Raw genomic sequence first — 57,671 nt, forward strand, 5'->3', positions numbered from 1 at the left:
TGCATAGCGGCCACCGCATCGCGGGCTTGCTCAGCGGTATCCACCATCGGCACCATGAGATTCTGCGCACCGAGATCCAGATACTGTTTAATCAAAGCGGTATCGCCCACCGGCACGCGCACCACGCGGGTCGCACCGTACGCATCAGTGGCACGCAGCAGATCAGTGACGGTTTCCAAGCTATACGGCGAGTGCTCGCCGTCGACAAGCAGCCAATCGAAGCCTGCGGAAGCAACGATTTCTGCCGCGACCGGCGAGCCCGAAGAAATCCACGCACCGACCTGCGGGCCGGATTCTTGTTGCAGCTGATGGGCAAACGTGCGGGGCAGTTTTACTGGAATCGGCATGTGATGGTTCCTAGCTTTCCATAATCGGCGTGGACGGTATCTCCTGGATGCACCCACATTGGTTTGGTGAATGATCCTGCCAAAATAATATCCCCGGCGCGCAGGTGCTCATCGTGCGCATGCAGCTTATTAGCCAGCCACGCCACACCCATGGCCGGATGATTCAGCACTGCCGCCGCAACCCCAGTATCTTCAATCGCTTCGTTGCGGTACAACAACGCGGACACCCACCGCAGGTCCACAGCATCCGGTGCCACGGGGTTTCCCCCATAAATCATCGCACCCAGGGCAGCATTATCCGAGATCGTGTCGACGATAGTGCGGCCCTGCATTTCGATCCGGGAATCCAAGATTTCCAGAGCAGGAACGACGTATTCGGTAGCGCGCAAAACATCAAAAATGCTTGCCGACGGGCCATGTAGATCGTCTTTCAGAACAAATGCCAGCTCGACCTCGATTCGCACGCTGGAGAAACGGTCATGGTCGATCACGGAACCGTTTTCAAAAATCTGGTCTGCGAAAATCGCCCCGTAGTCTGGCTCGGTGATGCCGGTTGCCTCTTGCATCACCTTCGAGGTCAGCCCGATTTTCCTGCCGACGAGCTTACGGCCGTCGGCGATTCCGCGACGAACCCATTCTGCCTGCACCGCGTAGGAATCCTCCACGGTCATCTCTGGAAAGCGCTTGGTCAAAAGCTCCACTGGTTTGTGGTCTTTTTCCGCCTGCGCAAGTTCGTCGGCAATGGCTATCTGCTGCTGTTTGCTCAACATGACGTTCCTCCTTTTAGCCTGGTTCCTACCCTGGATCCCAGCCTAGGTTTACAACTGATTTCCCAGCTTGTATTCGCCCTTCTTCCAATCTGGAAGCTTGTCTTTATCGTCGTCCGGGCGGGTGTACGAGAAACCGTCGGCACCTATGGTTTGTTCCATCTCAGAGGCATCCGTACGCGAGGTCAGCGGAACCGGGTTGCCATCCAAATCCAGGACGAGTGATCCCTCGCTATACCAGGACGGAACGACTGGCGTACCCCACCAATCGCGGCGTTGATTATCGTGGACGTCCCAGGTCACGGCTGGGTTGTCTGGGTCTCCGGTGTAGTAATCCTGGGTGTAGATCTCGACGCGGTGTCCATCTGGGTCGCGCAGGTACAGGTAGTACGCGTTGGAAACGCCGTGTCGGCCTGGGCCTCGTTCAATGCGGTCCGATTCACGCAATGCACCCAGTTTGTCGCAGATAGCGATGATGTTGTGCTTTTCGTGTGTCGCAAATGCGATGTGATGCATACGCGGGCCATCGCCACCGGTCATAGCGGTATCGTGCACGGTGGGTTTCCGGCGCATCCAGGCTGCGTAGACCGTGCCTTCGGAATCCCGGATGTCTTCGGTGATGCGGAACCCGAGGTCTTCCATGTAGCCCACTGCGCTCGGTACATCCGGAGTGATCTGGTTGAAGTGATCCAGGCGCACGATTGCACCTGGGATGTGTGCATCGTAGCTCCAGGCAAGACGCTCGCGGTGTTCTACTTCGTAGAAGAATTCATAGGGAAAGCCCAGCGGATCCTGCACGCGCACGGAATCACCAATGCCTTTGACGAATCCATCTTTGTTTCGTCGCACCTCACAGCCACGTGCTTTATAGAATTCCTCCGCCAGGTCAAGATCTTCCGGGCTGCGCACACGGTAGGCAAACGCCGCCACCGCAGCCTGCTCACCTTTCCGCAGCACCAAGTTGTGGTGAATGAATTCCTCATAAGTGCGCAGGTAGATCGCATCATCATCCTCGTCGGTCACGACGAGGCCGAGCGTGTCGACGTAGAACTTACGGGATGCTTCCAAATCCGTGACGACGATTTCCATGTAGGCACAACGCAGGATATCTGGTGCTTGAACTTCTGGAGATTGGGTATCAGTCATGATGACTCCTTAAAGCAGAGGGCTAGCGCCAGATCAGAGCTGACCTGGCACCAAAGCGACATGAGGGGTGGGTAGCGCAACTAAATGTGATTAGTCTTGCTTTCCGAAAACAGGGTTGTGGACTTTGTCCAGGTTGATGTGGACTGCTTGCTGGTCGGTGTAGAAGTCAATCGAGCGATAACCACCTTCGTGGCCCAAGCCAGAAGCCTTCACACCACCGAATGGGGTGCGCAGGTCACGGACGTTGTTCGAATTCAGCCAGACCATGCCAGCTTCCACGTTTTGTGCGAAGTTGTGGGCGCGCTTCAGGTCGGAAGTCCAGACGTAAGCTGCCAAACCGTACTTGGTGTTATTCGCCAATTCCAGAGCTTCTTCTTCCGAATCAAACGGAGTAATTGCTACCACTGGGCCGAAAATTTCTTCTTGGAAAATCTTCGCCTCTGGCTTCACATCAATGAATACGGTTGGCTGCACGAAATTGCCTTCCGGGAATTCTTCCGGACGTTCACCGCCAGCGGCCAGGGTGGCTTCTTTCTTGCCGATTTCGATGTACGAGGTGACCTTTTCGTAGTGCTCTGGATGTACCAGCGCACCGACTTCTGTCTTGGGATCAGAGGGCAGGCCAACCTTGACGCGCTTGGCCTGCGCGGCATAGCGTTCAACGAACTCATCGTAAATATCACGCTGCACAAGGATGCGGGAGCCAGCGGTGCAGCGCTCACCGTTCAACGAGAAGACACCAAAGATGCAGGCATCAATCGCGGTTTCCATATCCGCATCGTTGAAAACGATGGCTGGAGACTTACCGCCCAGTTCCATCGACAAGCCTTTCAGGCGCGGTGCGGCATTGGCGAAAATTGCCTGGCCGGTGCGGGATTCACCGGTAAAAGAAATCAGTGGCACATCTGGGTGCTTAACCAGTGGATCACCGGCATAACCTTCTTCACCGTAACCGTTGACCAGGTTGAATACGCCCTTCGGCAAGCCTGCTTCCTCAAAGATTCCAGCCCACAACTGTGCTGAAAGTGGGGTGAATTCTGCAGGTTTCAACACCACGGAGTTGCCCGTCGCAATAGCTGGAGCTAGTTTCCAGGATTCCAGCATGAACGGAGTGTTCCACGGGGTAATCAAACCAGCAACACCGATGGGTTTGCGGTTAACGTAGTTAATCTGACGTCCCGGAACCTTATACGCATCATCTGCCTGCGCGACGATGAGATCCGCGAAAAAGCGAAAGTTTTCCGCGGCACGCTTAGCTTGGCCGGTAGCTTGGGTGATAGGCAAGCCGGAGTCGAAGGATTCCCACGCTGCTAATTTTTCCGCACGCGTTTCGACGACATCGGCGATTTGGTTCAGCACACGAGCCCGCTCTCGCGGAAGTGCATTGGCCCAAGTTCCATTGTCGAAAGCTTCCTTAGCGGCAGCAACTGCTTTTTCTACATCCTGCGGCTTTCCTGATGCCGCGGCGATATAGGTCTTGTTCGTCACAGGGTCCAGCACATCGAATTCTTCACCATCAATGGACTCTACGAATTCACCATTGATGTAATGCAGGATCTTTTCTGGAAGATCGCTAGGTTTAGCTGCATCATTATTAATTGCGTTCATTGTTGGCTCCTTTTACTGGTAGCTATTAGCAACTGTGTGGTTCTGTAGTTTCGCGGTAACTGCGTGCTGTCGCCATGCGATGTTCCAGGGCTTTACGACTGAGATAATCCGCATCTGCACCAGCTTCGATCAGATCGACCAGTTGTGCATGTTCAGCGACGGATTCCCGTGCGCGCTGCGGAACATAGCGAAACGTGGACACTCGGTGATAATTCAATTGTTCCCACTGTTCACGCAGTAGCTTCATGAGGCGACTATTCGGGCATTTCTCGAATAAAACCTCATGAAATTGTTGGTTAAGCCGCGTAAATTCTTCCGGTTCTGTGGCAATGTCGAGCTGCTGCATCTGGCGATTCAGTTCGCGGGCTGCAGCTAAGTCTTCAGCACCAAGATGAGGCGCCGACAGTGCGGTGGCCGCGGCTTCCAACGTGGCGACGATTTCCATGGTTTCGAAATAGGCGTTGCGGTTATGCAGCGTCACTTTTGCGCCCACATTGCGCTCATAGGTGACCATACCTTCTGCTTCCAGCTGACGAATTGCCTCTCGGACAGGTACGACGCTGACCTGGAGCTCGTCGGCAAGAGCAGACAAGACTAAACGGTGGCCTGGTTCAAATTCTCGCGTGCGGATCTTTTCACTGATCCATGCATAAGCGTGCTGCGATTTGGACTGGATCGCCGAGTCCCTGAGAGAAGTTGTCATACCCCCTCACTATCACGGAATCGCTGGTAAGCCTTCTTGTTTTCCCCAGTCGGCGGGAACAAACCATCGAGACTGGCGCCTTTAGCGACCTGGCCAGCAACCCATTCATCTTCGTGCTCTTTGGCCAGCGCACCGTCGGCGATTTCTTCGGCTAATTCCCGAGGAATAACGATGACACCATCATCATCACCAACGATCACGTCGCCAGGAACAACAGTGGCGTTACCGCAAGAAATGGCGATATCACTGTCCCAAGGCACGTGTTTGCGCCCCAGGACACACGGGTGTGCACCTTGCGTAAAGACGGGCAGCCCGATTTCACGTACTGCTTCATAGTCGCGCACTCCGCCGTCAGTGACCACGCCTGCAGCACCGCGGGATTGTGCTCGCAGCGCCAGAATATCGCCGAGCGTGCCCGAACCTGGTTCTTGACGGCCTTCAATGACGATGACTTCGCCTTCGCGTACCGTATCGAAAACCTTCTTTTGTTCGTTCAGGCCTCCGCCGTGTTTTTTAAACAAGTCTTCGCGACCTGCCACGAAGCGCAGTGTGCGCGCACGGCCAACCAGCTTGGTGCCTTTTGTCTGTGGGTATACCCCCTCAATCACGGACTGGTTGATGCCATGTTTGCGTAATTGTGCAGACAATCCTGCGGTAGGGGCTTTCTTGAGCTTGTCGACGAGATCTGCGGGCAGCGCCTGCTCGGATTCTGCTGCGTTGTCGCTTTCTTCTTGGCCGGCAGGTGGTAACCCTGCTGATTCACGGTCGCCGAATGCATCTTCCCGGAGTTTGTCATCTATCTGTGGCAAACTTCCGAGCTCTGGATCAAATGAGCCAGGACCAGCAACAACTGTCGTGCGCAAACGGCCGCTGCTCATAGGACTGTCGGCACCCGGAACGTCAACTTCTACTTCCACAACGTCGCCAGGCACAATCACACTCGACCCACGCGGGGTACCCGTCAGGATGATATCGCCTGGTTCAAGCGTCATGTGCTGCGAAAGATCAGCGACAAACTGGGCGAGTGGGAAAATCAGATCTTTGTCTGTCGTGCCGTCTTCCTGCACTACTTCACCATTCACCCAGGTGCGCAAGCGCAACGCGGCTGGATCAATAGCGGAAGCATCCAGAAGCTCCGGACCAATCGGAGTGTATCCATCCCGCGATTTGGAACGAGTATTAGACCCTTTATCCTGCGATTTGTAGTCATACAACCCAAGGTCATTCGATGCGGTGACAAAGCCGACGTAATCCCAAGCGTCGGCAAGAGAAACATTGCGGGCGGGCTTTCCGATAATCAGCGCAATTTCGCCTTCAAAAGCCAACAGTTCAGTCCCCGCAGGACGTTCCACCTCCGAACCCGAAGCCGCAAGAGTACTCGTGGCTTTCAGGAAATAGCTGGGCTGCTTTGGGCGGCGACCGCGCTGATCCGCGCGGGATTCAAAGGCAACGTGAACAGCAATGACTTTGCCCGGTTTCTCCGGAAGGATGTCTGGAATAGCCATGAAGAATCCTTTTCTGTGAAGAGCATTTTCGAAGAGCTTTCGGACAAGCACTTGCCCGAATCGTATATCATCTCTAACATCACTGCAAGTGGTTCAATTCACAGATTCTCATCGCTTATAATTCATCACACATCAACGCATTGGTGCCACTGCAGGCAACGAGGCAGGATCTACAAAGATTCTGCATCTCGCCTGTCCCACAAACCTCGAAAGGACGTTTATGTCGGTAACGCCCACCCCCGCAACGATCACGGTGAAAGAACGCCGCCGTGTCGTTGCGGCGACCACCATCGGTACCGCAATTGAATGGTACGACTATTTCCTCTACGCTGCCGTCGCTGGCCTGGTATTTAACCAGCTCATGTTCGGCCCTTTGGAAGGCGGCTTGGCGACGATCATCTCTTTCGCGTCGGTCGGTCTCTCATTTCTATTTCGCCCACTCGGGGCATTTCTAGCCGGACACTTCGGCGATAAAATCGGCCGGCGAACCGTTTTGATGGTGACGCTATTCGCCATGGGTGGTGCCACCACACTGATCGGCCTGCTACCGACCTACGATACTTGGGGAATTTGGGCACCAATTCTGCTAATCACCCTGCGCATTATTCAAGGAATTTCTGCTGGTGGCGAATGGGGCTCGGCAGTGTTACTAGCCGTGGAACACGCCCCAAACAACAAACGCGGCCTGTATGGCGCTGGCCCACAAGTCGGCGTGCCTATTGGCCTACTAATGTCCTCCGGCGTGCTGTCTATCATGAACACCATTGCACCAGGCGACGCTTTCCTTGAATGGGGCTGGCGCATTCCATTCCTATTTAGCATCGTCCTCGTAATCGTCGGTTATGTCATCCGTATGGGTGTTGACGAATCCCCCGTTTTTCAAGAAATTTCAGAGCGCAAGGACACAGAAGCTTCCAACCCTATCGGCATCTTGTTCAAACGCTATCTCCCTCTCGTCTTAACTGCTGCACTAGTCTTTGCCGGCAACGGAACCGTCGGCTATATGACAACTGGTGGGTACATCCAGAACTACACCACCAACCCTGACGGACCAATTGGTCTTGAGCGCGGCGACGTTCTGAACGCCGTAACCTTGTCTGCTGTGACCTGGATGCTGTCGACGCTATTCGCCGGCTGGGTCTCGGATCATATCGGTCGACGAATGACCTACCTGATCGGATTTATTCTCCAGGGCATCGGCGCCGCTGCATTGTTCCCACTAGTCAACACAGGGTCGTTGGGCATGCTATACCTGGCACTCATCGGTTTAACTGTAGGCCTAGGCCTAACTTATGGCCCACAGTCCGCACTGTACGCAGAACTTTTCCCAGCATCGATTCGAGCTTCCGGCGTATCCATCACCTATGCGATTGGTTCCGTGCTTGGTGGAGCATTTGCACCAATGATCGCGGCAGCGTTGCTAGAAGCAACTGGCACAACGTTTGCTATCTCCGGCTACCTGGTCAGTGCCTGCATCGTCGGCTTCATCTGCATATTCCTGCTGCGTGAACGCAAAGGCATCCCCTTAGGTCCTGAACATGAGCAAAAACAAATGACCGGGCATTTCGCGTTCGGAAAAGAGTAAACAAGCAGTCAACAAACTAGTTACTGCCACAAGGGCATGCGCTTGGCGATTTTCACGCCGGGGCATGCCCTTATTCTTCGCCAGCTATACAAAACCAACTACACGACATAGATACAACATTTTTAGAAAATTGTTGTATGGATCGCACTAATCATATATGATCTTCAAGTAAGACCCATTTCACAGATCAAAGCATTATTTGATCTAGCTCATGGATTCTCCCGTCACTTTCCCACGCAACCACCGCCCTCAACCCGGTTGCATGAAAGAACGGTGTCGAATAAGCAGCGAGGAGCAAAACAATGCAGTTTCATCACAATGGCTATGTTTCACAGGACCCCCGCGTACTTCCTGCCGCAGGATATGGCATTAACCGTGCAGAAGAACTCCCAGAAACCATGGACGTGCTGGTCGTCGGCTCCGGCCCAGCCGGCATGATTGCTGCTGCCCAGCTGTCGATGTTCCCAAATATCAATACGCGTATTATTGAGCGTCGACCACACCGTCTGGAGCTCGGCCAGGCAGATGGTATTCAGGCCCGCTCAGTAGAAACCTTCCAAGCTTTCGGTTTTGCTGCTGAGATCACCGAAGAAGCCTATACGATCACCGAGATGTCGTTCTGGAACCAGGACCCGGAAAATCCAGATGCCATCAAACGCGGTGCACGCCCCATTGACGACGAACATGGCATTTCCGAATTCCCACACCTGATTGTCAACCAAGCCCGCGTCTTGGATTATTTCGCGAGGGAAGCACAGCGCGGGCCAGCACGCATTAAGCCAGATTATGGTTGGGATTTTGTTTCCTTGGAAGTTGGTGACCTGTCCGAAGAGTACCCAGTAACCGCCGTGGTTGAAAATACTGAAGGCGAGCAACGTACCGTCCGCGCCAAGTACGTCCTGGGTTGTGATGGTGCCCGTTCCAAGGTGCGCAAATCTATCGGTCGCAGCTTCCAAGGCAACCAGGCAAACCATGCTTGGGGCGTCATGGACGTCGTCGCCGATACGAACTTCCCGGACTGGCGGACAAAATGTGCAATTCATTCCAAAGCCGGTTCTATCCTGCATATTCCGCGCGAGGGTGGGTACCTCTGCCGGATCTACGTGGACCTCGGTGAAGTCCCGGAAAATGATAATCATAAGATTCGGGAAACACCGATTGAGAAGATCATTGAGAAAGCAAACAAGATCTACTCGCCATATTTCATCGATGTCAAAATGATTGCCTGGCATTCCGTCTACGAAGTAGCACATCGGCTTGTCGACGGATTCGACAATGAAAACACCACCCCGCGGGTATTTTTGACCGGCGATGCCTGCCACACACACTCCGCAAAAGCAGGTCAGGGCATGAACGTTTCCATGCAGGATGGTTTCAATATTGCCTGGAAGCTCGGGCATGTTCTCGACGGACGCGCACCAGAGGAACTGCTGTGCACCTACCACGGTGAACGCCAACCAGCCGCAGAAAATTTGATTAACTTTGACCGCGAATGGTCTACCTTGATGGCCACTCCACCGGAACAGCTGGAATGCCCTGACGCGGTGGAAAAATACTACGTTGAAGCCGAGGAGTTTGCAGCCGGTTTCCGGACCCAGTACGAACCCAACATGATCGTCGGTGACGCCACCCATCAAGATTTGGCGACGGGCTTCGACGTCGGCAAGCGTTTTAAATCCTATGAAGTACTGCGCCGTTCCGATGCCCTGCGTACGCATTTGGGCCACCAACACACAGCTGATGGTCGCTACCGCATTTACGCTTTCGCGGATCGCCCACAGGCCGGCACAGAATCAAAGATGACTGCCTGGGCGGACGCAGTGGAGGAGATCGTCGCCAAGTTCACCCCGGCTGACCAGGATGAAAACGCCTACTTTGATATTAAGGCGATCTACCAGCAAACGAACCACTGGGATTGGGAAATCCTGGATGCGCCGCGGCTGTTCCGTCCGCGCAACGGCAAATTCCAGGTCCCAAACTGGGACAACGTCTTCGGGGTGCTTTCCGACGAACACGATATATTCGAAGCCCGGGGAATTTCGCGTGATGGCGCGGTTGTGATCGTACGCCCAGACCAATACGTCGGTGCGGTGCTGCCACTGGATAAGCCCGAGGCTGTGGAGGAATATTTCGCCCGGGCTTTGCGCCCGCAGCGGTAGCAGCCTGAACTATTCCCCAAGCACCGTCAGCGGGACGACGAAAACGCCGTCGTCTCGTTGGTACGCCAGACCGCTCGGGACCACCACGATGAGTGCTTCCGGCGGCCGGATGATTTTTGCGCTCACCCGCAACAAGTTCTCCGCCGCCGCGTCGATGGCATGCTGGCCAAGTTTCACCTCCAGCCCGATCCACGCACCATCGGCAGCTTCCACAACTGCGTCGATTTCATCCCGGCCTTTCGAATCACGGTAATGAAAAACCCCTCGCGCTTTATTTTTCTGCGCGTAGACGCGCAAATCATGAACCACCTGGCCTTCAAATAAAAACCCGAGCGACTCGGGCTCGGCCAATAACCGATCAGCATTCGCCCCGAGTAGTGCCGCTGCCAGCGAAGGATCACACAGGTGACGCTTCGGTGTCTGTAACGCAGCGGTCCGTGAACGCAGCTTCGGTGCCCAGGCTGGTTGATCCTCGGTTAGAAACATACGCTCGGCGAAATCATGAAGCACAGATGGTGCAGTTTCACCGATGGGCAGTGCCGCAGCATCCTTCATCCTGCGGCCAATCGCGCTAAAAGTAGCAGGTTGTGCCGATAAACCAGCGATCGCCTCCAGAAACGCGCGGATCCGACGTGGATCCCGGCGCGGACCAGCAATAGAAGGAAAGTCGTGCTCACACGTGTCGTCAAGATACGAGTGGTTCATCTCTACTGCGGCTTCGTGCGACATATTCAAAGCGCCCGGCCATCCACCTCGGACAACACGCGCGATGAGTTCGGAAAAATCACGTTCCGGTTCCGCGATCGCAGGTGATTCCCCACGCAATAACGCGGCCAAGGAAACCTCCCCGGTGGAATCGCCGGTTTCCTGCAACGTCATCGTCCGCATGCGTAAGCGACGAAACCGCCCCGCACCAGAGTGACGCATTGGATGCTCATCAGGGGTAGCAGAACCGGTCAACAGAAATTGGCCTGCTTGCCGACGACGGTCCACCTCGTGGCGCACTTCATTCCACACTTCCGGCACTACTTGCCACTCGTCCAGCAAGCGCGGAGTTTCGCCGTGCAGCGCGGTGGCGGGTTGTTCGCGCGCAAGCACCGCCCGCTTATCTGCAGAATCGAGATAAATTTGGGAAGCCGAAAACTGCGAGGCGCTTTCGGTTTTCCCGCAAGCACGTGGACCTGCGATCACTACAGCCGGGGCAGACTCCAGCGCCGCAGAAATTGACTGGTCAAGATGGCGTTTTTGATAATCATGCACACCCTCAGCCTAGCAGCCTGCGGCATTTCTCCACTTCTGACTACTGGATATCTCCGGCAGAACCTACCGGATTTCTCCACCAGAAGGTGCGGCATTTCTCCACCGGGGATACAGTAGACGCCTAACCCTCTACGGCAGGTCAAACTAAGGCAGATCGATGCCGTCCAGGGGATCTTCTTCGCGGCCTTCCTCCGGTGCTTCTTCTACCTCGCACAAAGTGACGGTGGCGCCGGTCGGATCCGCGATCAAGCACAGACGCCCGAACGGCGAATCCCACGGCTCGCGGATCACTTCCCCACCCAGCTCGGCACAACGACGCGCGGCTTCGTCAGCATCGGCAACGCCCAAATACGTCTGCCAAAAGCCCTTGACCTGCGGCGGGAACTGACCTTCGGCTTTCCACAGGCCCGCGAAAGGTGCACCGTCGGCCATCGCCGCGGCATACGTACCATTCGGATACACACCGTCGGCATCAGCTTCGTCGTCGGTCAGCGTGCGGATACCCCAGTCAAACAGCTCGTGATAAAACTCCACCGCATCCTCGAAACCGGCATTGCAGGTCAACTCATGCCACACCGGGGTCGACGGCTCACCAGCAGCGATGAACTTATCCTCACCCTTCGGCTGCAACAGGCCAAACAGGCCACCGGCGGCGTCGGCAAGCACGGTCATGGTGCCCAACTCCACCTCGCGCGGGTCCGCCAACACGCTGCCGCCGAGCTTCTGCACCTTCGCGATATCACCGTCGATATCAGCGCTCAAGAAATACGTCACCCAGGTATCCGGCGCATTCGTGCCCTCCGGCTGTGGAATCAGCCCGGCAACCGGCAAACCCTGCAGGCGCGCGATGTGGTAATCATCACCGCTGATCTCCCAACCCAACAGCTCGGAATAAAACCCAGCCGCGACCTGCGGATTCGAGGTCGTCAGATCCGTCCAATAAGGCATGCCAACTTCGGCAATAAATGCGGGCATTATAGGTTCCTCCACTTCTCGGGATCAAAATCGTCATCGGCGGTGGCTTCGTCAAAGTAATCGTCGTCGGCAAGATCGTCGCCGAGATCGCCGGCCGCCGCCACGACCACGCACTCGTCGTCAATGCAGACCACATCGCCAGGGTGCAGCGCGGCGCCGCGCTTGTCGACGGGCGCGCCGTTGACAGTCACCGCACCGGCAACGATCAGCTCTTTCGCCTCCCCGCCGGTGGCCACCAGGCTGGCCAGTTTGATGAATTGGCCCAGCTTGATCGATGCACCATTGATGGGGATCGAGGGGTAATTATCCGCAGTCGTCATAGCGGCCAGGTTACCGAACCGCCGTGGCTGCCATTAAACGCAGCCGCCATTACACCTGGTCGCGCGGAGTGATCTGCATGGTGTCGATGTTCATGTGCGCAGGCAACGCCGCGACCCAACGCACGGCCTCGGCGATGTCCTCGGCGCTCAAGTTCAGCTTGTCGGCATACACCTCGGCGGCCTTCTCGGCATCGCCACGGAAACGATTCAGCGAGAACTCCTCGGTAGCCACCCGGCCCGGGTCAATCTCAGTCACGCGCAACGTACCCGGATTTTCCAGGCGTAGCACCCGGTTGAACGCACGCACCCCATGCTTGGCGGCGTTATAGCCCGCACCACCGGCATACGGGGTCCACCCAGCCACCGAACCAATGTTCACCACCAGGCCGGCATTACCTTCCACCACCAACAACGACGGCAAAAACGCCTTGGTCACGCGCACCGTACCGGCAACGTTGATCTCGTACATGCGGTCCCAATCTTCCAGCGAAGATTCCGCGATGGATTCCAGGCCAATCGCACCACCGGCGTTGTTGACCAGCAGGTCGATGCGCCCGACGGCTGCCGCCAGCTTGTCGACGCTTTCCTGGCTGGTCACATCCAGCTGGTGCGCGGTGGCACCGATCTGTTCTGCGAGTTTCTCTAACCGGTCCATGCGCCGGGCGGCGATGACCACGCGCCAGCCGTCGTCGGCAAGCGCTTTCGCGGTGGCGGCACCAATGCCGGAGGATGCGCCGGTGACCAGGGCGATTTTCTGCTGTGCGGGGGTAGAATCAGTCATGCGTCACATTTTAGTGGACGCGGCTGGGCTCGCAGGGCCGCTCGGCGGCTACAGTGGATAGCGATGAAACCGCAATCCTGGGCACTGCCATCCTGGACGCCGCGATCCTGGCGGTGGTTCCTGCTCGCGCCCGCTTCGGTGGCGCTCGGGTGGACGTTGGATGCGGTGGGGCTGCCGGCGGCGTGGATTATCGCCGCGATTTTGATCTCTGGCACCTGGAGCTTATCGACGAGCGAGCAGCTGAATGTGCACCCGGTGTTTTATCGTTTCGGCCGCGGCATCATCATGACGCTGGCGGCAGTGCCGTTGACGCAGATTCCGGCGGCTGACCTGCTGCATTTCTTGCTTCCCGGGTTGTTTGTGACCGTGTTTACGGTGACCGTGGGCGTGATCGGTGGAGTGCTGTTATCGCGCGCGCAACCGCGACACATCAGCCCGGAGACGGGTGTGCTGTCGATGTTGCCGGGCGGGGCGTCGGTGGTGTCCACGCTGGCGATCGATTTCGGGGCGAATTTCCGCTACGTCATGCTCACGCAGTTTTTGCGTGTGCTGGTGCTCTCGCTGACGCTGCCGGTGATCGTGCACTTGTTCATGAGTGAGCAGCTACACGAAGAAGGCTTGAGCAACGATAGCCCGTGGTGGATGCTGGTGATATTCGCCGTGATTGCCCTGGGTGCCGAGCCCGCCGCGCGGCGGTTGCATGTGCCCGCCCCGACGGCGTTGGGGCCACTCTTGGCGACGGTGTTGGCGGCCGCGTTGCTTCCCGACAGCGTGGAGGTGGCACCGCCGGCATATTTGGCGATTGTCGCGTTTTTGTCCATCGGTTGGGTGTGCGGTGGTTCGCTGCAGCGCGATACGCTGGCGTTTTTCTCGAAGCAGTTGCCTGCAACGTTCGCGTTTTTGGGTGCGTTGATGGCGGTGTGCGCGCTAAGCGCGTGGCCGCTGACGGTGTGGCTGGATATCTCGTATTTCGAGGCCTACTTGGCCACTAGCCCCGGCGCGCTGGAGACGGTGTTGGCGTTGTCTGCGGAAGGCAGTGCTGGTGCCGAGGTGGTGGCGATCCAGATCATCCGCTTGTTGGCGGTGTTATTGCTGGCTAGCTGGTTGCCGCAGGTGTTGCATGGGGTGCGGAAACTGCGGCGGTAGGTGCGGTTCGGCCGGTGGTCGCGGTTCGAAGTGAGACCAGACTTAACAAAAAATAATAAGCGCTGAAGTCTCGTGGAAGCTGCTATCGTTCACTCAAGACACATAAAGTAAGGAGCAGCTAATTATCTATAAGGCGTTACTCAATGGACTACTTGGAATAGCCATTGGCGGAATTGCGATCCTTATAGTGTGGGTCACGCTTCCCTCCCCTGAGTCTCCTTGGTTCTTCTTTGCCGCTTTTCTAGCAATAACCGCTGTCAGTGCTGTAGCTGAAATCATCCAAGGTTTAACAAAAAGAAAGAGAAAGAAGCCGGATTCAGGCCCAACCTGAACATAACACTCAACATAACACCGGTGTTATGTTATGTGGGAAGTTAAGGTGTTATGTTCGCTCACTACACTCATTTTTTGCGACATGCTAGCCCTTTGAACAGTAGCTTTAGCTCACCCGGCGCAACATAATACTACTTAACACCGGTGTTATGTTATGTAGGAAGTTGAAAATTTACTCATCACCTCCACTACCCATTTGTCGCTCCCGATACGCACGTGCCGCGTCTTCATTGGCCACTTTCGCAACGATTTCCATAATGACAAATATCGCGTAAGCTACCCCGCCCGCGAGTATTGCACTGACAATCACAGTGGCGGAAATGAGAAGCCCAGCAATAGCGCTTCCAGTGTCGTCTAAAGCAATAAAGAATGCGAGCACCCCGGCAATCACGCCGGCGCCAGTAGCGTAGCTGGCTAGTTTTTGCAGCTTCTCAGCAGTTTTGGTGTGGTGGACGAATGGTGCATTGAATGCCATATTGCGGCTCCTTATCGTTGGTTTCATTTCCCACCATTAAGCCTACGAGAACAGTGCACATACACCACACCCACATCGAACAATTAAGCGAATAAGCGCCATTAAGCAAGACAATTCCGCCATTCCGTACCGCTCTGTCTATACTTTTTGAACCATTTGGTCCACTGTGTGTAGACGTACGATTTCCTGCCAAGAAATCAGGACGAAACCAAACCCATTCGAAAAACAACCACGGACAAGGACCTACAAATGAAACCAACATTCTCCAAGATCACCGCAACAGTGGCAGCGGCTGCCGCCGCCCTTAGTGTCAGCGCGTGCGCCGGTGGTGACGCCGACGACGAGAACACAATTAAGGTCGGCACCTCCCCTGGGCCATATTCAGAACTGTTCAAAGACGGCATCGCGCCGATTTTGAGCGATGAGGGCTACACCGTCGATTACACGGACTTCTCAGAATTGCGCCAGGCCAATGTGGCTTTAACGGAAGACCGGGTTGACCTTAACGTCGACCAGCACATTGCTTATATGGACGTCTACAACAATGAAACTGGCTCAAACCTGATCAACCTTACCGACGTGCCTACGGTGAAAACCAAGATTTACTCGAAGTCTATTGACTCTCTCGACGGCGTCGACAAGGGCCAAACCGTGGCCATCCCACAAGATGCTTCTAACCAAACCCGCGCATTCCGCATCTTGGTCAAGCTCGGCTGGCTGACCATGAATGATGCCGACGAGAAGCTCCTCACCGTTAATGACATCAAGGAAAACCCACACGACCTGAAAATCCAACCGATGGATTCGGCCACGATCCCACGCGCCCTGGACGATGTTGACTGGGGCATCATTCCGGGCTCCATTTCCTATTCTTCCGGTGTGGATCCTGCGCTTGCCCTGGAAAGTGAGGATCTTAGCGACGACCTGATCTTGCAGGCAGTAACCACTGAAGATAAAAAGGATGCCAAATGGGCACAGGCTGTCATCGATGCGTACAGGTCAGAAGAGTTCCTTGACTTCCTGGAGGGACAGAATGAGGACGATTACTGGTTCATCCCAGAGTCTCTCACCAAGTAACGCTGCCACATTCTCACCCTAATTCCCGTCATGGCTGAAGTATTATTTCGCGATTTACATAAAACATTCACCAGTAAATCTGGTGAAATCAACGCGCTGCAGGAAATTAACCTGGAAATACCGTCTGGTTCGATCTTCGGGGTCGTCGGCACCAGTGGCGCTGGCAAGTCCACGCTGCTGCGCGCCATCAACGGCCTGGAAAAACCAACCAGCGGTACGGTGCGCGTACTCGACCAGGACCTCGGCGCACTATCAAAAAGCAGTTGCGTGGTCTACGCAGCGAGGTCTCCATGGTCTTCCAGCATTTCAACCTGCTAGAGACCCAAACGGTGGCGCAAAACGTCGCCATGCCACTGGTGCTCGCGAAAGCGAAGAAGCGTGAAATTGAGCAACGCGTCACCGAAGTTCTGGAGATGGTGGGGCTAGCGGAACGCGCCGATCACCTGCCCAAACAGTTATCTGGCGGGCAAAGGCAACGCGTCGGCATTGCCCGTGCGCTAGTGACCAATCCGAAGATCTTGCTGTGCGACGAACCCACGTCTGCACTGGACCCGTTGACCACCGGCCAGATCCTCGATCTGATCATGCGGGTCAACGAAAAGCTTGGGATCACCGTCATTATCATCACCCACGAGATCGGCGTGATTGCCCGGATCGCCGACACCGTGGCGGTTATGGAAAACGGCCGGATCATCGAAAAAGGCTCGGTGACGGAGGTTTTTGCACACCCACAGCAGTCACTCACGCGCCGGTTCGTGGAAAATGTTCTGCCGCATTCGCTTCCCGACGCTGTACAAGAAGTGACCGACAATGCCGGTTACGGGGCAGTCGTTCGCTTGGTTCACAGGCACGGTGCTGCGAAAGACCTGGTTAATCACCTGGTTAACAAAGGCATTTCTACCGATATCATTCACGCCTCCGATACCCTGCTGCGCTCGGGAACTGTCGGGACTCTGGTGCTGGGTCTCACGGTCCACAATGCTGCGCACAAGACCACGGGCAACGATGCACAGGCCTCCAGCCTGCTCGACGAGGCGGTGCGGTGGATGAATGAGCAAGCCGATATTGATGTGGAGGTAGTCGGCTAATGGATATTACGCAGATCCTGGATACCAAGGTCACCCTGGAACAATATGCCGAGGCGGGCTGGCAAACCTTATACATGGTGGGGTTTTCCCTGTTGTTGGGCACGCTGGGTGGTATCCCATTGGGCATCATTTTGGTGCTGACCCGCCCACACGGTTTGTACCCGCAGCGCGTTCTTTTCCAGACCACTAACTTCCTAGTGAATACAGTACGTTCGCTGCCTTTCGTGATTTTGATGGTGGCGATCATCCCGTTCACCCGCGCATTGGTGGGCACTTCGATTGGCATGACTGCCGCGCTCGTGCCGCTGACGATCTTTATCGCGCCGTTCATGGCACGTCTCATCGAACAATCTGTGCTTGAGGTCAACGAAGGTATTTTGGAAGCGGCCGAGTCCATGGGGGCGTCGCTGTGGCAGACGATCCGGTACTTTTTGCTTCCTGAAGCCAAAAGCTCGATCATTTTGGCGCTGACCACGTCGACAATCACCCTGATTTCGGCCACGGCTATGGCCGGCACCATCGGTGGTGGTGGCGTTGGTGACCTGGCAGTATCCTATGGTTACCAGCAGTTCGATTCTGTGGCGATCATCCTGACCGTCATCATCTTGATCATCGTGGTGCAGGTGATCCAGGCGTTGGGCAATAAGCTCGCGCAGCGCGCTCGTAACGACGCCTAACCGATCGTGGGGACAGCCGCGCACAGATTCTGCCCTACCCCGCAATATGTTCCGCAGCCCGCGAATCATCCGGCAGCAGCGCACTCGCCTCACCGTGGGTGGTGATCACCAGCGCATCACGTGCACGCGAGGAAGCCGCATACAGTGAAGTGCCCTAAGAATTATTACTGGGCATACCAAAGTATTTCAGTCCGAAGTTCCATAGTTTTGACGCGTATACCCTGAGGAAAATATCAAAAGCCCCAAAAAAGAGGAAAACACCGTACGGTATATACGATTTCACCATTACATATATCCTCAATGCGTAAAGAATAGATGACAATATATACAGTGTGGGACTTAACCTATCTATACCATTTGAAAACAGCTGAAATATTTTTTCACAAAGGTTGCAAATGTTAGAGATAGGGAAAATATCGCCGTACAGAAAAGTAGTACAACGGGGAATATCAAGTATTCAAAGTTCCTTATTTTAATCCCAAAATCTAAAACTGCTCCTGCGAACCACTCATCTCCGCATGCGCGGGGAAAACCGTTGGCGTTTGGCATTCAGTCAACCTCCCGGGTTGAGTTGGAGTGAAGTGTGCTCGCTTGGACCAAGCTGCGTGGAGCGCCCGGCTCTGCCTGCCCTGGTCTCATGCGTGACTATGCCAGCGATTAACGTGCGGTCAGCCGTCTAGTGAATCCACCCAATCTGCATACCAATCCGGCCACATGATAGGCGAGGAAGATAATTGCTCTGAACGACCATCTGCATAAACAATTACAGAACCTACCCCCCTTGACTGCATTTTCACCTTTTGGAACTCTCTGCCTAAAAATGAACACATCATCAACATCGTCAGAAAACACTGCACCGTATTTATAATATTCATCCGCAATTTTCTGCGCATGCTGTTTATCCATCATTTTGTGTTCACCTTTTCATTACATCAATTGCACCGTCGGTGAGTTCTTGATCGTCAGTGCGGACTAACCATAATTGGTGAGTTTTTGCCCCACTGGCATATGTTGCTGTGGGGACTATTTTACCTGGTTGCGCGTCGTAAAAAACGATTTTTCCGTTGACTTTCTCCCAGTTCCACATATGCCCACCACCGTCTTTCCAGTCAGCCGACGCTACACCGCGTGCACCTTCAGGGACCGCCCTATTCATCTGGTGAATAGTCGATTGGTTCCAGCTTTTCCCCCTAGTCTTTTTGACTGCTCTCCAAAGTGGTCTGTATCTACCATCTGTCGTCTGGAAACTGATAGCGGTCGCTAGACCCGCATTGGTCCTGTCTGCATTGGCCGGTAGCGGGCTGCGCATAGGTTCCATCTCGGCTCATCCCCGCATGCGCGGGGAAAACATTTGCGATGTCGTAGATTACGGCCTATAATGGGGATCATCCCCGTATGCGCGGGGAAACAGATGATTGCTATAGCGATTAGCCACTCCATCTGGCTCATCCCCCTATGCCCAGCTGGGTTACGCGGTGACCTAACAAAATGGCTGACAGAGGTCAGCCCAGGGGTATTTGTCGGCACCCCATCAGCACGAATCCGTGAACTGTTGTGGGCAAGAACAGTGGAACTTTGCAAAGACGGGCGTGCTCTACTAGTACAAGCAGCCAAGAATGAACAAGGAATGGAATTCCGTACTCACCGACATGATTGGGAGCCCACGGATTTCGATGGCCTCACCCTGTTTATGCGGCCTAAAACCCGAAAGCCCGGACCCCGCCGAACCGGTTGGAGCAATGCCCGACGACAGCGACGTTCCTATAAGCAGCCTTAACAAAAACGGACGCGCCGTCAGCAATCGACATTAAGTTCCCGCCTGCAGCATTTTGATGCAGATTTCTCGAACCTAGTCCAGGATCTGCTCCCGCAGAATCGACATCGGGATCGAGCCATAGCTCAACGCCTCCGCGTGGAACTGCGGCACGCTCATGCCCTGCGCCACGGCAGCATCGCGCAAATCCGACCACATGCGCTGACCCAACGCATACGACGGCGCCTGCCCCGGCCAACCCAGGTAGCGATCCAGCTCAAACGACAACGTGGCCTCATCCAACGCGCAATTATCACGCAAGAAGTTCTTGGCGTAGCACACATCCCAGTGGCCCGGACCATCCGGCACTTTCTTGCCCAGGTGCACGCCGATATCCAGCACCACACGGGCCGCACGCAGACGCTGCGCATCCAACATGCCCAGGCGGAAGCCCGGATCATCCATATAGCCCAACTTCGCCATCAGCTGTTCGGCATACAACGCCCAGCCCTCACCATGACCGGAGTTCCAGCAGGCCACACGACGCCACAGGTTCAAGTTGTCCCGCTCCATCAGCGTCTGCCCCAACTGCAGGTGGTGGCCCGGCACGCCCTCGTGGTAGACCGTCGTCAATTCCTGCCAGGTGTGGAAGGTGGTGGTCTCCTTCGGCACCGACCACCACATGCGGCCCGGACGCGCGAAATCATCAGACGGTGGGGTGTAGAAAATACCACCAGTACCAGCCGGATCAATCTTGCACTCGATGGTGCGCACCGGCTCCGGAATATCAAACTCCGTGCCGTGCAACGCGGTAATTGCGGCGTCGGCCTTCTCCTGCATCCACTCAACCAACGCGTCGGTGCCACGCAAAAGGTACTTCGGATCCTGATTCAGCCGACGGAAAACCTCACGACAATCCGTCTCGTCGTCATAAATCTGCGCCGCAGTCTTGCGCTGCGCCTCGCTGATTTCTCGCAACTGCTCCAGGCCCCACTGGTAGGCCTCATCCAAATCCACGCTGTCGCCAACGAAAAGCCGCGAAAAACGCTCGTAGCGGTCACGGCCTACCCCATCACGGGAACTGGACTGCGGCACCACTTCCAGCGTCAACCAATCCGCAAACTCACCAAAAGCAGCCTTAGCGTCAACCACTTCCTGGCTATGCGGGTCCAGGCCCAGCCCCTCCAACAGCGAGCCTGGCTGCGCCAGATCCTCACACTGGTTCACCACGGCATCCACCTGGCGATACTTCGGCGAGTGCCCATGCGCGCAGGCGTCCTTCAGCGATTCGCGGTAACCATCCAAGCTGTTGCGCACCAAGCTCAACCGCGAGCGCAGATTATCCAGATCCTCGGTGGACTCATTGGGCATGAACACCAAGGTGTCGCGGATGGTCTGTACTGGCGAAGCGATATTATTCAGCGCTGCCTCGGCCTCACCGGCATGGTGCAGGTCCAACTCCAACAGCAGCCGATCGCGCAACACATTCGCGGTGACGTAATCGACTTCGTCGAAATCGTCGTCGTCATCCGACTCATCGGTGGCTTCGTCGAGTGCGTTGACGTCCTCGATCATCTCACGGGTGCGATCAGCTACGGCCTCGTAATACTCCGGGGAGAAATCCTCCAGCTTGTCGTCGTAGCCCGCAATGCCCCACGCGGTGGCTTCGGTGGGTGAAAGCTCTGCCAAGTCATAGACAAAATTCTCGCAGGAAGCATCCAGCAAGGACGGCGGACGCGGCTCGGTGCGGTCCTGGGTCCACTGCTGCCCGGCGCGGTTTTCGCGCACGTCTGCGGTCGATTCGCTACTCATAGCAGGTGAGTCTAAACCCATTTGCCTGTAAGTTTCCACCCAGCCCGGTGTTAGTCGTCCCACCGTATACCGTCGGTTTCTACAACTGCCCCAGCAGTCACAGTAGTCACAGTAGTACCTGCTTGCCGACGTTTGCCCGGCTGCCACACACGCGGGTTTTTATGCAGGTCGTCGCCGGTACCGCCAGGGGTTCATAGTATTCTTAATAGCCATGGAGGAACCAGGAACAGCGACTGGAAAAGCAGCTGCCCACAGCAACGGCACACCGCCAGAGTCTTTCCAGCACCCCCAGGCATTCGGCCAGCCCACCACCCCTGCTGCAAAATGCCTGTATGTAATCCGCCAGAAGTCTGTGATTAGCCGGGCAGACCTGATTACCGCCACCGGTTTGTCTCAGCCGACGATCACACGCGCGATCACCACGTTGCTCAATGAAGGCTATGTGGTTGCTCGTGATGATCTCGCCCGTTCGCATGGCCGCGGTCGCCCAACGACACCGGTGGAGCTCGCGAAGCCGTTGTGGATGCTCGCCGGTATTGCGGTGGGCACGAAAGAAACTTTCCTGTCAGTGTTCGACATTCGCGGCCGTACCATCCGTGAGTCCACCATTGACACTCCCGTCGCCGAGCTGACCGAGAGCGACTTCATCCAGCACATCATGGCCGGGTTGCACCGTTTGGTCACCGGTTTGGAGCACACGTTGTTATCGGTGGGTGTGACCACCTCTGGCCAGGTCAGCCGCGACGGCGTGGTTAGCGCGCCAAACTTGGGCTGGGAGCAGGTCGACGTTGCTGCTTCCTTGCGTTATCAGTTCTCTGTGCCGGTTTCGGTGTCCTCGGCAGTGCCGGCGATCCTTGGTTCCGAGATGCAGGCTGGTGATTTGCTGGTTTCCGATGATTCCGAACGCACGTTGGTGCTGTTCGCCGACGACTCCATCGGCGCAGCCTATACCAACCCTTCCGGCGTACACCCCATCGACGTGTTACCGCCGATCAGCAACACAGAGTTGGATATTTCTGCCGAAGCCCCGGAAAAAACCCTGATCACCCACTATATTCTGCAACAGATTGCAGGCCTTTCCCCGGCCACGGAAAGTGCTTCTTCTGCGCCAGCCGAGTACTCCCCGCAGACTCTTGCCGACGCCGTCGCCATCGCGGACTCGGACACCGCAGTGCGTAAAATCCTGGATGCCCGCGCCAGCACACTCGCGAAACTCACGGTGGATCTGGTGAAAGAGCACAAGATTTCCACGGTGGTAGTGGCGGGCTCGGCCTTCGTGGATGATCCACTCGCTCCGAAGATCTTTGCCGCTACCGTCCGCGAGATCATGACTAAGGAGAAAGCCCCGAAGATGCGCATGGTGCCTACTCACGAAGAAGTCGTGCGCTCCATTACGCGTGCGGCGGCACTGGATCAGATGTTGCGTGAACCGCTGAAGCTGGTGCGCAGCGACGATTAGTCGTACGTGGGTTCAACAGGCTGCGTGGGCTACACGAGCTCGCCGGGCTGCATGGGATCAGTGGGCTTAGTTGACTCAGTGGGCTAGCCGTTGAGTTCTTTGTGCGCGGCGGCGGTTTCCACATATTTTGCTGCGTGCGGGATGAATGCCTGAGATTCTTCGTCGGAAAGCTCACGACGCACCTTCGCTGGCACCCCAGCGGCCAAGACTTTATCCCCGATTTCCGCGCCTTCCAGCACCACCGCCCCAGCAGCAATCAGCGCGCCGGCACCAATCACTGAGCGCGAAAGCAACGCAGATTTCATGCCGATCAGCGTTCCATTGCCCACGTGCGCTCCATGCACGAGCGCCATGTGGCCGATGGTGACGTCGTCGCCAAGCACGCAATCGGCATCGGCGTCGACGTGCAACACCGAATTGTCTTGGATATTAGTGCGAGCGCCGACTTTGATGCGGTTGGAATCTGCGCGCAACACACAGCCATAAAACACAGAAGCCTGCGGACCAATTTCTACATCGCCGATCAAGGTGGCATTCGGGGCGATGAAAGCCGATTCGTGCACGCGCGGAGTTTTGCCATTAAAAGGAAGGATCAAAGCCATGCCACCATGCTAATGCGATAGTGCTTGCCGACGGCATGTTTAACGTGAAACTTGGTCCACCAATTCACACAGTTGCCCGACGCCCAAATACAGCCGGGCGCACATCCCAAGCTCCGCCGCAGCAGCCAGATGGCCCTCGTTTGTGCTGATAAACATGGTCTCGCGCACGCTGCCCCCGATCGCGTCGGCAGCAACTTCCAACATGCGTTCGTCGGGAAGCGCCACCCCGATATCGCAGGAAAGCACCAGGGCATCGAGCTCTGCGAACTGCGGGTGCTGGCTGCGCAAGTTCTGCGCCTGGCTCAATGGACAATTAGCGGTGCCACCAACGGACATGCCGGCGTCCAGCAGGCTATCGATGCAGCCCCACACCTCGGTATCCAGATGATTAGACGGGTTGATATCGGCGGCAATGGCCTCGGCAATATCGCAATCGTCCAGGCCTACGCGGGCGATCATCTGCTGCCAAAACCGCTGATCGCCCAGGTCACCGCTGAAATAGGCTGGGCGGAGACCGGCGAATACCTGCCAGAATTTCTGCGCTTGCTCCGAGGCCGCGTCATAGATACCTGCAGCCTGCAGCAATGCTCGGTCGCGCGCGTCACGCGGGGTACGCACCAGCGTGCCTGGCAAGTCCACCAGCAGTTTCATCTGTGCCATACCCGCCCAGTATAGAGCGGGAAGAATCCACGCGCCGTGGGGTTGGCTAGTGCATGGTGTCTGGTCCTAGGTTCTGCGAGTGCTGATTCACCGGCGCCCACTGCACGCCTTGTTCGCTGCGCAGGCGGCGGTTCCACACCGGGTTGGCACCAGGCATAAACCAGATCAGCACCCCGGAGATCGCGGCAATCAGCGCCCCGCCGAGCACAGAATAATCGTGTGGGATCCACCAGAATCCGGCCATCGTCATCACGATGATCACCAGCCAAATCAATGGAATATAGAGGTTTAGATTCAGGCGACTGGCCGTGCGGTATTCACTCCAATCTTCAGCCGGGAAGCGATTTCTGGCTTCGGAGCGAATACGACGGGCCGTCTTTTGCGATAGCGCCACGACAGCAAACAGCAGCAGAGCCAAGCCAACGCCAGCGATGAGCAATTCCCCGTTCACGCAGCCATAGATCAACACCATGCAAGCAACAACTAAGGTTAATCTTTCCACACCAGTGAGGGGTAAACCATTAGTAGGATTCACATCCGGGTAAAGACTGCGAAAAGAGCTGGCAGTGGGGGCATTCACGGGTTTTCTCCTGAATAAAATACAAAGACATGGCCAATTGGCTTTAGCCTAGCCTATTATTTCTTAGGTTTTCCAGGTATTCTACAGATGCACAAAATTCGGGAAGCTCTGCTAGAAGAATATCTGCAGGACAACCCCACATTTCACACAGTTTTACCGCCGCGTCTATTCACCACTGCCTGCGCGGAAATCCTGCCCGGAACCGCGCGGTACCTGAAAGACACCTGCATGAGTTTAGGAGTCCACAGTGTCTCAGCAGTCGACGTCTCGACTACGCACGCTTTCCCGCCGCGCTATAGCCAGTAGCTTTGCCTTATCTTTAGGCTCGCTCAGCGCGCTGGCTGTAGCATTCACCCCCACCGCTCATGCGGCAGAACAATGCAGTTTCAACTGGGGCATCAAGCAGTCCTACCGCAACTACATCCAGGGCCCAGTAGCGAAAGGCGGCTGGGGAGCAGACGGCATCGGTTTTAGCGGCAGCGAGACCGGCCCGGACGGTGCCTTCGTATTCTCCCCGAAAAAGACCGAGGCCAACGGCAACAGTGTCACCTTCAACTTCAACGGCACACTAAAGTTCAATGGCCACGGACACCACGGCAAAACTAATATCGACCTGCTGGATATGACGCTTTCAGACTGGAAGGTTCGCGCCGAAGGCAACCGGGCAGACATCATCGTCGACTACGTTTCCTATGAATCCGACATGGTCGACACCAGCAAACGCGGCCCGCAAATCACCGGCGACGACGTCGCCATCGCCACCATCAACCTGAACACCCCGGTCGAATCCGGCGCCAGTGAGGTCAACCTGGCCGGCACCACCAACCTGACCGCCGAAGGTCAAAAGCTGTTCTTGGCCTATGACGCAGGCCAAGAAATGGATCCGACCTCCGGGGCCATTAAAACCGATGGTAGCTGCGATTCCGGTGGTAATTCTGGTGGCTCAGGTTCCGGTGGCAACAAGCGCACGCTAAACACCATCAAGGGTAATTTCACTGGTTTCAACAAAGAAATCATGTCCATGCTGCAAGAATCCAACGACACCCTGAACGCCTTCACCACGTTCATGGGCAACAGCCAGGCGTTCTTAGATGAATACGAGTCTTATCAGAAACGGTTCGGCGGTGGCTCTGGCACCGGCGGCACGGGGAACAACAGTGGCGGTACGACTTCCGGTGGCAGCAGGTCGGGCGGCGGTAACTCGAATTCCGCTCAGTCTCAATCCGGTGGCGCTAGCGGCAACAGTGGCACCGGTAGTACCGGTGGCGGAACTACCTCTGGTGGTGGTGCCAACAATGCAGCTGGCGCTGGTGGAGGAACCGGCAACGTGGCTGGTGGCAACACGGGCGAAGCAGGCACAGGCGGTGCGGGCGAACAATGCCATGCCACCGGGGTCACCTCTTCCACCCTGGGTTGGGGTTTGAAGAAGTCTTTCCGCTCGTACATCACCGGTTCTATCGCCAAGGGATCCTGGACGCTGCAGGGTAGCGACTACGTCGACGGCCAGTACCGCTTCAGCGGTAACACCGGCAACGTAGATACTGGCGCGAAAACTGGCAGCATCCGGCACAACGGCGCGGTGCAATTCGATGGCCACCACGGCGTGCTGGATTTGAATGTCTCGAACCCAGAGGTCACGTTCAACGGCAACTCCGGCAAACTGCTTGCCGACGTCCGCTCGTCCACCATGGAAGGCGAAAAACTCAACTTCGGCCGCGTAGCGGTCGCAGATCTGCAGTTCGACTCGCTCAATGTGGATGCCAACAAGGCCAGTGGTAAAGCTCGAGTGTTCCTGACCGATACCGGCGCAAAGGCCTTCGCCGGTTTCTACGAGCCCGGCCTGGAATTGGATCCGCTGAACTTTGATGCCCAGCTCGGCGGTGCGGGCGACTGCTCTGCAGCCGGAGGCGCTTCTGGTTCTGGCACCGCGGGCGGTGCCGCTGGTTCCGGCGGTGCTGGGGGCACCGGCAAGGTCGCTGGTGGCGGTGGCACCGGTGACGTCGCAGGCGGTGCTGATAATCCGCTGTCTGGGGAAGGCCAGACCACCGGCTACGAAAACGGTTCCGGAAACTTCAAAATTAAATCCGCTGGCGCCAACAACTCTGGCCTGGGCGAAAACCCAAGCACCTACATTCTGTTGTTCTTAGCCGGCTTGATCGTCGCTGGTGGTTCCATGAGCCACCTGGTCATGCGCAACCCGGCCTAAGCCCCTCCCCGCGTCTATCCCACGCCTGTCCTGTGACTATCGCACGACTGCGCAACAACTCCCAATGACTCCCCAAGCTCCCATACCGCACCCCGAAAGGATAAGCCCGTGCTGACCACCACTCCTGTGCTGCCGAAAACCAGCGCCCGAAGCATGCTCACGGCGATCATACTGGCTGCCTCGCTCGTACTCACCGCCTGCGGCATCCAGGGAGAATACGCCCACACCGGCGATTCCCAGCTCCGCGAGCAACTACCCGCAGCAGGAGATCTCAACGATCCACGCTCATTCACCGGTGTCACCCACGTCGACGATTTCGAGGACGTCGTTCCGGTCGTGGACAACCCCGAACCACAACTACCGGTGGAGCTGACCGACGCTGACGGCTACGACGTCGTCGTCGAGGATGTCTCCCGCATCCTAGCGCTGGACTTGTACGGCACGTACACCAAAACCCTGACTGGCCTGGGCCTAGCGGACAATATCGTCGGCCGCACGGTCTCTTCCACGGAAGACATCATGGCGGATAAGCCCGTCGTCACCGAAGGTGGCCACAACATCAACGTCGAGGCTGTCCTGGAGCTACAGCCGTCGATCGTGATCGTGGATCACTCCATTGGCCCACGGGATGCTATCGATCAGATCCGCAATGCGGGTGTGACCACCGTGGTCATGGAGCCAACCCGCACCATTGATTCCATTGCAGAAGACATCACCACCCTGGGCGGAGTTGTCGGTTTGCCGGATGAGGCAGAGCAACTCGCCCAACGCAGCGTCGACGAGCTGGAAAAGGATCTCGCGGCCATTCAAGAGCTCGTCCCAGAAGATCCGATGCGCATCGCGTTTTTGTACGCCCGCGGCACAGCTGGCGTGTTCTTCATCATGGGTGAGGGCACCGGCGCGAAAGACCTCATCGAAGGCGTCGGCGGTATCGACCTAGCAACCGAGCACAACCTGTCCTATGTGGAACCAGCGAATGCGGAATCGCTCGCGAAGATCAACCCGGAACTCATCATCATGATGACCAAGGGGCTCGAATCCACCGGCGGCATCGAAGGACTCATGGAACGGCCGGGTATCGCGCAAACCATCGCCGGACAGAAACAACGTATTGTTACACTTCCCGACGGCCAATCCCTGGCCTTCGGCCCGATGACCGGACAAACCCTCTTGCGTCTAGCACAGGCGATTTATGACCCAGAACAGCAATAAGACCACCACTGCCCCGTCGGCTGAGCGTGCGGCCACGACGGCGCGCCACCGCCGAGAAAACCCCCGGGCACCCCAGCAACACCACGATGTCTTCGCTCAACGCCACCGTTTGCGTGTGGGCACCTTCGTCGCACTGATCGTGCTGCTGGTGGGTTCTGTGCTCTTGTCGACGGCGCTGGGCCAGTACTACCTGTCCTTGCCGGATCTGCTCAGCATTTTGACCTCCGGGCCACGTGCAGAAACTGATATTGCCGCCAGCGTGGTGTGGGACATTCGCCTGCCGCGAATCTTCCTAGGCTTTTTGGTCGGCGCCGCTTTAGGTGTAGCTGGCTGTTTAATGCAGGCGGTGTTCGCTAACCCACTGGCAGAACCCAGCATCGTCGGCGTAACCTCAGGCGCCGGTGTCGGTGCGGCCCTGGTCATCGTGTTTGAGGTCAGTTTTTTAGGTACGTTCACCGTGCCTGCCGCAGCTTTTCTCACCTCACTGATCGTCACTGCAATCATTTATCGCCTGGCGCATAACCGTGGCAAAGTGGCCGTCGTCAACTTGATTTTGACCGGCATTGCCGTCAATGCGGTGTGTGGCGCCTTGATTTCTTTCATGGTGTATCTGGCGCCGACGACCAGCCGCGAGCAGATCATTTTCTGGCAGATGGGTTCGCTCAACGGTTCCCAGTGGAAGCATGTCTGGGTGGTTTTGCCGATCGTCGTCGTCGGTTTTGCCATCGCCTCGCGTTTGGGCGCCCAGCTTGATGTGTTGGCTTTGGGTGAAAAAGCTGCCGGGCACACGGGCATCAACGTCGCAGCATTGCGCATGGTCGCTATCGTCGCTTCAGCGGTGCTGACGGCTGCGGCGGTGTCTTTCGCCGGCCTGATTGGTTTCGTCGGTTTGATCGTGCCGCACGTGTTGCGCACCATTGTCGGCCCGGAAAATAAGATTCTGCTGCCAGCTTCGGCGCTGGCCGGTGCGTTGTTGATTGCGCTTGCCGACGTCGCCGCCCGGACCCTGATCCCGTTTGCGGATCTGCCGATCGGTATTTTCACCGCACTGGTTGGCGGGCCAACCTTCTTCATCCTCTTGCGTAGGATGATGCGGAAAGGATCTGTCTAGTGAGTATCGTCGAAATTTCTCAGCTAAGCGTAGAGGTTGGTCAGAAGACCCTACTGCGCGATATCAGTGTCCACGCGGAAGCCGGGCAGGTCACCGGGCTGATTGGGCCGAATGGTGCGGGCAAGTCCACGTTATTGGCTGCGATGTGTGGCGATCTCGAGGCTTCAACTGGCACCATCAGTTTGGCTGGCGTGAACCCAGCGCAGGCATCCCCGAAAGAGCTGGCGCTGATCCGCGCGGTGATGCTGCAGGATGTTTCGGTTTCTTTTGAGTTCTTAGTACGCGATGTGGTGGCTATGGGCCGTCGTCCATGGGCGAAAAAGGTGGAGCCACACGTCGACGAGCAGATCATCGATGCCGCGCTTGCAGCCACAGACACAGTGCATCTTGCTGGGCGCGATATTGCGACGCTTTCTGGTGGCGAGCGGGCCCGGGTGGCATTGGCGCGGGTGTTGGCGCAGCAGACACCGATCGTGTTTTTGGATGAACCGACGGCCGCACTGGACATCAGCCACCAGGAGCAGGTGTTGGCATTGGTGAAGAATTTGGCACGTGAGGCCAATATTGCGGTTTTTGTGGTCATGCATGATTTGAATGCGGCCGCGGCTTATTGCGATCGGATTATTTGTCTTGCCGACGGCGCCATCGCCGCTATGGGGGAGGTTTCTGAGGTATATACCGATGAGATTTTATCTTCTGTCTACCAGTGGCCTATCGAGGTGACCTCGCATAATGGGCAATACTTAGTGAGCCCAGCACGCCAGTACCCTACCCCTGAGCAGGACGATTTGGTGCGGTTATTGGGTGCCCGTTAAACGCTTACCGACGGTAGGTGCGGCGCTGAAGCCAGCGCTTATCGTCGTTATTAATGGGGGCCGAAATCTTTAGGTACGGACACCCTAAATTGATTACCCCCACAAGTGACACCTTACCTAATCACTCTATTGTGAACCTGCCCTAAATATTCTAAACTTTTCCTTGTCTAAACCGGTCATTTCTTCGAGGAGATTACATGAAGAATAAATTTTCCCTGGGAGCTTCCCTCTGTGTTGGTCTGGCAGTCATCGGCGGCGCTCTGACGCCAGCAGCTTATGCCCAGGATGCCCAGGGTAACGCCGCTAATACCTGCCAGAACCCAGGCGTCGAAATCGTCGACGGCAAAATTCACTGGGGCATTAAAGAATCCTTCCGTAACTACATCAACGGGCCGATCGCTAGAGGTTCTTGGACCGCTGCAGGCGCAGTCGAACAAGACAGCACCGAGAAACAAGCTCAACGCCAAAAAGATTTTCAGTTCCACTTTGACGTGGACCCACAGGCTTCCAAAATCGAGCTCGACAACGCTGGCAACGTTGCTAATTCCGAGATTCGGACCAAAGATTCCACTCTAACCTTCGAAGGCCACCATGGCGCTTTGTACACGCAGATGAAATCGCCTTATGTGAAAACCGAAGGAACAACGGTGAAGCCAGGCACAGGTTACGTCGGTTATTACGTTGAAGGCAAAAGCATGACCGAATACAAGCCGGAAGATCGCATCGAGGCGAATCAACGCACCGGCGAAGGAGAGTTCGGCCAGGGTACAACCACCGGTTGGACTCGCGATAACAACACTCTGACGATGTCCGGCACCAACCTTCGCTATACCCCACAACCAGGAACAGATTCCTACAAAGGCATTCTCCAAGGTGTCGATCTCATCTTCATGGGAATCTACAACGACGACTATAAGCCAGAGCTCGATGACGTTAATGTTGAGCTGAACGTCAAAAACACCTGCTTGGACAAACCAAAAGACAACACCGCTCCAGAGGGTAACCAGCCGCAAGAAGGCGCTAACCCTCCTGCACAGGCCCCTGCTCAGCCTCCTGTAAAACCAGAAAAGCCCAACGACAAACAGCCGAGCGAGAAGCAACCAAACGATAAGCAGGAAGAAGGCGCAAAACCTGGAGACAAACAGCAGGATAAGAAGCAACCTCCAGCAGACAAGAAGCCAGGCGCCGACACCACTCCAGGCAAAGAAGAAGCAAAGCCAGAGGCTCCTGGTTCCTCGCTGGGTGCAGACTTCAGCAGCAACCCTGCTGATAACAAGGGCCTGAGCAAGCTACAGCAGTTCTTCAACGTTGCTCTTGGTCTAGCAACCTTCGCTGGCATGGCCACGATGATCGGCAACCTGTTCCACAAGGTATTCGGCCCACAGTTTCAGCACTTCATGAATAACTTGCCATTCAAGATCTAAAACTGCTGAAACCTCCTGGCTCAGCATAAATAAGCAATCCTGAACGGTACGCACTCGGCGGGTAAGCCCTTTAACAGGGTTTACCCGCCTTTTGCATGTTTACACAAAATGACAAATCCGGGGCCTGAATACAGACCCCGGATAAGCGACACTGCCGTCTAACTAGCAGATCACGACATCAAGTAGTTCACAACAACCTTGCAGTGCTTTAGTCATACTTTAGAACTGCAGCAAAGAACGCAGTGAACCGAAGATGTGTTGCAAGATCTTGAATACGGTTCCACCCAAGGCACCGAAGAATCCACCGTTTTCAAAATACTTCGCGACGGTATCAAAGAAGGATCCCTCACCATTGCTGGAGCCGGAGTCATTCTGCTGTGCAGAAGGAGTCTGGACGCCAGCATCACCAGTACTCGAACCTGTTTGCGTCTTCTTATTGGCTTCTGCGACCGATTTCTCTACCTCAGCCAGCTTCTGCGAGACCTTCTCCACCTCTTGTTTGGTGGCTGCAAGCTCAGTCTGCGCAGCCTGCTTTGCCTGCTCCGCGTCGGCAAGCTTCTGCTCGAGCTCCTGCTTTGCGGCCTGTTCTTTCTCCAGCTCAGCGGTTACTTCAGCAACCTTAGATTCCTGCGCTTCACCAGATTCTTTGGCTTTGACGTACTCGCTCTGCAGCTTTGCAATCAATTCAGCCTGGCTTTCAACCTGAGCTGCCAGCTCAGCAGACTTTTGCTGCGTCTCAGCCGCGGTTGCCTCCAGCTCCGCCAACTTGGCCTTTGCAGCTTCTGCATTGGTGACATATTCGGGAACGCTGATTCCTGCACCGACAGCGAATGGCTCCGAGACAGTCTTGCCGAGGGGTTCCCATTTGCCACCACTCTGACGGTTGGCTTCAACCTCAGCGATATATACACCTGGGTCAGAATCCGCGAAAGTGTATTCCCGGGCTACGCCAGAGTTGACGTCATACTGCCGAGTTTTTTTGAAAATACGATCACAACTGGTGATACACTGCAATGTCGTGCGCCAGCGCATATTCGGCAGATTGTGCTCAAACTCCCAATTCAGCTTGACGTTATTCCGTGCGTCGACCTCTGCCTTCAAGTTCGTGGGAGCAGCGATCTTGTCGATCTTCGGAGCATCCGGAATTTTAATATTGATGCCGCGGTCAAAGTAACGTTCAGTCAACACTGGGCCGTGTGCGGCTGCAACGCCGACGGTGTATGTCTTACCAGGCTGGAAAGTCTCTGGTGGAACTACAATTTCTTTTTCCCATTCCCCGTCTTTCATCTCTGCACGGGTAATCCAACGCTCGACCAAGCCATCGCCCTGGCCCGAGATGCCCAAGCACTTGTTCAGCTTCCACTTCGCGTTATCAATGATGATGAGATAAACACCGTGCCGTGACGCGGGTTCGGTATTTGCATCGTAGCCTTTGCCCTTGAATTGGAATTTCGTTTCCTGTGTAGGGTCAATTGGCTCTGGCGAGTAGGTGACGTCCAGTTGCACATTGGATTTCCGCTGGTCCAATGTTTCTGGAACTTTACATCCGTGGTTTACGTCCGGCACGGAAGCTGGCTGTGCTGACTGTGGGGCTACCGCATCTGGGGTTTCAGCTGGTGCGGCTGTAGCAGCAGCGCCTGCACCCAACATGATGGATGAGGCTGTCAAGGCAGAAAGAACGATCCGTCCTGCCCGGAAATTGGCTCGCAAAGTAGTTCCTTTCTGAAAGGATTTTGATAGAGGAATGCGCAAAGCGCACAAATTAATCATAGTATTTTAAGCTACGCCTAACAATACTAACCAACACACATTATTATTTAGGCTGCCTATAAGCAAAATGTCGGGAGGCGAAAAGAAAAAGGGCGCCGATGCTTTTCGACGCCCCGGCCAGAATTACTACCTACCCAAAGGTGGCGCAAAACTAGCCTGCATGCGCGCACCTAAAACGCCACATACATTTAACTTATGCGTTAAGAGGAAAACCAAACGCGTGGCAGCGAGAATAGCCAGTTGAAGAACCTGGCGATCTTCTCAAGGCCATTCGAGAACAGTCCAGAAATACGCTCCCAAATAGACTGCGACTTCTTGTCGTCCTTAGATTTCTTGGAATCAGCAGGCTTTTCTTTCTGCTCAGGCTCGGTGGTGGATTCTGCAGCGGAATCTTCACCAGGCTTAGCTTCCGTGGCCTGCTCGCCTGCTGGCTTGGCTTCCTCAGAAGGCTTGCTCGGCTCAGCTGGTTTCTTGTCTTCAGCCCCAGTTTGTCCTTCCGCTTCAGCTCCTGGCTTTTGTGGATTTTCTGGGGTTTCCGGCTTTTCTGGCTCAGCAGGCGCTGGTGGCTCTACCTGGTCAGTGTGGTCACCGACCTGTGGATCAGTGGAATCCAGACGCAGGATAGCAGCATTTTCGAGATAGGTCTCGTTGTTCGTCTCGATGGAATAAGCGAACAAATGATCTTTCCACTGCAACAGGTTGCGGTGCTTTTTCGCGGTATCTTTTTGGTTCGGCAGTGAGATATTCTCAATGATTTCCCGGGTTTCTGGATTAACCCAGCTCAACTGCGAGGTTGCCTCATTAGTAACCAGCGCTTTGTCACCCACGAACGCAACCTCAGACACTTTCTTCAGGTCACCAACCACACCCCGCTCAGACTGCGGTTTTAACACGCCATCTTCATAACGGAAGAACTGCATCCCAGAATTGTGGTGGTCTTGGCTATAAAAAGCTACGTTATTGCCATCAGTTGCCATCTCGGTGGCGTAATTCGCACCATTTCCCGGCGTTCCCATCTCTGTGCCGCCGTCCGCAAGCTTCGCCGTACCGTCCGGATGAATCAGCAGCGGTGGCACACGATAGCTTCCATTTTTCAAATTGACTGCACTGGCAGGCAAATAAAGGATATTGCCATCCGGCATAACGTTCATCTGGGTAGGAAGCGAAATATTGCCGATTTCACCATAAAGGTCGCGGTTGTAGCCATTGCCGTACAAGAAGAGTTCTTCATCATGGGTTTTCACCACATCTTGAGGTGCGGTCAGTGTCGCAGTCGTTTTTTCACCAGAAGCCGTGACCCAGGTCAACGTGGAGTCATTATCGTTGGTGCCGCGTGCGATAATTCCTACTCGATCGTTGGCAGCATCGTAAGCAATACCGGCAGGCTCGACACCAACGCCTTCAGCAACGGCCATCGGATCAGACCAGCCCTCTGCAGACGCGGTTGCGGCCTTCAGGGTCTGCCCTTCGACCCAGTAAATCCGATTGCCAGCCCCCTTGGTATAAAGCTGCGATTCATTATATGGAAGCGGTCGTTGCAATTCCCCCAACGACTGCATCGTTGCAGGATCAATGAGCTCCAGCGTTGAGTGGTTGGCGCCTTTCCGCGTCGCAAGCACCACATAATCTTGCAGCCCAATCATGGTGTCTTCGTTAGCTTCGTGTGCAGAGACAAATTTGTCGCCAATGGTCAGTGGTGCCGAATCATTACCCGGACGGGCGCCCTTACCCTCATATTCGAAGCTCAACGGAGCCAGCGGGCCACCCAAATCATAGAAGTTCGAGAACGTGCGCACGCCATCTTCAGTCAGCGAGGTGTTGATGCCTTCCCAAGAGACCTTGCCATCTTTTTCTTCGAACTTAGCGGTCTTGGTCCAAGCATTCGCAATTTTAGCGTCTTCTTTTTCGAAGATTTCGCCACTTGGGTACTGCTTAGAACGCACATCTGCTTCCACGTAGGAGCCTTCTGGGCTCAACACGATGGTGGGATCTTTGATGGTCAGCTCCAACGAGCAGTTGCCACGCTGCGCTGGCTTCCCCTCGCAGTACTTGAAGTATTCGATGCTACCTTCAAATTCCGCTCGAGTGATGTGAGTCGCGTCCTCGAAGCTCGCGTTTTTCAAGTTGAACTTGTAGTACTGCTCAACGGTGTCGCTTTCCGACGATGGCGTCGTGGTGCCGTTGGAGTAGATCTTGGTGGCACCGTCACCAACGTTGGTTGCGCCCAAGGAATAGCGCAGGAACGAATCACGCAATGCCCAGTTCAAGCTACCTTTACCGTTTTCCGGGACCATGTTTTCAGTAGCGCCGTTTTCGGTAGCAACATTCTGTGCTTGTTCGGCACCGATTGCCGGTTGCCCTGTCTGCGCCCCGGCAATCGGGGTTAAAGCAGGTACCAAACTGAACAGTCCCAGCGCGATACCCACCGAGCTAATCCGGCGGGATTTTTTAGCTGCCACAATCATCTCCTCGAAATACAATAGCTTGCACTTACATAACCGAGGAAAGGTTAACCTAGAGATTAAAAATAAGTAAGGATTAGCTTGCAGGTATACCCCCGGATACCCCTAAAAATGGGGCCAGGTGCTTGTGGCAGCGCAAAACTCACCGAGATTCCCCAGACAGGGAATCTCACCCGCAACTACGTCTTAGAAATCCCAGTCGTCGTCTTCGGTTTCTTCGGCCTTACCAATGACATACGAAGACCCAGAACCAGAAAAGAAATCGTGGTTTTCATCCGAGCCCGGAGTGAGCGCGGCCAGGATCTCTGGTTTCACCGTGGCCTCTTCGGTGCTGAACCGCTGGGGCAGACCCAGATTCATCAGCGCCTTATTAGCGTTGTAGTGGATGAACTTCACAACCTCGTCGTAAAGACCCAAAGGACGGTAAAGCTCCTCCGAATAGCTCAGCTCCAGTTCATAGAGTTCGTCGAGAAGCACATAGACGAAATCTTTGATTTCCGTCTGCAACACCTCGTCGTAGGTTTCTAAACCACGCTGGAATTTATAGCCCGAGTAGTAGCCGTGCACAGCCTTATCGCGCAAAATGAGCCGAACCATATCAGCAGTATTGGTCAGCTTGCCGCGGGCTGCGAAATACAGCGGCAGGTAGAACCCGGCATACAGGGAAAACGACGACAGCAGCGTGGCGGCCGCCTTGCGCTTGAGAGTGCTATCACCGTAGTAGTGCTTGAGCACGGCTTTCGACCGGGCCTGCAACACGTCGTTATCCACGGCCCACTTATAGGCCGCATCGATTTCTGTGGTGTTCGAGAGCGTGGAAAACACGGAAGAATAAGACTTCGCATGCACCGCCTGCATGAAAGCAATATTGGTATAGACAGCTTCTTCGTGTTCGGTGCGCGCATCCTGAATCTGGCTCACCTCACCAACCGACGCCTGCACGGTATCCAGCATGGTCAAACCGGTGAACACCTTCATTGTCAGCTCGCGCTCAATCTCACTGAGATTGCGCCAATCAGAATGATCATTAGACAGCGGCACCTTTTCCGGCAACCAGAAATTCGAGGTCAGACGGTTCCACACCTCCAAGTCCTTCTCGTCCTGGGTCCGGTTCCAGTTCACCGGCCGCAGGCGCACCGTGGGGTCGTCGCGAAACGCCGTTGGAGTGGCGGAATAGTCATAGATGGTCATTAATTACTGCTCCTTCCAGAATTTATCCAGGCCTTCGCGCACAACTGCAGCGTCGCGGTCTGTGCCCAACAGCTCATAGTGATAGAGCTCGGGAACCTGGCATTTAGATGAGATGATTGCTCCGGCAATACAAAAATCGGAGCCGAAATTGGTGTTTCCCGACGTAATGACACCGCGGATGAAACCACGGTTAATTTCGTCGTTAAGAAACGCAATAACCTGCTTGGGTACGGCACGACGACGATCGCCGCCGCCATAGGTCGGGGTGACCAGGACAAACGGGCGTGAAACCCGGATCATGCCCTCTTTTCGTGGGTGCACGGGGATGCGTACTGCAGGACGGCCTAGTTTTTGAACGAACCGGTGCGTGTTTTCAGAAACACTGGAGAAATACACCAGGTCTGGCGATTCCTCCGGGGCGAGTTCGGCGAAAGTTAGTGGCACTTTCGCTGTGGAAGCCACAAGAAAACCTCCTCGAAGTAGATATATAAGTATTTGCTTACTAGGCTTTTGGGTTACGAAAGAAGTATTACAGACTGCCGACGCGTGCCACAAAAGCCCAGGATTGGCTATCTTGAAGGTTCGGCAATCACTGGTCGTGCTACTTAACGCTGCTATTTACCTGAATCTTGTGTCTTTTTTGCAAATAGGCCTGTTAAAAGCGGCCTTTTTCGTCCACTATTTGCAAAAAAGGCACAATACGCCGGTCGACGCCCCGACCAGACACACTTTTGCTACTTAACCCCAGCTTGTCGCACACCCCCGCTTTGTCGCATATCCCTCACATATCCCGAGAATCACAAATAAAGAGGGTTATACGGGGGTTAATAGACAAAAAGGAACAACCGCCGACTCTCGCCGACGGTTGTTCCTATTCCCATGACTGATTATTTTAGATGGTTGAGCCGGAGCTTGCTCCTCCATCACCCCTTGAGGTAACCCTCACTTTAGGCGTCAAAGTTAGGGTTGTCAACCCTAGTAGTAAATCTTTCATTCTTTTTATTCATCGACCCTGTACAAAAGATTGATACCAGCACATCGTCGCTGTTCAGCGGGCTGCAACATCACGTCTACTGTTTCCAATCTTCCGGAACGCATCCCGAACAAAACAACCTACGCTCTACAATGGGGCTCATCTTCAATCCGAGGAAGTTGGACATTCGCCATGACAGACAGGAAGCGCGGCGCGAAACGCAGCAGGAAACACGGCACGGAACAGAACACTGGACAGAGCACGGAACAGAACACTGGACAGAGCACGGAATCGTTCACCGAATCCGTCAGCAACTCACTCACCCGGCTGAAAAACTCGCTGCGCAGGCACCTAAGCCAACAGTGGACGGAACTGACCTCACCGTCGTTCAGTGTGCCCGCCTCCAAACTCCCCGAACCACTAGCGCATCACGCCACGGAAGTCAGCGCCAGCACAATCCCAGAAAGCGTCGTTGCCGAAATCGCAGAATCGCTGAACCTGCGTGGCAAACACGACCACCATCACGCCGCCACCGACCAAGAATCAGAAAACGCTCCAGAACCAGAGGACGGCCCGCAAACCGCGGAAAAATCCGATTACAACTTCGATAGCTCCCGCCACCTGCCGCTCGGCGCACGCTTTAAGCCACGCGGCGTCTTCGAAGACGACTGGTCCGCCCGCCCCAGCGCAGACAAACCATGGCCGGTCATCCTGATCCACGGCACCGTCGATACGAAAGGCGTGTGGCAAGAACTCGGCACCGAGCTGCGTGCCGACGGCTGGTGCGTGTTCGCCCCGGACTACGGCAAGCGCGGCACCGCCGCCATGGAAGAATCCGCGGTTCAGCTCGGGGCCTATATCGAGGCGGTACGCACCATCACCGGAGCCGAACAAGTCATCCTCATCGGACATTCCCAAGGCGGGCTGCTGGCCCGCTACTGGATGCGCACCAGTGGCCAAGCCCGCTACGTCAAACACCTGGTCAGTCTCGGCGCACCGAACCACGGCACCACCATGGGCGGAATCTTAAGCCCACTGGTGACCAACAATCTGACAGAAAACATCATGCACTCGCTCATCCAGCACTGGTTCGGGCCAGTTGGGTTTCAGCAGATCACCGGATCAGAAATCTTTGCGGTCTTCAACAACGGTGCCGACGACCGCGACGGCAACAGCGATGACAGCAGTGGCACCAACACACACGGCAGCAGCGGCGAGCTAGAAGACGGCGTCGACTACACCTGCATCGCCAGCCGGCAAGACACCGTCGTCCAGCCACCAGAAACCTGCTTTCTCAACGGTCCAGCACACCAAGTACGCAACGTCTGGGTGCAAGACATCATCCCGCGCGCCAATGTGCAACACCAGGACCTGCCCATGAACAAACACGTCCGGGCGATCATCCGCACCGGGCTAAAAAAGGGCGCCAGCGAGGAAAACCTAAAACACAAAATCTAAAGCGCAAAACCCAAAACACGGAGCCTAAAACCCGACGCCTAGAGCACGGAGTCTAGAGCGCGGTGCCTAAAGCCCAAGCGCATCCAACAAATCATCAAACGCCGGGCCCACCTGTGTGCGCCATAGCACATCCACGCGGGCGTCGGCACGGCCCGGCCCACCATTGATCACCGCCACCGGGCGGCCCGAAGCCAGCATGTCCAGCACAAACCGGTAACCGCTCATCACCGCCAGTGACGAACCCGCCACGATTAACGACGCCGATTCCGCCGCCATCGCTCGCGCCTGCTGCTTGCGCGCCTCCGGTACAGCCTCACCGAAATACACCACATCCGGTTTCAAACGCGCCGAATCACACCGCAGGCAACCCACCATCTGAAACTGCTGCACCGCAGACTGCGGCAAATCCACATCACCATCCGGATTCACCTGTGTGACCTGCGATAATAACGTTTCCAAATATCCCGGGTTCGCCGCTTCCAAGCGCGCATCCAACCCGTCGCGGTGTTCACGCAACCCGCAATCCAAACACGAAACCGTATCCAAATTCCCATGCAGCGCGACCACGTTATGCTGCCCGGCCTCGGCATGCAGCCCGTCCACGTTTTGCGTCAGCACCCCGCGGACAAACCCGGCACGTTCAAGTTCCACCAACGCATAATGCGTGCGGTTGGGTACGGCCCGGTCCAGCTGTCGCCAGCCGATGAAACTGCGCGCCCAATACCTGTGCGAGGCGGCCCGATCGTGGCAAAATTCCTGGTAAGTCATCGGCCGGTGTGTGTTCATCTTGCCTTTGGGCCCGCGATAATCCGGGATCCCAGAATCAGTGGACACCCCTGCCCCGGTCAGCACCATGGCTGGGCCTAGGTGAAGCTGGTCGACGATCTTGTCGACGACGTCCGGGTAGGGGTGTGGGGTGCCGGTTTCTTCCACCACCCGCTGCATGGAGCGGACCGCGCCCCGGTGGGCGCGGTTGATGGCTTCGGAAACGAAGGCTGGTTGTGGGCGGAAATCCTGCGACAGTGAACTCACGCCCGCCAGTCTAGGGGCTAGTGCTGGGGGCTGGAGCACCTGCACATAATTAACGGCTAATTTATCTAGGGCTGAGATCAGCCGCCGTTAACCAGCGCCCAACCTGCGGCGTAGTTGGGCTTCGAAGATCCACTCGGAATCGACCAGCCCGTGCCGGGAGCATTCCGCGTGCCAGCCGTCGGGGCGGATCTGGACTTTCATCCGCCGTCCGCACAACTGGCAGAACCGGGGAGCATCGTAGCCTGCTTGTTGGGAAGGACTGAGTCGGATTTCCTCGCCGCTAGCGATCTCCGTGCCAGTGTTCGGGTGAAAGACTGGCTCGTCGTCGCTGCACATTGCCACCGCGAGCGGGGAGTTTTTCGTCTGCAGCGCGGGATCTTTTGCTCGTGCCATGGTGTTTGTGCCTACAACTCTATTTTCGGCCTACAGCGCCTTGATTGGTAGGTCGATGCGGTTCAGGGTTTCCAGGTCGGTTTCGATGCGCTCACCGAGCGTCGTCAAGTAATTACCGGCGATGATCGCATTAATGCCGCCGAGCAGGCCCTTTTCGAAGCCTTCGGTGCCCAAGGACAGTTCACGGCCGCCGGCGAAGCGGATGACGGTGCGTGGCATGGCCAGGCGGAACATGGCGACAGCGCGCAGGGCTTCGCCGAGCGGAACCAGTGGATAATCCGCAAACGGGGTGCCTGGGCGTGGGTCCAGGAAGTTCATCGGGACTTCACGTGGTTCGATTTCGGCCAGCTGCGCGGCGAATTCGGCACGCTGTTCCAGGCTTTCCCCCATGCCGATGATGCCGCCCGAGCAGACCTCTAGCCCAGCATCGCGCACGTTTTGCAGGGTTTCGCGGCGTTCTTCCCACGTGTGGGTGGTGACGACGTTCGGGAAGTGGGAACGTGCGGTTTCCAGGTTGTGGTTATAGCGAGTCGCGCCGGCGGCCTTGAAACGCTCCACTTGCTCACGGGTGACGGTGCCTAGCGAGCAAGAAATTTCGATATCTACTTCTTCTTTAATGCGCGGGATGGCACGCTCCACCTGACGCACAAGGTTTTCGTCCGGGCCCTTTACGGCCGCAACGATGCAAAATTCTGTGGCGCCGACCTTTTGGTTGCGCTTGGCTGCTTCGATGAGCTCGTTAATATTCAGCAGTACCGCACGCACGGGGGATTCAAACAAACCTGACTGAGAGCAGAAGTGGCAGTCTTCTGGGCAACCACCGGTTTTCAGCGAGATAATGCCTTCGACTTCCACATCAGGCCCGCACCATTTCAGGCGGGTTTGGTGGGCAACATCGGCGATTTCTTTCAGAGTTTCATCATCAACCTGCAACACCTGCAGGAGTTCGTCTTGGGTCAGGCCAATGCCTTGTTCCAGTGCTTTTTCCCGGGCGATATCAACAATGCTCATGCCGTTATCCTAATCACAGCACTTAAACACCGTTCAATTAACACACCACCCCAGCCATCGAATCCACCCCCAATTGTGTCCTAGAACAACTCCAGGCCAACTTGCGTAAGCTAGAAAACTGTGAAATTAAAAAATATCATCAGCCCACAAAACCGCACCACAAAACCACTTTCGTTACAGAAACGATTAGTAAAACGCATGATGTCGAGCCCGGACAGCCTGCGCCGCATATTAAATCTCTGGCCACCCCTGCGAGCTTCCGGCATCCGCATCACAGAAATAACTGCCGACGCCTCTTACGCCAAAATTGTTTGGAACCGCACCTGGAAAAACGTCAACATGCACGGCGTCGCCTTCGGCGGCACGCTATTTTCCATGGCCGATGTCATGATCGGCACCCTGTTGCAGCGCCGTTTAGGCTCTGGCTTTGAGGTCTGGACCCGCTCGGCCTCTTTCCAATACCTCAAACCTGGCCGCAACGGCGTCAATATTGAAGTGGAGCTTTCCGACGAACTCGTCGAATGGGTCCTGCACACCATCGAAGAAGACGGCTACTGCAATGTGCCGTATAGCTGCATGTTGAAAAACCCGGATGGCGAAGTTGCCTCCATTAGCCACCAAGAATTGCACGCCCGCCCACGCGGCGGAGGTAAACGCACCGCACGGCCGAAGCATGCCAGCAAACCCCGCGGATACATCCTGGAGCACATGGCCACCGCGATCGCTTGGGCCGCCTTTAGCGAAACCCCGGAAACACTCACCACGCTGCTCAGCAGCATGCGTCGTATGCCGAGCCAGGCTGAACAGCTACGCCACGTCTGTGCAAAAGCCAAAGAAGAAGCTGGCTGGGACGACGCACAGCTGCACAAATTTGGCGTTCCCAGCGAGTACCTGAACTAGCAGCATCTCCCGTACCGCTGCACTACCCTGGTGCTTATGAGCCTTTACGACGACACCTTCACCCTGCTGCAGGAGCTCATCCGCAACGGCTGCGTCAATGACCTCACCGCTGATTCTGGCGCTGAAGAACGCAACGTTGCCACCCTGGAAAGGTTTTTCGCCGATACCCCCGGCATCCGCACCGAGAAATTCGAGCCGCACCCCACGCGCACTTCCCTCGCGGTCACAGTGAAAGGCTCCGATCCGAACGCCGAACCGCTGACCTTGCTCGGCCACATCGATGTCGTGCCTGTCGACGAGCCAAAATGGGCCACCCAGCCGTTTGCCGGTGAAGTCATCGACGGTTTTATTTATGGCCGTGGCGCGATGGACATGCTGTTTATTACTGCAACCATGGCCGCCGTCACCCGTGACATCGCCCGGCGCGGGCAACCTGCCGGAACCTTGACTTTCGTGGCGCTTGCTGACGAAGAAGCCCGCGGTGGTTTCGGCGCTAAGTGGATTTCCGAGCACCGGCCCGAAGCCTTTTCTTGGAAGAACTGCCTTTCCGAAACCGGCGGTTCGCATTTACCGGTGCGTGATGGCTCGGATGCCATTGTCATCAACGTTGGTGAAAAAGGTGCCGGCCAGCGGCGCGTGCGCATCAGTGGTGATGCCGGGCATGGGTCCACGCCCTATGGCAAGGATTTTGCCGTCGTCAAGATCGCTGAGGTGGCTCGCCGCATCGCCAACATCAACCCGCCAATGCTAGATAGTGAGACCTGGCAAGGGTTCGTGCGCGCGTTCCGCTTCGATGAGGCTACCGAGAAAGCACTGCTCACAGGCGCTTCAGAGGAGGCCTACGAAGCTTTCGGCGACCTTGCTGGTTATGCACACGCGTTTTCCCACACCACTATTTCGCAGACGGTGCTGCGCGCAGGCGGTGCCATCAATGTGCTGCCTTCCGATGCTTACTTAGAGATGGATATTCGCCCATTACCTGGGCAAACCCAAGACGATATCGACGAGTTACTCCGCGAAGGTTTGGACGATCTGGCCGACGACGTCACCATCGAGCACTTGATCGTCGAACCGGCCTCGGAATCACCAGCCGAGGGCCCGCTGTGGGAGGCCATTGTGCAGACCATCGGCGAGTTCTTCCCGGATGTTCCCGTCATTCCGGTATTAGCCACCGGAGGCTCTGACCTGCGTTTTGCCCGCCGGTTGGGCGGGGTCGGTTATGGCTTTGCGCTGCACGCGCGCGAACGCACGATGTTTGAGGCAAACCGGCAGCTGCATTCGCACGACGAATGCTTGGCTGTGGAGGACTTGGAACTGACCGTGCGCGCTTATTCGTCGCTGGTCACGAAATTCGTCGGAGCACCACGTACTGCTTAGCGCGGCGTTATACCGCGCCCCGGCGCATCATCGCGCGCAACAGAATGAAAAATGTTGGCCCGCCTACCAGCGCGGTAAAAATACCAATCGGCAGGTCGGCAAAATCAATGATGCTGCGCGCGGCGGTATCTGCCAGCACAATCAGCGCCGCTCCACCGAGGGCAGAAGCTGGCAGTAACACCACATTCGACGGGCCAGCCACCGTGCGAATGATATGTGGAACCACCAAACCCACAAAACCAATCAGGCCGGCATACGATACCGCCCCCGCCGTCAGAAGCGTAGCTAAGAGCAACGCCAGCACCCGCAACCGCGCGACATCAATACCCACGTGACCAGCTGCACGATCACCCAGCGCCAACACATCCAGCTTGCCGACGAGAAGCAGCGCAACCGCGATACCCGCACCAATCAGCACCGCCACCACAGAAATATGTCCCCACTTGGCACCGGAGAGCGAACCCATCTGCCAAAACACCACCTGCTCGCGGGAGCTGGTCGGGGCAATGAATATAAAAAATGAAATGAGAGCGCCTACGACCGCGTTGACCGCAATCCCAACCAAAACCAGGTTGATCACCCGGATGCGCCCGGCAAAACGCGCAAGTTGATACACCATCCACGTGGTTAACAGCCCGCTCAAGAATGCGAATACGGGAACCGTCGTAGCCCCAAACCAGCTAATGCCCAGCACAATCGCGAGCGAAGCCCCTACCCCAGCTCCGGCTGTTACACCGATGACGGACGGTTCTGCCAAGGGGTTGGCGAACACCGCCTGCATCAACGCGCCACCGACACCGAGCGCAGCGCCCACCAAAAGCCCAAGTACCAGGCGTGGCAACCGGATCTGCCAAATCACAGACTCGTCCATGGCACTCACCCCTAGCGGGCCAACAGCCAGGATTCGTGGCAGTTCGCCGATAGGGATTGTGTACTGTCCGATGACCAATGAAGCAATAGTTCCGGAAACCAAGGCGAAAACGAGCACAATAAACAACAGCACCCGGTTGCGGTTTCGGGCGCGGAGAACCTGTTGGGTGCGTTGTCTGTCCATAACTATTCGTTATGATAGATCGCTCGCGCAGCCTCCAAGAGCAACTGGCCCGATTGTGGGCCAAAAGCTAACGCTTGCCCGTCGGGAAGCGCAATCACACGTTGTTTTTGTCCCGCGATAGTTTGCGCCACGCCGGGTCGTTCCAGCAGTCCCTCAATGTCGCCGACAGAATCGAGGCTACCGGACATCATGATGTAGACCTCCGGGTTTAATTCCGCGAGTGCCTCTGGGCTGGCCGGTGACGGTGCACCAATATTATTCGCCGTAGCCACGTCGATGCCACCGATGCCGTCGATCAAATCGTCGGTGCCGGAATCACGCCCCAAAATATAAAACACTCCGTTAGCGCCACGGGCATATAAAAAGGCGATGCGCAACGGATCATCCGGGGCGATCTGCGCGATAGCGGCTTTCGCATCCGCCAGTTCTTCCTCACTACGCTGGGCGAGCGCGACACCTTCGTCGGCAAGTCCCAAGACTTCGCCTAGCCGCCGGATCTGCGCACCCATTTTTTCCAAACTGTGGTCATCTTCTACCACCACAGTGGTAACCCCGGCTTCCCGCACCTGGTCAATCACCTCACTGGGGCCAATGGAGTGATTAATCACCAGGACGCTCGGGCGCAACTCCAAGATTGCCTCGGCGTTCAACGCGTGCGCACCATGGGTAACCACCGGCAAATCCTGCAGCGATTCTTCTTGCGAAGCCACAGTCCGGCCGACGAGATTATCTGCCAACCCCAAACCACGCACAGTTTTGGTGAAAGTACCGTAGAAATCGAGCGCCAAAATGCGAGATACATCCTCCACGACGACATCGTAACCGTCCGCATCGGTCAGGCTCACAGGAAGCTGCGGCTCGGGTGAGTTGGTTACAGGAACCACTTCTTCCAGGTCAGAAACAATATTTCCGCCCCGGAAGTCGCGCGGATCGGCATCAGCACCATGCTCAACGACGTCTTTTTTCAAGTTCTGATGCGCCGAAGGCTCATCCCACGATGCACATGCCGAAACCCCCAACCCAGTCACTGCTAACAAAACAGTGCAGGTGGGGGCTAAGATCCAACCTCGTTTTTGGGGCTTTATCCAGGGCATATTAGCTTTCTGCTGGGAAGCGACGCGACAGCGCCGCAAACAATTCAAAGTTACAGCGGAATGCGGCGACCGCTTCTTCCAAAAGATCTGTACGCTGTTGGTCCGTCAACTGCAAAGAATCCAGGGTGGCGCGGTAGGCATCGCGATAAGGCTTGATCTTACCGACGGCAGAGAAATCATAGAAGCTGAGCTCCTGCTCCCCCATGCCATAGTGGCGCTGCAGCATACGCGAAATAACCTGGCCACCAGAGACATCGCCCAAATAACGCACATAATGGTGCGCCAGAACGCGGACTTCGTTGCCGGGCAGATCCATCTTTTCGATGCGCTCTACGTAGGCGGCGGTAGCCGGCATCACGCGAACCTGCTCACCCCAGTGCGGGCCCACCATGCTGACCAAATCGGAATCCAATGCCATACGGCGCTCCAGGCGTGGATCGGCATAGCAGGCACCAATTGGGCTAGAGGCGACGGTGCGGACCGCGTGCTCGAGGGCGTCGTAAATAAACCACATTTGCGCATGGTATTCAGCAACTGCCTCGCGGCTAAGTTTGCCTTTCAATAGGCGGTCCATGAAGTCGGAGGTTTCTGCATCTTCATGGGCTGCCATCGTGTGCTCACGCAGCTGCTTGGACAGTGGCTGCTGTTCGGTGTGTTCAAAAAGCGCAGTGGTTGCAGTAGTCATTGTGGTGTGTCCCTTTCTCATCAGACCCCGACCAGCCCGTCGCGGTCTGAGTCTCACCTTATTAAGATAGCCCTATCCTAACCACGCCCGTACGGCTTAGACAAGGATTTGCACTCCTAATTGCAAGATTTCGACCAAAAGTATGATCAGTCGGATAACCCCGGTTCAACCCCGCAACGCAAAAACCCAGACCATCGCGTGCATTGTGCAACCCGATAATCTGGGAGAAATCGTGTACAGGTCACATCCCATGGTCACACGGTAATTCTTGTGTACAGCTCCCGAGCAGCACTTATGTAATCTCCCGAGAATAAATTCCGCCTCGACTAGGCCAATAAGTCAATGATAGACCGTGCTATAAGTGGCCTCTGCGAGCAAACTTTTTCACTTTTGCTCTCCCGTTGACGGCAGAAAAAGCTCGCCCTGCCGAAGCAGGACGAGCGTTAGTACATGCGTGCTAAATAATTCCAGACCTTTTAGGTTCGAGGTGGAGCCTTTACCGGGGTACGACCAAGATCTTCTTCAATCATGCGCAGGCGCTTTTTCATCGAATCCTCCGACGGCCACCGCCTAGCGTATGAATCCTGAATAGCCCGATTTGTTGCAGCTATCCACAGAGCAATGGTGATATAGAGCATTGGCTCTCGCCGGACACCGCGCCTCAGGTTATCCATACCTGTGACGTAGTGGGATTTCATAATGGAAAACCGTTGTTCAGTAATGGCACGTGCGGATTCGTAGTAGGTGGCGTGCTCCCACGAGCCTGGCACTAGCCCCCACTGGGTCCGTTTCCACTGCTCAGGGGTGTAAGTATGAGTAATACTCGAGCTTGAGCAGCACCGGTACCATGTGGCATCCCAGGACGGTGCAACAGTAGGGGCTCCATCTTCGGCAGAAACCATGGAAGCCGGCTTAAGCGGGCATTTCACCCTGCCTTGGACGGCGGGACAAACCAGATCGATTTTCACCGGAAGATCACCTTCCACTTCTTGTTTGCTGGGTCTACCGCGTGTCGCGCGTTTACGATACGGACGCGAATTCGTGCCCATCAGCAGTAGAAATAGGGCTTCCATCTGTGCGTCGTGCTGTTCGAAACCGTCCGGTTCGTCGAGAAGATTCACAGTACGGCGGGTGATTTTCCCGTCACCTGCCAGGTGACGGGCCATGGGGCAGTAGAAATCGCCTGCGATCTGGACTAAGCCGTTGGACATGTCAGTTGTTCCTGGCGCATCTGAGGCCATGATGGTGCGCCACGAGATCGGATACCGCACAATAGGCGCGCACCCCGCATCGAGTACAACATCAGAAAACCGACGTTTGACGTTGTAGCCCATGTCCACGGTGAGAAAAGGCATCCGACCGCGTTTCGTGCGCTGGTCAAAGCCATTTTCTTGGTGGAAGCGAAGAGCACGATCCAAGCTCGTCACCGACCCGGAGCTTGGTTTGTCGATTGATATGGCGGTGATCACCAGCGGTATGCCATACACCGCCTGGGGTGGCCCGACCCGACTGACTGCAGTCACACCGAGGCCTACACCGCCTTTGGTGATGCGTCGACTTCCAGCCTCGGCATGCAGGGAGTGATCCTCGCGATCGCGGATGTAGAAGGCGCCGGAGTAAGCTGCACCGCGTCACTTATCGTCGCGGCTGCCCAGCCCTTGGGATTGACCAGCCAAATCAATGATCGACTCATCCGCAACCACGTCGCCCTTGTATCCCGAGGGGGACGGGTCATCGATAGACCCAGCTACGATGGCATTAACAACATGGTGGAGGCGCTCGCTGGCGACCACTGAGGCCTGCTGCTCCTCGGTCCGCGCAGCCATCGTTTGACGATGAGCTCCGTTTTTGTCTCGGCGGGCACGGATATCCGGTAAAGAATCCAGCGGTTCCAGATATCTGGTCAGCCACATGACGAATGCGCGATAGGTCCCTTCCCCACTATATCCGTGCAAGTCAAGACCCAGTCGCTGCTGAGTGTCGGCATCCAGATCCCAGAGGGTACGCCAGATCTCTGCCATGAACGGCGCACGCTGAGCACCAATCAGCGCTAGTCCTATCGTTAAGACGGCAAAGATAGAGTAGCGTGGGCCAGTTGCCTTGCGCCTACCGATTCCTTTTGCCTGCCGTCGATAAAACTCGATGAACGTATGTGCTCCAGATTTGTCGATCACTTGTGCGCATTCCTCCAGGTAGGTGCGCGAAAAGCTCAACCTTTGTTCCTGTAGTGCGATCGTCATACCTCTGCAGCCTCCTTGGTCCGCAGCAGCGCATGCGCGATATCCGCCGTCGAATAGTTCGGCAGCGATTCATCCAAGTCGTGCAGAATCCGTAAATCCGCGATGCCAGCGAGCTTAAGCAGCATTGCTGCAGGTATAGCCGGATCTGTGGCCAAATCGACCACCCAACGATTTGGCAAAGCCGCCGCATTAAAACGCGGAAAACCCTGCTCACCCAACCTATCTGCAACATGACAAATTGCGTTGCGTGGCATGGTCTGTCCCACACAGGGAAAGACGAACCGACTGCCGGTCTCGCGGGCGCGGGTGAGCAGACGGTGCCCACGAATAGGGCACACGACCGGCACCACCCGACTAACCACGCCCTTTCTGCGTACCGCAATAACAACCACCGTTCTTTCCTGAAGTTCTAGCGCAGTGATATCGGTTCCGCGGAGACGTCGGATTTCTCCTGCCGACAAACCAGCTCCGGTGGTGAGATCCAAAATCACGAGCAACTGCTGGCGCAAAGAGCCGTTCAGCGAGGGCACGATGGCGTACAACTCATCTGCCAGTGGCTCGGAAGCTGGCGCAACTGCCTTCCGACGCGGACCGCATGAGCGGTGCGGCTCTGGAAATTGGTGCGGATACAGTGCCCTACCTGCGGCGTACAGTATAGTGCGATAGGTGCGCTGTGCTCGACGATTGAAAACGTCATCTCTAAAGAGCCATTTGTCGACAGCCTCCCTGACCAAGGATCGTTCCTCATCGATCACACCATATACCAGCCCCTCGTCGTAGAGATACCGCGCTATCACGCGGCATGCTTTCGCATCGGCGACCTCATCAAGCTCGCACGTATGGGCCTGGACCAGCGCGGCCTTCTCGATTGCCTGCGAACGCAACGGGCCTACAGGACGCCGGATCCCCACCTCCCGGAGTCGGGCATACCGATCTGCATCAGGGATGGTCCGGCGGGTCAAGCGTCGCACACGCTCAGGCGCTATATCCCCGGCCACCACCATCAACGTCGCCGTACCACCAGTTCGACCGCTCTTGGTTGGTTCGGAACTTGGTGCTGCTAGGGCCTTAAAACGCCCCATGATCACACCCCGATTCGACGACGGGAGCACTGGAAAATTCGCGATTGCAAAACGCATTTAGGCATGACAAGATTGAGCCATCTCCTTCACACAGGTAGAACGTGTTGAATGGATATACTCACGAAAATTTCGACAAAAGTTTTCGTGACCGCAGGGCCCAATCTGGCAAGATTGTGCCCTGATTTTTGTTTTCGGATCTGTCCGACAAAGGTCTTAGGTCACAGATGCACCCCCTGCACCCCCAACTTCGCCCCTCTCGTCGAAATAATGTCCAGATTCGGCCAACCACTTTTTCATGACCTCAGACATCGAACAACCTACTTCAGAAGATTGCTGAGCGAGCTTTTGGACAATCACGGCGGGGAGACAAAGCTCAACCCGAACCATTGCATCGTTAGCAACAGTACGCACTGCCTTACACCCAAAGTGCGCCGCAGGAATTTCCATCGTTCGTTCTCCTTCACCAATCCAAAATCCAATAACAAAAACCACGCCAAAGCGTGCTGATTATCTTCATTTACAGATGTGGTGAGCCCCGAAGGGGCGTAAATGCGTGCAGGAATCACTCTGCACTAGAGACAGATCACCGGTTCAAACCGGTATTACGCAACAAATAAAACAGAGTTGTTCTTCACAAGAAAACGTCTAAAAAATCAATTCCTGCCCACCATCAGCAAATCTCCATTCGAGCATCTCAGTCCTACTTTAAGGTCTATGCAGGACATCGTTTCTGCTACGCGTATTCAACTAATGATGTTTGATAGAAACATGACCAACCCACACATCGAAGCCGCCAAAAGGGCCTCTCAAGTGTTGTACAACAGCGTTTTCAACGACCTCGACGAGGACAAGGCAGGTATCGGATGGATGACCGATCAAATCAATTGGAAGCACTCCGCGCTAATCGGCGAGTATCTCCTATCATCAATCAGCGGTGTCGAAACCGCACTATCCACCAGCGCATTGTGCAATGAAAAATTCAGAGAACTCGAACTCTCTCAGAATATGAAAATTGCCCATGTCCAGAACTCTGGCCGTAGCGCGAAGGATCCAATTCCGCCAGAGTTGAGCACCGTCTTTCATTCACCAAACAACGAGCTGCTCCACGTATTTAAAGACCATTCACTCGTCACACTCGCACAAGCACTAGACCGGCTCGCAGCAGTCACAGTCGCAGTTGGCGGGTTCAAAGAAAAACTCCTCCACACCGACTGCGGCAGAATCTTAGATATCGCAGCCAAAGCTCACAAAAACGGGAAATCCGGCAACACACTTCGCCCAGGAATTTTTGCCGACGTCGGAACTGCCGGGAGACAAGAACAAAACAACCTCTTAGGACTATTCCTAGACTGGCAAAGGCATGGTCCAGAAGATTGGCTCCCCTGGCTTCGGCAATATCGCAACACCATCGTTCACCGTGCCCCATTCGTCAGCTGGACCGCTCATACGAAAGGTCCCCATCAAAATCCGGGTGAATCAGTCATTCAACCCTTTTATCTACAACCGGGATGGGCAGAAAGCGAATCGATGTACCGAACTGCCCGAAAAGGAATCCAAGACCTCCTCCTTATGCAACCAGCTCACACGATCCTGAGCGGATTGACTGAATCTACCGCACAGTATTGTCGTTCAGTTCTCCGCTATGCCAATGAGCTCTGGAGTAAACGACGCGCGAACCCCGAACTTATCGTTCAATCCGCCGGAATCTGGCCAGAGTTGGAGTCCTCGAGCAAGCTTTCATTCAAGGGATACAGCCCAAATCTCAAGATGGCCGGAAATTTTCTCGCTGTCAACCCAGACCGAGTGAAAAGACTAAAAGCCACGCGACTCCTAGATCGTCCAGCTGATAAGTGGCGTTCTTAAAGCACTGTGGCTGAAGTGCCTCGGGATTTGTTCCTAGGCATGTGCCCTGATTTCCATTATTTCTCGACTGGGGTGGTGTTCCCACAATTCGGCTTCGACGCATCGCCATACACCCGACAGTGAATGTCGTCGCAGGAACCCGCCTGGGGCTTAGTGAGGTCACTTGGCTGTAGTTTCGTAGAACAACTGTTGAGTGTTGTAACGGCCGGGGAATCGCTGCTCAATCCATCGGGATACCTCCCTGGCACTGTAGACGCGTAGCCTGCGGCCGATGGTGTCATCGAAACCAATCATCGGTGCGGTGCCATTCCGATGACCTCCGCCATATCCCGCACGGTCTGCAAATCGTTATGGTTCGCACATTTGTACTGGTGGAGGCGATTTTTGTGGAGCCAGGCGGACACTTCGGCTCGGTCAAAGATTTTATCATGCCCTAACGAGCCCAAAGGCTTCGGAAAGTCAGAATACACGCACATCCACTGATGCATGTCGTCTCGACTCAGCCCCACCTCGGCGGCAATCTCCGAGAGGGTCATCGGCTGCGACTGCGGCTCCCACACCGGCACGTCATCCGCGGCACTGTCGTCGTAAATGCTCATGCGTCATCCTGGTGTTACTGCGCCCCTGCCCTGCCGGTGCTACGGGTAAACGGCCGGGAAGGGCTTGGGCGGGCTACTGGGCGTTGTCGTTGGCCGCGCGGGAAAGCAGTGTTGACATCACTTTGCGCAGCTTGTCGATAGACACCATATCGCCGGTAAACAACTCCCTCAACTGCTCGTCGAAGCCGGTCTGGAACGTGTCTGCGACAATCAGCACACGGTACGGGCCGTGTGCGTCTTTAAACGACGTTTCCACATCCCGCACCTCGGGTGGGTTGATGTTGGCCTCGGTGTGCTCCTGACCGTTTTCGTCGGTGAGCTTGCCGGAAAATGCCGTCAATATGTGCACGTCGGTGTGCTCTATCGGAACACGCCTGCTTTTCCGCATAATCCCTAATGGAAGAATCAGGGGATCTCTTTGTTAGAGAATCGAAATCAAAATGCTGACAATGGCGACTGCACTTATTGACAGTATGAATAGCGGGAGTCACCGACGAAGCCGCTTGGCTAGCTAACCCCCTTTTGTCCACCCACCACTAGCGGTACGGACCATCTTCGCTCGGCATAGACACGAGGGGAATTTTTCATGCCTTCCACGGCGTAAAAGTACACATCCTTCCGGCCGCGGACCTAGGCCGAAGATAAAAACCGAACAGGTTTTCTCCCGGATTAATTTGTTTCCCGCCTAGATAGAAAAATGAGGTCAAGAAGACCTCTAGCAGGCTGAAAGTTAAACGCCTGTTACTGCGGGAAACAAATTAATTAAGAGTTTTATTCCCGCTAATCACTTCAATCACCCCCTAACGGGGGTCAAAGTAGAAAGGATCCGTCAAGATGACCCTTTCTGTAGCATTCATCGCCTTGGTTTGGAAAGTGCTCTGGCTCATCCCCGTCGTAGCGCTTCTGCAGATAGCACGGAAAATTCTCATTTCCAACAACCCTTTCATCTCCTATATGGAGGAAAGGGCCAGCGCGAAACTGATCAACGCTCTGTTCTGGTTGGCGGTACTGACCGTGTTAGGGGTGGTGTTCACATAAAAACAACCCCGCACCCCACCGTCCAGCGCCAATTGGAACTTGATGGTGGGGTGCGGGGCTTTCACCTCACAGATTCAGGTTTGCCAGTGAGCTACCGATTACTCCAGCACCTACATTGTCAATTGCCACAAGAATGCGGCAGCGATTATTAGCCTTCATCTTGTTCTCCTTTCTTTTCAACATGTGGACAAGGAACTGCCTCCAAAGGAAACGACCTCCACTTTCAAAAATCCAGAGAGCAATCAGGCAGACCGCTGACAACCTGAGAGTGCCTAAGGCTTCGAACCCTAGACCACTGGCCACCTCAATCCGCGAAGCAAATTCACTATACCCGAGAAGAAGAAGGATGCGCGTCGTACTGAAACCGCGCCACCCGTGCTACCAGTGCAGGTGAAGGGGGCAGACACAGACCTTGCGGTGGGTACATTGGTGGAACCCCAAGCGCCTTCACGAAGCATTGGACTACGCCACCCCGCAGGAAGTAGAAATCGAATACCATCTCACCCAACCCGTCAATACGGGGTAGTAAAAGAAGCGGAACTAAACCCAGGACGCTTCACCAGCACCGTTTTCCCGCCCAGCTCTATGCGCGCGGCACCCAACAGTACAAAACCCGGCAGAACGCATCTCAAGCATTCGTCCCGACTTTTACACGTTGGGGTGGCAAGCGCCTAATCTGCACAAAGCCTAGAGACCTTGCGAGATCGCCCACACGTTGGAGCACTACCCCGGGGTTAGCCCGCAGATATCGCTGGAGCTTTTCTTCGAAGCCCCAGCTACCCTTCTTCCTCAGTCTCGTCTTCTCTCGCAGCGACGATCATGCGTGCCAGCGCATCGAGGAACTTGTCCAGGTTGTCCGGATCCGCCGTGACCGCCTCATAGACCTCGTTAGACTGGCGGGCAGCAGTGATGATCGCCCCGAACCCCTTCGTCTTGAAGGCGTTCGTTCCGGCCACCTGGGAGGCGTCATTCTCCCGAGCCAGAGCCTGCACCGTTTTGTCCTCGACGAGGATGCCGTAACTGGCCCGGATCGCCGACTTCGTCGCCTCATCGGAAGCGTCGATTCCCACGGCCGCCAGAATCTGGTTGACCTGGTCAATCGCCTCGGCAAACGCCGCCTGCACCGGGGAGTTGTCCCCGACCGGGCACCCGTCGAACCCGGGCAGCTCCAGCTTGCCGTCGATGTCCTGTGCAGCCAGCTGCAGATCCTGCTCTTGGTCCACCGGCTCCACAGCCACGCCGACAAGTTCGATGCCGACGGTGTAGTCGTCATCATCGTCCTGGCGCTCCATGTTGAGGTTCTTGGCCAGCACCCCGGCGACGATGGCGCGCTTATGCAGCAGCGCGTCCTGGTAGTCAATGATCTGGCTAAGGAACTCCCACGCATGGGCGTACTTAATGAGGTTGGCCCGAAACACCTTGCCCTCTTCATAGGCCGCCTTGTCCGAGCGAAGCCGAGCGTCGCGCATATGGCTGTTCCATCGGGCCCTTATCGGAGAGACCAGCCCCTGCAGCATCTCCCCATCCGCGCGCGCGATGTAAGCATCCGCCAGCGCGTCGAGTTCTTCTGGCGTGTAGAACGCGGCCGCATCGAGAAGATCCCCGAGGTCAGCCAAAGCATTGGCAGGGATATCGTCGGCAATGTAGGCGTCTTGGTAGTAGGGCTTAAACGCTTCCAGGATAGCGCCCGGCTCGTTGACGAAATCCACCACCATCGGATTCGGCTTCTCGGGAAAGACCCTGTTCAGACGCGACAAGGTCTGCACCGCCTGCACCCCGCCGAGGGACCGGTCGATGTACATCGCGCACAGGCGTGGCTCGTCGAAACCGGTCTGGAACTTATTCGCCACAATAAGCACCTTGGCATCATCATTTTCCCGAAAGTGCAGGGCCGTGTCCTTCACCCCGTTCATCGATGCCTCGCTGACCTCGACGGCGTCGGGGCCATCGCCGTAAGTCAGCGAGCCGGAGAAAGCCACCAGCGTAGTCATGTCGTCGTAGCCGCGCTTGGCGATGTACTCGTTCATCTTGTGCGACCACGTCACCGCCGACAGCCGGTCCGGAGCAACCACCATGGCCTTGGCAGTGCCGCCCAGGTAGTGCATGACATTGCGGCGGAAGTGCTCGACAGTGACCTCAACCTTCTGCGCAATCGACGTCGGATGCATGCGCACAAACCGCACCATGTCAGAGACCGCCTCCCCAAAGTTAACGGTATCCTCACGGCCGAGCTCATCACGGATACGGGCGAACATGGCGTAGGTGGTGTAATTAGCCAGCACGTCGAGGATAAACCCCTCCTCGATAGCCTGACTCATCTGATAGGTGTCAAAAGCCACCAGCCGATCCGGGTTGTGCAGGTCCTTGACACCGTAGGCACCCAGCGTCTTGTCCTTCGGCGTCGCCGTTAGAGCGATGAAGCTCAAGTTCGGGGAGTTGGCCACTGCCTTGTCCACGGCCAGAAGCACGTCATCAGCAGAGACGTCCTCATCGTCGGGAATCTCGACGTCAACGAGGATCTTACGCAATTGCGCAGCCGCTTCACCGTGCTGAGAGGAATGGGCCTCATCAATGATGACGCAATAGCTGCGCCCAGCCAGGGCCGGGGACTTCTCCATCATCTTCGCCAGAGCCGGGAAAGTCTGGATCGTGCACGAAATGATGTGCCCGCCCTGGTCAAGAGCAGCTTCCAAAGTCTTCGACTTCGAACCGAGCTTGTTGTCGACATTGACCACCAGCCCCTCGGAAGCACGCAGCAGGTCAAGGCCTTCCCTAATGTTGTCATCGAGGACAGTGCGGTCGGTAACCACAATGACCGAGTCGAAGACTGGCTGGCCAGAGTCGTTGATAAGGCGGCCTGCTCGGTGAGCCATCCACGCGATCGTCTTTGTCTTGCCCGATCCCGCCGAATGCTGGATGAGGTAGCGCCCGCCCGGGCCCTGTCCGGAGATGTCGTCAATGACCTTCTCCGTAGCACGCAGCTGGTGATAACGGGGAAAGATCAAACGCCCGGAGTTGCCCTTCGACGCCGGCTCCCACAGCGCGTAATCACGCAGAATCCGCAGGAACAGCTCCGGCTCGAAAACTTCCTCCCACAGATACGAGGTATCAGAACCATGTGGATTCGACGGGTTGCCAGCATGGCCGTCATTGCCTTTATTGAACGGCAGAAAGAACGTCTTCAACCCCTCCAACGCGGTGGTCATCTGCACTTCCTGGTTGGACACCGCAAAGTGCACCAGAGCCCGGCCGGGTTTGAGCAACGGGCGGTTCTTATTCGGGACACGATCGACCTTGTATTGCTTGACGGCGTCGCGCACCGCCTGGGTATTGTCGGTCTTCAACTCCATGGTCACCACGGGGATGCCGTTGACGGTGAGCACCAGATCCAGGGTGTCAGTGCCTGTGGTGTCGAAGGGGACCTGGCGCAGCACGCGCAGTCGGTTATTGGCTGCGTCTTCGATGGCGCTGGTGTAGAGCGGGTTCTCCGGGTAGAAGGCCACCATAGATCCGAAGGTGGCCTTCATCTGCCCTCGCTGGGCATGAGAAAAACCATTCCGTAGGGTGCCGAGCAGACCATGCTGGACTTTCTTCGTCCGGCTGTTGAGAATAGGTGCCTTGTCAAGCATCTCGACTAGGCGGTCCAGGAGTTTGGCGACGTAGACATCTCGCTGCACCCCGGTCAGCCCCTCCGGTACTGCCTTGACGAATTCCTCCGGGTACTGGGTCTCCAGCCAATGCAGCACATCTGGGACAAACAGGGCTCTGGCCTTGTCCCAGCCAGCACTGCTACCAGTATCGGTCAACCAGCCAGACTGACTCAAATGATTAACGATGGCGTCCTCAAACGCCTTCTCCATCGT

General features: G+C 55.9%; 51 protein-coding genes (1 of these 51 only partly in view). 19 read left to right on the plus strand and 32 right to left on the minus strand.

What is annotated here, in order from left to right:
• The 6 genes from O146_RS0109870 to O146_RS0109895 all read right to left on the minus strand — a co-directional run.
• Nucleotides 1-347 carry the 5' portion of an HpcH/HpaI aldolase family protein gene (locus O146_RS0109870; protein WP_027018358.1) on the minus strand. 433 nt of this gene lie to the left of the window's left edge, so 347 of the gene's 780 nt are visible here — the first part of the coding sequence; its start codon is at nt 345-347; its stop codon lies off the left edge, out of view.
• On the minus strand, nt 332-1,117 hold the full coding sequence (hpaH, locus tag O146_RS0109875; protein WP_027018359.1) for a 2-oxo-hept-4-ene-1,7-dioate hydratase: 786 nt from the start codon (nt 1,115-1,117) through the stop codon (nt 332-334). Before hpaH ends, O146_RS0109870 begins: the two co-directional genes overlap by 16 nt.
• Nucleotides 1,118-1,165: 48 nt before the next feature.
• On the minus strand, nt 1,166-2,260 hold the full coding sequence (gene hpaD / locus O146_RS0109880; protein WP_027018360.1) for a 3,4-dihydroxyphenylacetate 2,3-dioxygenase: 1,095 nt from the start codon (nt 2,258-2,260) through the stop codon (nt 1,166-1,168).
• Between the two features lie 90 nt (nt 2,261-2,350).
• Nucleotides 2,351-3,868: a 5-carboxymethyl-2-hydroxymuconate semialdehyde dehydrogenase gene (hpaE, locus tag O146_RS0109885; protein ID WP_027018361.1), complete on the minus strand. Its 1,518-nt coding sequence runs from the start codon at nt 3,866-3,868 to the stop codon at nt 2,351-2,353.
• Between the two features lie 25 nt (nt 3,869-3,893).
• Complete coding sequence (locus O146_RS0109890; RefSeq protein ID WP_027018362.1) at nt 3,894-4,571, minus strand: GntR family transcriptional regulator; 678 nt, start codon at nt 4,569-4,571, stop codon at nt 3,894-3,896.
• The gene (locus O146_RS0109895; protein ID WP_027018363.1) at nt 4,568-6,076 is read right to left on the minus strand and encodes a fumarylacetoacetate hydrolase family protein; all 1,509 of its coding nucleotides are present in this window, start codon (nt 6,074-6,076) and stop codon (nt 4,568-4,570) included. Before O146_RS0109895 ends, O146_RS0109890 begins: the two co-directional genes overlap by 4 nt.
• Before the next feature lie 220 nt (nt 6,077-6,296).
• On the opposite strand from O146_RS0109895, the gene O146_RS0109900 reads away from it, so the two are divergent.
• Both O146_RS0109900 and O146_RS0109905 read left to right on the plus strand, forming a co-directional pair.
• Entirely contained in the window at nt 6,297-7,661 is a 1,365-nt protein-coding gene (locus O146_RS0109900) for an MFS transporter (protein ID WP_027018364.1), read from the plus strand.
• A gap of 302 nt (nt 7,662-7,963) precedes the next feature.
• Nucleotides 7,964-9,820 (plus strand): FAD-dependent monooxygenase, encoded by a 1,857-nt coding sequence (locus O146_RS0109905; RefSeq protein WP_027018365.1) that lies wholly within the window; start codon nt 7,964-7,966, stop codon nt 9,818-9,820.
• 9 nt (nt 9,821-9,829) lie between these two features.
• Here O146_RS0109905 and O146_RS0109910 read toward each other — a convergent pair whose 3' ends face one another.
• The 4 genes from O146_RS0109910 to O146_RS0109925 all read right to left on the minus strand — a co-directional run bounded on the left by O146_RS0109910 (nt 9,830) and on the right by O146_RS0109925 (nt 13,156).
• Nucleotides 9,830-11,080, minus strand: coding sequence for an ATP-binding protein (locus tag O146_RS0109910; RefSeq protein ID WP_027018366.1), 1,251 nt, complete (start codon nt 11,078-11,080; stop codon nt 9,830-9,832).
• Nucleotides 11,081-11,224: 144 nt separating this feature from the next.
• The gene (locus tag O146_RS0109915) at nt 11,225-12,055 is read right to left on the minus strand and encodes a VOC family protein (RefSeq protein ID WP_027018367.1); all 831 of its coding nucleotides are present in this window, start codon (nt 12,053-12,055) and stop codon (nt 11,225-11,227) included.
• Complete coding sequence (locus O146_RS0109920; protein ID WP_027018368.1) at nt 12,055-12,375, minus strand: RNA-binding S4 domain-containing protein; 321 nt, start codon at nt 12,373-12,375, stop codon at nt 12,055-12,057. The genes O146_RS0109915 and O146_RS0109920 overlap by 1 nt, the downstream gene beginning before the upstream one ends.
• Before the next feature lie 49 nt (nt 12,376-12,424).
• The gene (locus tag O146_RS0109925; protein WP_021352047.1) at nt 12,425-13,156 is read right to left on the minus strand and encodes an SDR family oxidoreductase; all 732 of its coding nucleotides are present in this window, start codon (nt 13,154-13,156) and stop codon (nt 12,425-12,427) included.
• Between the two features lie 63 nt (nt 13,157-13,219).
• Between O146_RS0109925 and O146_RS0109930 the strand changes: the two genes are divergently transcribed.
• Nucleotides 13,220-14,302 carry an AbrB family transcriptional regulator gene (locus tag O146_RS0109930; RefSeq protein WP_021352046.1) on the plus strand — a complete coding sequence of 361 codons (1,083 nt, stop codon included), beginning with the start codon at nt 13,220-13,222 and terminating at the stop codon, nt 14,300-14,302.
• Between the two features lie 505 nt (nt 14,303-14,807).
• Here the strand turns inward: O146_RS0109930 and O146_RS0109935 are convergent.
• Nucleotides 14,808-15,110 (minus strand): hypothetical protein, encoded by a 303-nt coding sequence (locus O146_RS0109935; protein ID WP_021352045.1) that lies wholly within the window; start codon nt 15,108-15,110, stop codon nt 14,808-14,810.
• A 249-nt stretch (nt 15,111-15,359) separates the two neighbouring features.
• Between O146_RS0109935 and O146_RS0109940 the strand changes: the two genes are divergently transcribed.
• The 4 genes from O146_RS0109940 to O146_RS0109950 are packed head-to-tail and all read left to right on the plus strand — an operon-like array spanning nt 15,360 to nt 17,952.
• Entirely contained in the window at nt 15,360-16,187 is an 828-nt protein-coding gene (locus tag O146_RS0109940) for a MetQ/NlpA family ABC transporter substrate-binding protein (protein WP_027018370.1), read from the plus strand.
• Nucleotides 16,188-16,217: 30 nt separating this feature from the next.
• The gene (locus O146_RS13125) at nt 16,218-16,505 is read left to right on the plus strand and encodes an ATP-binding cassette domain-containing protein (RefSeq protein WP_279625091.1); all 288 of its coding nucleotides are present in this window, start codon (nt 16,218-16,220) and stop codon (nt 16,503-16,505) included.
• A complete protein-coding gene (locus O146_RS11905) occupies nt 16,478-17,275 on the plus strand; it encodes a methionine ABC transporter ATP-binding protein (RefSeq protein ID WP_279625092.1) in 798 nt (265 codons plus the stop codon). The genes O146_RS13125 and O146_RS11905 overlap by 28 nt, the downstream gene beginning before the upstream one ends.
• Nucleotides 17,275-17,952 carry a methionine ABC transporter permease gene (locus O146_RS0109950; RefSeq protein WP_023018580.1) on the plus strand — a complete coding sequence of 226 codons (678 nt, stop codon included), beginning with the start codon at nt 17,275-17,277 and terminating at the stop codon, nt 17,950-17,952. The genes O146_RS11905 and O146_RS0109950 overlap by 1 nt, the downstream gene beginning before the upstream one ends.
• A gap of 916 nt (nt 17,953-18,868) precedes the next feature.
• Here O146_RS0109950 and O146_RS13260 read toward each other — a convergent pair.
• Nucleotides 18,869-19,270, minus strand: a complete 402-nt coding sequence (locus O146_RS13260) for a toxin glutamine deamidase domain-containing protein (RefSeq protein ID WP_081820637.1) — start codon at nt 19,268-19,270, stop codon at nt 18,869-18,871.
• Between the two features lie 93 nt (nt 19,271-19,363).
• On the opposite strand from O146_RS13260, the gene cas2e reads away from it, so the two are divergent.
• Entirely contained in the window at nt 19,364-19,729 is a 366-nt protein-coding gene (gene cas2e, locus O146_RS13265) for a type I-E CRISPR-associated endoribonuclease Cas2e (protein WP_425265837.1), read from the plus strand.
• 72 nt (nt 19,730-19,801) lie between these two features.
• Here the strand turns inward: cas2e and O146_RS0109970 are convergent, their stop codons facing one another.
• Entirely contained in the window at nt 19,802-21,517 is a 1,716-nt protein-coding gene (locus O146_RS0109970) for a DUF885 domain-containing protein (RefSeq protein WP_051619404.1), read from the minus strand.
• A gap of 211 nt (nt 21,518-21,728) precedes the next feature.
• Here O146_RS0109970 and O146_RS0109975 point away from each other — a divergent pair, with 211 nt between their 5' ends.
• On the plus strand, nt 21,729-22,976 hold the full coding sequence (locus tag O146_RS0109975) for an ROK family protein (protein WP_027018374.1): 1,248 nt from the start codon (nt 21,729-21,731) through the stop codon (nt 22,974-22,976).
• A gap of 83 nt (nt 22,977-23,059) precedes the next feature.
• On the opposite strand, the gene O146_RS0109980 is transcribed toward O146_RS0109975, so the two are convergent.
• From O146_RS0109980 to O146_RS11915, 3 genes are read right to left on the minus strand one after another with little or no spacing between them, the layout of a single operon-like run.
• Entirely contained in the window at nt 23,060-23,578 is a 519-nt protein-coding gene (locus O146_RS0109980; protein WP_021352842.1) for a gamma carbonic anhydrase family protein, read from the minus strand.
• A 39-nt stretch (nt 23,579-23,617) separates the two neighbouring features.
• Complete coding sequence (locus tag O146_RS11910; protein ID WP_051619397.1) at nt 23,618-24,238, minus strand: HAD family hydrolase; 621 nt, start codon at nt 24,236-24,238, stop codon at nt 23,618-23,620.
• Between the two features lie 46 nt (nt 24,239-24,284).
• A complete protein-coding gene (locus O146_RS11915; protein WP_051619398.1) occupies nt 24,285-24,710 on the minus strand; it encodes a hypothetical protein in 426 nt (141 codons plus the stop codon).
• A 355-nt stretch (nt 24,711-25,065) separates the two neighbouring features.
• Between O146_RS11915 and O146_RS0109995 the strand changes: the two genes are divergently transcribed.
• From O146_RS0109995 to O146_RS12265, 5 genes are all read left to right on the plus strand, one after another.
• Entirely contained in the window at nt 25,066-27,024 is a 1,959-nt protein-coding gene (locus O146_RS0109995) for an HtaA domain-containing protein (RefSeq protein WP_027018375.1), read from the plus strand.
• Between the two features lie 153 nt (nt 27,025-27,177).
• Nucleotides 27,178-28,236 carry a heme/hemin ABC transporter substrate-binding protein gene (locus O146_RS0110000; RefSeq protein WP_027018376.1) on the plus strand — a complete coding sequence of 353 codons (1,059 nt, stop codon included), beginning with the start codon at nt 27,178-27,180 and terminating at the stop codon, nt 28,234-28,236.
• Entirely contained in the window at nt 28,217-29,347 is a 1,131-nt protein-coding gene (locus O146_RS0110005) for a FecCD family ABC transporter permease (protein WP_027018377.1), read from the plus strand. The genes O146_RS0110000 and O146_RS0110005 overlap by 20 nt, the downstream gene beginning before the upstream one ends.
• Nucleotides 29,347-30,162, plus strand: coding sequence for a heme ABC transporter ATP-binding protein (locus O146_RS0110010; RefSeq protein ID WP_027018378.1), 816 nt, complete (start codon nt 29,347-29,349; stop codon nt 30,160-30,162). The genes O146_RS0110005 and O146_RS0110010 overlap by 1 nt, the downstream gene beginning before the upstream one ends.
• 197 nt (nt 30,163-30,359) lie before the next feature.
• Nucleotides 30,360-31,586: an HtaA domain-containing protein gene (locus O146_RS12265; protein ID WP_051619399.1), complete on the plus strand. Its 1,227-nt coding sequence runs from the start codon at nt 30,360-30,362 to the stop codon at nt 31,584-31,586.
• A gap of 219 nt (nt 31,587-31,805) precedes the next feature.
• Here the strand turns inward: O146_RS12265 and O146_RS11925 are convergent, their stop codons facing one another.
• From O146_RS11925 to nrdI, 4 genes are all read right to left on the minus strand, one after another.
• A complete protein-coding gene (locus tag O146_RS11925; protein WP_155896270.1) occupies nt 31,806-33,296 on the minus strand; it encodes a hypothetical protein in 1,491 nt (496 codons plus the stop codon).
• A gap of 260 nt (nt 33,297-33,556) precedes the next feature.
• Nucleotides 33,557-35,815 (minus strand): HtaA domain-containing protein, encoded by a 2,259-nt coding sequence (locus O146_RS0110025; protein WP_027018379.1) that lies wholly within the window; start codon nt 35,813-35,815, stop codon nt 33,557-33,559.
• A 189-nt stretch (nt 35,816-36,004) separates the two neighbouring features.
• Complete coding sequence (nrdF, locus tag O146_RS0110030) at nt 36,005-37,009, minus strand: class 1b ribonucleoside-diphosphate reductase subunit beta (RefSeq protein WP_051619400.1); 1,005 nt, start codon at nt 37,007-37,009, stop codon at nt 36,005-36,007.
• A gap of 3 nt (nt 37,010-37,012) precedes the next feature.
• Complete coding sequence (gene nrdI / locus O146_RS0110035; RefSeq protein WP_021352853.1) at nt 37,013-37,471, minus strand: class Ib ribonucleoside-diphosphate reductase assembly flavoprotein NrdI; 459 nt, start codon at nt 37,469-37,471, stop codon at nt 37,013-37,015.
• Nucleotides 37,472-38,174: 703 nt separating this feature from the next.
• Here nrdI and O146_RS11930 point away from each other — a divergent pair.
• A complete protein-coding gene (locus tag O146_RS11930; RefSeq protein WP_023018605.1) occupies nt 38,175-39,440 on the plus strand; it encodes an esterase/lipase family protein in 1,266 nt (421 codons plus the stop codon).
• A gap of 66 nt (nt 39,441-39,506) precedes the next feature.
• On the opposite strand, the gene O146_RS0110045 is transcribed toward O146_RS11930, so the two are convergent.
• The 3 genes from O146_RS0110045 to bioB form a co-directional block, all read right to left on the minus strand.
• A complete protein-coding gene (locus O146_RS0110045) occupies nt 39,507-40,472 on the minus strand; it encodes a Sir2 family NAD-dependent protein deacetylase (protein WP_126850135.1) in 966 nt (321 codons plus the stop codon).
• Between the two features lie 87 nt (nt 40,473-40,559).
• Nucleotides 40,560-40,808 carry a biotin synthase auxiliary protein BsaP gene (gene bsaP, locus O146_RS0110050; RefSeq protein ID WP_369707187.1) on the minus strand — a complete coding sequence of 83 codons (249 nt, stop codon included), beginning with the start codon at nt 40,806-40,808 and terminating at the stop codon, nt 40,560-40,562.
• Between the two features lie 87 nt (nt 40,809-40,895).
• The gene (gene bioB, locus O146_RS0110055) at nt 40,896-41,876 is read right to left on the minus strand and encodes a biotin synthase BioB (RefSeq protein WP_023018607.1); all 981 of its coding nucleotides are present in this window, start codon (nt 41,874-41,876) and stop codon (nt 40,896-40,898) included.
• A 198-nt stretch (nt 41,877-42,074) separates the two neighbouring features.
• Here bioB and O146_RS0110060 point away from each other — a divergent pair, with 198 nt between their 5' ends.
• Together O146_RS0110060 and O146_RS0110065 are read left to right on the plus strand one after the other, a co-directional pair.
• On the plus strand, nt 42,075-42,776 hold the full coding sequence (locus tag O146_RS0110060) for a PaaI family thioesterase (RefSeq protein WP_167593127.1): 702 nt from the start codon (nt 42,075-42,077) through the stop codon (nt 42,774-42,776).
• A 36-nt stretch (nt 42,777-42,812) separates the two neighbouring features.
• The gene (locus tag O146_RS0110065) at nt 42,813-44,153 is read left to right on the plus strand and encodes a M20/M25/M40 family metallo-hydrolase (protein WP_027018383.1); all 1,341 of its coding nucleotides are present in this window, start codon (nt 42,813-42,815) and stop codon (nt 44,151-44,153) included.
• A gap of 7 nt (nt 44,154-44,160) precedes the next feature.
• Here the strand turns inward: O146_RS0110065 and O146_RS0110070 are convergent, their stop codons facing one another.
• The 6 genes from O146_RS0110070 to O146_RS0110090 form a co-directional block, all read right to left on the minus strand.
• On the minus strand, nt 44,161-45,207 hold the full coding sequence (locus tag O146_RS0110070) for a FecCD family ABC transporter permease (protein WP_027018384.1): 1,047 nt from the start codon (nt 45,205-45,207) through the stop codon (nt 44,161-44,163).
• 2 nt (nt 45,208-45,209) lie between these two features.
• Nucleotides 45,210-46,301 carry a heme/hemin ABC transporter substrate-binding protein gene (locus O146_RS0110075; RefSeq protein WP_051619401.1) on the minus strand — a complete coding sequence of 364 codons (1,092 nt, stop codon included), beginning with the start codon at nt 46,299-46,301 and terminating at the stop codon, nt 45,210-45,212.
• A gap of 1 nt (nt 46,302) precedes the next feature.
• Nucleotides 46,303-46,986, minus strand: coding sequence for a biliverdin-producing heme oxygenase (locus O146_RS0110080; protein WP_021352864.1), 684 nt, complete (start codon nt 46,984-46,986; stop codon nt 46,303-46,305).
• A gap of 476 nt (nt 46,987-47,462) precedes the next feature.
• A complete protein-coding gene (locus O146_RS13060) occupies nt 47,463-48,509 on the minus strand; it encodes a hypothetical protein (RefSeq protein WP_244266842.1) in 1,047 nt (348 codons plus the stop codon).
• 108 nt (nt 48,510-48,617) lie between these two features.
• Entirely contained in the window at nt 48,618-49,226 is a 609-nt protein-coding gene (locus O146_RS13065; RefSeq protein ID WP_244266843.1) for a hypothetical protein, read from the minus strand.
• Entirely contained in the window at nt 49,223-50,365 is a 1,143-nt protein-coding gene (locus O146_RS0110090) for a hypothetical protein (RefSeq protein WP_155896271.1), read from the minus strand. The genes O146_RS13065 and O146_RS0110090 overlap by 4 nt, the downstream gene beginning before the upstream one ends.
• A 657-nt stretch (nt 50,366-51,022) precedes the next feature.
• Between O146_RS0110090 and O146_RS0110100 the strand changes: the two genes are divergently transcribed.
• Nucleotides 51,023-52,171 (plus strand): hypothetical protein, encoded by a 1,149-nt coding sequence (locus O146_RS0110100; protein ID WP_027018388.1) that lies wholly within the window; start codon nt 51,023-51,025, stop codon nt 52,169-52,171.
• Between the two features lie 290 nt (nt 52,172-52,461).
• Here O146_RS0110100 and O146_RS0110110 read toward each other — a convergent pair whose 3' ends face one another.
• Nucleotides 52,462-52,770, minus strand: coding sequence for a helix-turn-helix transcriptional regulator (locus O146_RS0110110; RefSeq protein WP_027018389.1), 309 nt, complete (start codon nt 52,768-52,770; stop codon nt 52,462-52,464).
• A gap of 73 nt (nt 52,771-52,843) precedes the next feature.
• The gene (locus O146_RS0110115; protein ID WP_155896272.1) at nt 52,844-53,158 is read right to left on the minus strand and encodes a hypothetical protein; all 315 of its coding nucleotides are present in this window, start codon (nt 53,156-53,158) and stop codon (nt 52,844-52,846) included.
• Nucleotides 53,159-53,604: 446 nt separating this feature from the next.
• Between O146_RS0110115 and O146_RS0110120 the strand changes: the two genes are divergently transcribed.
• Complete coding sequence (locus tag O146_RS0110120) at nt 53,605-53,808, plus strand: hypothetical protein (protein ID WP_027018391.1); 204 nt, start codon at nt 53,605-53,607, stop codon at nt 53,806-53,808.
• A 776-nt stretch (nt 53,809-54,584) separates the two neighbouring features.
• Here the strand turns inward: O146_RS0110120 and O146_RS0110130 are convergent.
• Nucleotides 54,585-57,668: a type I restriction endonuclease subunit R gene (locus tag O146_RS0110130; protein WP_027018393.1), complete on the minus strand. Its 3,084-nt coding sequence runs from the start codon at nt 57,666-57,668 to the stop codon at nt 54,585-54,587.
• Nucleotides 57,669-57,671 lie beyond the last annotated feature (3 nt).

It is taken from the genome of Corynebacterium pseudodiphtheriticum DSM 44287, from assembly GCF_000688415.1.
Lineage (GTDB): Bacteria > Actinomycetota > Actinomycetes > Mycobacteriales > Mycobacteriaceae > Corynebacterium > Corynebacterium pseudodiphtheriticum.

What these genes read in the sequence shown, in the direction of transcription:
- hpaH (WP_027018359.1), bottom strand. Translation starts at nt 1,117, where the DNA reads ATGTTGAGCAAACAGCAGCAGATAGCCATTGCCGACGAACTTGCGCAG.
- hpaD (WP_027018360.1), bottom strand. Translation starts at nt 2,260, where the DNA reads ATGACTGATACCCAATCTCCAGAAGTTCAAGCACCAGATATCCTGCGT.
- hpaE (WP_027018361.1), bottom strand. Translation starts at nt 3,868, where the DNA reads ATGAACGCAATTAATAATGATGCAGCTAAACCTAGCGATCTTCCAGAA.
- O146_RS0109890 (WP_027018362.1), bottom strand. Translation starts at nt 4,571, where the DNA reads ATGACAACTTCTCTCAGGGACTCGGCGATCCAGTCCAAATCGCAGCAC.
- O146_RS0109895 (WP_027018363.1), bottom strand. Translation starts at nt 6,076, where the DNA reads ATGGCTATTCCAGACATCCTTCCGGAGAAACCGGGCAAAGTCATTGCT.
- O146_RS0109900 (WP_027018364.1), top strand. Translation starts at nt 6,297, where the DNA reads ATGTCGGTAACGCCCACCCCCGCAACGATCACGGTGAAAGAACGCCGC.
- O146_RS0109905 (WP_027018365.1), top strand. Translation starts at nt 7,964, where the DNA reads ATGCAGTTTCATCACAATGGCTATGTTTCACAGGACCCCCGCGTACTT.
- O146_RS0109915 (WP_027018367.1), bottom strand. Translation starts at nt 12,055, where the DNA reads ATGCCCGCATTTATTGCCGAAGTTGGCATGCCTTATTGGACGGATCTG.
- O146_RS0109920 (WP_027018368.1), bottom strand. Translation starts at nt 12,375, where the DNA reads ATGACGACTGCGGATAATTACCCCTCGATCCCCATCAATGGTGCATCG.
- O146_RS0109925 (WP_021352047.1), bottom strand. Translation starts at nt 13,156, where the DNA reads ATGACTGATTCTACCCCCGCACAGCAGAAAATCGCCCTGGTCACCGGC.
- O146_RS0109930 (WP_021352046.1), top strand. Translation starts at nt 13,220, where the DNA reads ATGAAACCGCAATCCTGGGCACTGCCATCCTGGACGCCGCGATCCTGG.
- O146_RS0109935 (WP_021352045.1), bottom strand. Translation starts at nt 15,110, where the DNA reads ATGGCATTCAATGCACCATTCGTCCACCACACCAAAACTGCTGAGAAG.
- O146_RS0109940 (WP_027018370.1), top strand. Translation starts at nt 15,360, where the DNA reads ATGAAACCAACATTCTCCAAGATCACCGCAACAGTGGCAGCGGCTGCC.
- O146_RS13125 (WP_279625091.1), top strand. Translation starts at nt 16,218, where the DNA reads ATGGCTGAAGTATTATTTCGCGATTTACATAAAACATTCACCAGTAAA.
- O146_RS11905 (WP_279625092.1), top strand. Translation starts at nt 16,478, where the DNA reads ATGGTCTTCCAGCATTTCAACCTGCTAGAGACCCAAACGGTGGCGCAA.
- O146_RS0109950 (WP_023018580.1), top strand. Translation starts at nt 17,275, where the DNA reads ATGGATATTACGCAGATCCTGGATACCAAGGTCACCCTGGAACAATAT.
- O146_RS13260 (WP_081820637.1), bottom strand. Translation starts at nt 19,270, where the DNA reads ATGGAACCTATGCGCAGCCCGCTACCGGCCAATGCAGACAGGACCAAT.
- cas2e (WP_425265837.1), top strand. Translation starts at nt 19,364, where the DNA reads ATGATTGCTATAGCGATTAGCCACTCCATCTGGCTCATCCCCCTATGC.
- O146_RS0109970 (WP_051619404.1), bottom strand. Translation starts at nt 21,517, where the DNA reads ATGAGTAGCGAATCGACCGCAGACGTGCGCGAAAACCGCGCCGGGCAG.
- O146_RS0109975 (WP_027018374.1), top strand. Translation starts at nt 21,729, where the DNA reads ATGGAGGAACCAGGAACAGCGACTGGAAAAGCAGCTGCCCACAGCAAC.
- O146_RS0109980 (WP_021352842.1), bottom strand. Translation starts at nt 23,578, where the DNA reads ATGGCTTTGATCCTTCCTTTTAATGGCAAAACTCCGCGCGTGCACGAA.
- O146_RS11910 (WP_051619397.1), bottom strand. Translation starts at nt 24,238, where the DNA reads ATGGCACAGATGAAACTGCTGGTGGACTTGCCAGGCACGCTGGTGCGT.
- O146_RS11915 (WP_051619398.1), bottom strand. Translation starts at nt 24,710, where the DNA reads ATGGTGTTGATCTATGGCTGCGTGAACGGGGAATTGCTCATCGCTGGC.
- O146_RS0110000 (WP_027018376.1), top strand. Translation starts at nt 27,178, where the DNA reads ATGCTCACGGCGATCATACTGGCTGCCTCGCTCGTACTCACCGCCTGC.
- O146_RS0110005 (WP_027018377.1), top strand. Translation starts at nt 28,217, where the DNA reads ATGACCCAGAACAGCAATAAGACCACCACTGCCCCGTCGGCTGAGCGT.
- O146_RS12265 (WP_051619399.1), top strand. Translation starts at nt 30,360, where the DNA reads ATGAAGAATAAATTTTCCCTGGGAGCTTCCCTCTGTGTTGGTCTGGCA.
- nrdF (WP_051619400.1), bottom strand. Translation starts at nt 37,009, where the DNA reads ATGACCATCTATGACTATTCCGCCACTCCAACGGCGTTTCGCGACGAC.
- O146_RS11930 (WP_023018605.1), top strand. Translation starts at nt 38,175, where the DNA reads ATGACAGACAGGAAGCGCGGCGCGAAACGCAGCAGGAAACACGGCACG.
- bsaP (WP_369707187.1), bottom strand. Translation starts at nt 40,808, where the DNA reads ATGTGCAGCGACGACGAGCCAGTCTTTCACCCGAACACTGGCACGGAG.
- bioB (WP_023018607.1), bottom strand. Translation starts at nt 41,876, where the DNA reads ATGAGCATTGTTGATATCGCCCGGGAAAAAGCACTGGAACAAGGCATT.
- O146_RS0110060 (WP_167593127.1), top strand. Translation starts at nt 42,075, where the DNA reads ATGATGTCGAGCCCGGACAGCCTGCGCCGCATATTAAATCTCTGGCCA.
- O146_RS0110065 (WP_027018383.1), top strand. Translation starts at nt 42,813, where the DNA reads ATGAGCCTTTACGACGACACCTTCACCCTGCTGCAGGAGCTCATCCGC.
- O146_RS0110070 (WP_027018384.1), bottom strand. Translation starts at nt 45,207, where the DNA reads ATGGACAGACAACGCACCCAACAGGTTCTCCGCGCCCGAAACCGCAAC.
- O146_RS0110075 (WP_051619401.1), bottom strand. Translation starts at nt 46,301, where the DNA reads ATGCCCTGGATAAAGCCCCAAAAACGAGGTTGGATCTTAGCCCCCACC.
- O146_RS0110080 (WP_021352864.1), bottom strand. Translation starts at nt 46,986, where the DNA reads ATGACTACTGCAACCACTGCGCTTTTTGAACACACCGAACAGCAGCCA.
- O146_RS13065 (WP_244266843.1), bottom strand. Translation starts at nt 49,226, where the DNA reads ATGACGATCGCACTACAGGAACAAAGGTTGAGCTTTTCGCGCACCTAC.
- O146_RS0110090 (WP_155896271.1), bottom strand. Translation starts at nt 50,365, where the DNA reads ATGCGTTTTGCAATCGCGAATTTTCCAGTGCTCCCGTCGTCGAATCGG.
- O146_RS0110100 (WP_027018388.1), top strand. Translation starts at nt 51,023, where the DNA reads ATGCAGGACATCGTTTCTGCTACGCGTATTCAACTAATGATGTTTGAT.
- O146_RS0110110 (WP_027018389.1), bottom strand. Translation starts at nt 52,770, where the DNA reads ATGAGCATTTACGACGACAGTGCCGCGGATGACGTGCCGGTGTGGGAG.
- O146_RS0110115 (WP_155896272.1), bottom strand. Translation starts at nt 53,158, where the DNA reads ATGCGGAAAAGCAGGCGTGTTCCGATAGAGCACACCGACGTGCACATA.
- O146_RS0110120 (WP_027018391.1), top strand. Translation starts at nt 53,605, where the DNA reads ATGACCCTTTCTGTAGCATTCATCGCCTTGGTTTGGAAAGTGCTCTGG.
- O146_RS0110130 (WP_027018393.1), bottom strand. Translation starts at nt 57,668, where the DNA reads ATGGAGAAGGCGTTTGAGGACGCCATCGTTAATCATTTGAGTCAGTCT.